Below are 55,977 nucleotides of genomic sequence, written 5' to 3' on the forward strand. Positions count from 1 at the left end.
GACCGTGGAGCGCGGGTAGGACCGGGACCCGTCCCGGCACCGCGCGGTGAAACGGTAACCCACCAGAACGCCGCGCGTGTCACGCGCGGCGTGGCTGGAATCGCCGCCGTTTAGGGCGGCGAGGATGTCAAGGACCCTCGTCGACGCGTACGGCCTCGACGAACGCCAGCGCCGTGACCTCGTCCCGCTGCTGGTCCGCCGGGCCCGGTCGATGCACGACTTCCTCGCCGAGCAGTCGGCCGCCGGCGTGCTGCCGTGGACCCGACTGTGGGACGACGGCCACGGCGAGACCTGGCGCCGCGACGCCGAGCACATCGGCGACCGGGCAGCGGACTGGACGGCCGCGCTGCTGGACTGACCGGCGCCCCGGGCGGGAGCCGGCGGAAACCCACCCGTTCATTGAGGCGCTTCGTGGTTCCGTAGTGCGCCGTCGGACCCGGCCTTCTTACCTTGGAGATGCCCGGGAGCCGGGAAACGGCCCGCCCCGGAAGCAGCCATCGACCGAGGACAGAAAGGAAGAAGGTCATGCCGGTTATCGCCGACAAAGCTGTGGTCTGCCTCGTCTGCGACAGCCCGCTCACCATCGACGGCGACGCCGAGAAGGGCGAAATCATCGAGTGCTCGGCCTGCGGCCAGGAGCACGAACTGACCGCGGCGGCAGACGGCGTGTACGAGGTCTGCATCGCACCGGAGGTGGAGGAGGACTGGGGCGAATGAGCGGCGCGCCTACCGACGTTCTGCTGTCGGTGACGGTGCTGCGCCCGGAGGAACGGCGGCTCCTGGACACCCTGCGCGCGCAGGGCCTGACCGCCCGCCCGGCACTGCCACCCGACATCGGCGAGGTGCTCTCCGGCTGCGAGGAGCCGCCCCGGGTCGCGCTGATCAGGAACCTGTCGCATCGCGAGGCGCTGAGCATCGCCCGGCGACTGGATCGGGCCGGGATCACCACCGTCAACAGCGCGTCGGCGATCGAGGTCTGCGGCGACAAGGGCCTGCAGGCGCTGCTGTTCGAGCGGTACGGCATCGCGCATCCGACGACCCGGCACGCGTTCACCCACGACCAGGTGCGCCAGGCCGTGGCGGAACTCGGCTGGCCGGTGGTGGTGAAACCACCGTCCGGCTCCTGGGGCCGGGGCGTCGTGCGGCTGAGCGACCAGGGCGAACTGGAGGCGTGGACCGGTGGCCGGGAATCCGCCGACGCGGCCGGCAAGCTGTTCCCCGTGCTGGTCCAACGGTACGTCGACAAGCCCGGCCACGACCTGCGCGTCATCGTCGTGGGCGAGCGTCCGGTCGTCGCGTTCCGGCGGCGCAGCGAACACTGGCGTACCAACACCCACCTGGGCGCCCAGGTGGAACGCGTGGAGATCTGCGCGGAGATCGGCCGGCTCTGTGCCGACGTCGTCGCCGCGCTGGGCCCCGGCTTCTACGGCGTGGACCTGATCGAGGACCGCGTCACCGGCGCGATGGTGGTGCTGGAGGTCAACGCGAACCCCGAGTTCGCCCGCTCCTCCGACACCCACGGCGTGGACGTGGCCGGCCACTGCGCGGCGTACGCGACCGAGGTGGCGCGCTCCGGACTCACCCTCGCCGCCTGATCTCAACCTCGTTACTGCGGCGGCCGCCCGCGCCGGGACGGCGCGGGCGGCCGCAGAAAGGAAGACCCGATGGAACGGTTCGACACCGCGCTCGTCCTCACCCGGGTGCTGACCTCCGGCGTGGTGATGAGCATCGAAAAGAACGACAAGGAACTACCGGCACTGGAACGGCTGTTGACCAGGCACAGCGGCCGGTCCCGGGCGGTCCTGGTCAACAGCCGCACCGCCGCGATCCACGCGGCGCTGTGCGGGCAGGGCATCGGGCACGGCGACGCGGCCGTACTGCCCGGACTCGACCCGGCCGCCGCCTCGTTCGTCGACTGGCTCGGGGTACGGGCCACCGACGGCCCGACCCCGGCGTTCGACCTGATCAGCCTGACCCCCGACAACGTCGACGAGTTCGCCGTGGCCGCGCGCGGGCGCACCGCGCCGGCGCTGGCCGTGGACCTGACCGGCCTCGGCTTCGGCCCGGCGGCGGCGATGCTCACCGACGACGAACGGATCTGGGCCCGCGCCGAGCGTCTGAAGATCTTCGGAGCCTTCGACCTGCGCACCATGTGGACGCAGCAGGAGGCCGACCCCGGCCTGGCGCCGGGTGTCCAGTTCAACTACCGGCTGAGCCCGCTGGTCGCCGCCTGCGTCCGGATGGCGCTGATGCAGGCCGGTACCCGTACGCCCGCAGTGACCGGAGGTACCCAGCGATGATCACTGACTTCCCGTCGGCCCCGCTGCCGCTGCCCGACCAGCGGGACGTCGACGCCGAACTCGCCCAGTTCGGCGGCCCGGCGATGATCGCGTCCGGGCAACGCCGCACCGTCTTCCCGGTGATCACCAAGGAGGACGTGTTCACCATGCTGCTGGCACAGCGCAACGACCCGGACAAGGTCGTCGCGGACTTCGCCGGCGACTACCGCGACTACGTCGGTGCCCGGCACGCGCTGCCGACCGCGAGTGGCACCTCCAGCCTGCATCTGGCGCTGATCGGCGCCGGGGTGCAGCCCGGCGACGAGGTCATCGTGCCTGCGTTCACGTTCATCGCCACCGCGCAGGCCGTCGTCGCCGCGAAGGCCGTACCCGTGTTCGTCGACATCGACCCGCGCACGTACTGCATGTCACCGCAGGCCGCCGAGGCGGCGGTCACCGGACGGACCCGGGCGATCATGCCCGTGCACGTGCACGGCCTGCCCGCCGACGTGGCGGCGCTGCGCCAGGTGTGCCAGCGGCACGGCCTGGCCCTGGTCGAGGACGCGTCGCACGCGCACTCGGCGCGGATCGGCGAACGAATGTGCGGTTCGCTCGGTGACGCCGCCGGACAGAGCCTGATGGCGGACAAGAACTTCCCGCTGGGCGGCGAGGGCGGCATCGCGTTCTTCGGCTCCGACGCCGCCTACGCCCGGGCGACGGAGTTCCTGGAGCGCACCGGCATCGACTACCGGATGTCCTGGGTGGCGGCGGCGTTCGGGGCCAGCCAGCTCAACCGGCTGCCGTACTACGACGCGGTCCGGGCCCGCAACGCCGCGCTGCTGGCCGGCGCGCTCGGCGAGACCGGCCTGTTCACCGCCCCCTACGTGCCCGACGGGCACACCCACGCCTACAACATGTACCGCGTCGGGCTCGCCCCGGCCGCGGTCGGCCTCGACGACCTGCCCGTGTGGGCGGTCAAGGAGGCGGTGCACGAGCTGCTCACCGCCGAGGGCGTACCGGCCCGCGAGTGGCAGAACACGCCGATCCCGTGCCACCTGCCGTTCCGGCACCGTGACGGGTTCGGCAACGGGTACCCGTTCACGCTGAACCCGGGCGCGGTCCGCGACCACGAACCGACCGACTTCCCGAACGTCGTGTCGATGCTGGAGAGCACCGTCGTGCTCTGCCGGGAGCTGCGCTCGCCGGTCGAGTACGAGCGGGTGATCCGGTACGCCGACGCGTTCCGCAAGGTCGCGGCCCGCCCCGACGCCATCCGCAAACTCGTCGCCGAGCGTGAGTACCGGCGGCCCTACGAGAAGGCGGCCCGCCTTGGCTGAGCGCAGCGCGGTGCGGGTCGCGGTCCTGGGCGCCAGCGGTTACACCGGCGCCGAACTGGTCCGGCTGCTGCTGGACCACCCGCACGTGGAACTGACCTACCTGTCCAGCGAACGGTACACCGGCCGGCCGATCACGTCGGTGCTCGCCGGGGTACGTAACCATCCCCGCGCGGCCGGGCTGCGGTTCCAGCCCGTCGACGCGGTCGACGAGGTTGACGTGGCGTTCGGCTGCCTGCCGGGCGGCGCCCTGCCCGCCCAGATGCCCAAGCTGGCCGAACGGGCCCAGCGGGTGATCAACCTGGCCGGGGACTTCCGCCTCGCCGATCCCGCCCAATCCGCCGCGCACTACCCCGAGTCGCAGGCGTGGACCGAACCGTTCCGGTACGTCGTCCCGGAGTTCGACGAACCGTCGGTCGATGACCGGTTCATCAACCTGCCCGGCTGCATGGCCGTCACCACCTTGTACGCCCTGCGGCCGCTGGTCGCCGCCGGGCTGACCGTCGGCGACGTCGTCGTGGACGCCAAGACCGGCGCCAGTGGCAGCGGCAGCCGGTCCAGCGAACACCCCGCCGACCGGATCGGCAACTTCCGGGTCCACAAGCCGTACGGCCATCGGCACGCGCCGGAGATCGCCCAGGCGCTCGGCGCGGTCGCCGACGAGCCACCGCGGCTGCAGTTCTCCACCTACAGCCTCGACGTGGCCCGCGGCATCGTGGTCACCGCATACGGGCGGCTGCGTCCCGGCGTGTCCGCGCTGCAGGTCAAACGGGCCTACGGCACGGCGTACGCCCGGACCCCGTTCGTGCGGGCACGCACCGCGCCGAAGAGCCCGGGGGACTTCCCGATGCTCAAGAGCGTGGTGGGCAGCAACGTCGCGGAGGTCGCGGTGAGCGTCCGCGACGACGAGTACGTCGCGGTCGCCGCGCTGGACAACCTGCTCAAGGGTGCGTCCGGCCAGGCCGTGCAGACGCTGAACCTGCTCTACGGCTTCGAGCAGTCCCTGGCCCTGCCGTTCACGGCGGTGACGCCATGAGCCGCCGGTCGCTGTACGTCATCAAGATCGGCAGCAGCACCCTGCTGCACCCCGGCGTCTTCGCCGAGATCGCGGCGATCCGGGCGCGCGGTGCCCGGATACTCATGGTGGCCGGCGGGGCCGAGGGCATCGAGCGGTACTACCGCTCGACCGGCCGGGACATGCCGCAGCTCACCCTCGGCAACGGCGACACCGTCCGGTACTGCCCGCCGACGGAGATGCCGCACATCGTCGCCGCCTACCGGCAGATCACCCTGCCGGCGGTGGAGGCGGGCCTGGCGGCGCACGGCCTCGCGGTGCACGCCTGCGTCGCCGCCGACGCGGCGCTGGTCACCGGCACCGTCAACCGGCCGCTGCGGGTGGTCCACGACGGCCGACCCAAGATCGTCCACGACCACCGGGCGGGCACCGTGTCCGGAGTCGACGCGGTGCGGCTCACCGCGCTGCTCGACGCGTACGACGTGGTGTGTCTGAGCCCTCCGGTCCGTGACGCCGCCGGTGGCGCCGAACTCAACGTCGACGCCGACGTGCTGGCCGCGACCCTCGCCAACGCGCTCGACGCCGACCACCTGCGGCTGGTCACCGGCACCCCGGGGCTGTTGAGCGACCCGGCCGATCCGACCTCGACCGTCCGCGACGCGGTCGCCGGCGACTGCGGCCGGTACGCCTCCGGGCGGATGCGGCAGAAGGTCCGCGCCGCGGAACTGGCGCTGCGCGGCACCGCACACGTGGCCATCACCGGACCACACACGATGGCCGACGACCGCGGCTGGACCCGTTTCTGGGCCACCGAAGAACCCGCCGCAGACCTGCGCCTGCTCAGCCACGCCGCGCAGATCCCGTCGGTCTCCCACGACGAGCACGAACTGGCCACCTACCTGGCCGGCTGGTGCCGCGACCGGGGCCTGACCGCCCGGGTCGACGAGGTGGGCAACCTGGTCGCCGAGCGCGGCGACGGACCCCGGACGCTGCTGCTGCTCGGCCATCTCGACACCGTGCCGTTCACCTGGCCGGTGCGCTGGACCGGCGAGGACCCGGCGGTCCTGCACGGACGCGGCACGGTGGACGCGAAGGCCTCGCTGACCGCGTTCCTGGACGTCCTGGCGGGCACCGACGTCCCCGACGGCTGGCGCCTACGCGTCGTCGGCGCCGTCGAGGAGGAGGTGTCCTCGTCGCGGGGCGCGTTCCACGTCCGCGACCACTACCCGGCGGACGCGGTCGTGGTCGGCGAGCCGAGCGGCTCCGGCGCCCTGACACTGGGCTACTTCGGCCTGTTCAAACTGCGGGTGACCGCCGCCGTGCCCAGTGGCCACTCGGCGGGATTCCAGGCGGTGTCCGCCCCCGACCGGCTCGCCGGGGCGCTGGAACGGATCCGTACCGCGGTGGTCAAGGAGGCCGACGAGGCGCTCAGCGCGGTCATCGATCTCCGCTGCGACGCCGACGCCGCCAGCCAGTACGCGACGGCGATCCTCAACTTCCGGGTGCCGCCGGGCGCCGACCTGGACGCCCTGCGCGCCGCCGCCGGCGAGGCCGCCGGCGACGGGGTCCGGATCGAGTTCCTGCGGGCCACCCCCGGGTACGCCGGTTCCCGCACCAGCACCCTGGCCAAGGTGTTCGGCCGCGCCATCGCCCGGGGCGGCAACCGGCCCAGGTTCTTGCTCAAGAAGGGAACCTCCGATATGAACACACTTGCCACCACGTGGCGGGACGTCCCGATGGTGGCCTACGGTCCGGGTGACTCCACCCTCGACCACACCTGCGACGAACACATCGACGCCGCCGAGTACCGACGGGCCCGAGCCGTGCTGGACGAGGCGGTGACCGCGTTCTTCGCCCTCAGCACGGCCGAGGGCGAACAGCGACCCGGAGGTGCCCGGTGACCGTGACGCTCTGCCCGGCCGCGCCGGTCCGGCCCGGCGCCGACGACCTGGCGCAGCGGTCCCGCGCCGCCCGCCGGATGGTGATCGACATGGCGGCGTCCCCGACCGGCTGCCACCTCGGCGGCAGCCTGTCCGTGCTGGACATCCTCATCGCCGCCCTCGACCGGAAGATCAGCGCCGACGACGGCACCGAGGTGGTGCTCAGCAAAGGCCACGCCGCCGCCGGCCTGTACGCGGCGTTGCACGTCAGCGGCCTGCTCCCGGACGACCCGGTGCCGCACTACGGCGCCGCCGACGCCCACTTCACCGGCCACCCCGGGCACGCCGTGCCGGGGGTACGGTTCCCCACCGGCAGCCTCGGCCACGGCGTGCCGTATGCGTTGGGCTGGGCGCTCAGCCGTCGGCTCGACCGGGCCGACGGGCTCGCCATCGCCGTCGCCGGTGACGGCGAACTGCAGGAGGGCCTGATCTGGGAGTCCTGCCAGGTGGCGGCCGCCCAACAGGTCGGCAACCTGATCGTGGTGGTCGACCGCAACGGCGGCCAGAACGACGGGCTGGTGGCGGCGATCTCACCGCTGCCCCGGCTGGCCGACCGGTTCGCCGCGTTCGGATTCGACACCTGCGAGGTGGACGGGCACGACCTCGACGCGCTGCGGCAGGTGTTCACCCCGCAGCGCCCGAGCACCGGGCGTCCGCTGGCCGTCGTCGCCCACACGGTCAAGGGCAAAGGGCTCAAGCCGATCGAGGGCAAGGCCGCCGCCCACTACGTGACGATCGACGCGGCCCGGGCCGCCACCTGGAAGGAGCTGGTGCGATGACACTGCCCGGCCGCGCCGCGTACCGCGACGAACTGACCCGCCTCGCCGCCGAGAACGAACGTATCGTGTGCCTGGAGGCCGACCTCGGCGGTCGTGGCCACCCGTTCGCGCAGGCCTTCCCGGACCGGTTCTTCAACGTCGGTATCGCCGAAGGCGCCATGATCGACATGGCGGCGGGACTGGCCGCCGCCGGCTACCAGCCGTTCGTGTCCACGTTCGCGCCGTTCGCCGCGCTGCGGGCCGCCGAGAGCATCAAGCTCGCGATGGGCTACTACGGTGCCGGCATCACCGTGGTCGCCCCGTACGCGGGTGTCTCCGGCGCCTGGTTCGGCACCACCCACCACTGCCTCGAGGACATCGCGGTGCTCTGCGCCATGCCGGGGATCACCGTGGCGGCCCCGTACGGCGAACGTGAGATGCGGGCCGTCGTCCGGCGCGCGACGCGCACCGGCACCCCGCACTACATCCGGACCGGCCGCAACGCCGCCCCGGAGAGTCTGCCCTTCACCGGCGACGAGCCGCCGGTCGTGCTGTGGGACGACACGGGAGCCGCGGCGCAGCGCACCTGCCTGGTCTCCGTCGGCGAGGTCGGCACCGAGCTGTGCCTGGCCGTACGCCGGGCCCGCCCCGACCTGCCGCACGCCCACCTGTGCCTGCTCGACCGGACCCACCTCACCCGGGCGGCGCGGGAACTGGCCCGGCGCTACGACAGCTTCGTCGTCGTGGAGGAACACCGGGCGTCCGGCGGCACCGCCTCGGCGCTCGCCCTGCTGCTGCCCGGGCGGGTGGTGCGCTCGGTCGACGCCGGCGTGCGGTGGCCCAGCCACGGCGGCAGCCACCAGCAGGTCCTGGACGAACTGGGCCTCAACGAGACAGCGGTGTGGGACGCGCTCGCGGCGTGCGAAGAGCGCCAGCCCCTCGCCACGAGCGTAAGGAGTCGATGATGAGCACGCATCGCATCGGTCTGGCGCAGGGGACCGCCATCTACGTCGGAGCCATCCTGGGGGCCGGCATCCTGGCGCTGCCCGCCCTGGCGGCGAGCGCGGCGGGACCTGCCTCGCTGCTCGCCTGGCTGATCCTGCTGCTGTTCTGCATGCCCGTGGCGATGAGTTTCGCCGCGCTCGGCGTGCGCTACCCGGACAGCGGCGGCGTGGCGACGTTCGTGGCCCGCGCGTTCGGGCCGCGGGCGTCCGCCGCGGTCGGGTACTGGTTCTACTTCGCGCTGCCCGCCGGCGCCCCGGCCACCGCGTTCGTCGGCGGTCAGTACGTCGCCTACGCGCTCGGCGGTGGCCAGGGTCTGGCCCTGGCCGTCGCCGCAGGGCTGCTGCTGGCGGCGTTCGGCAGCAACGCGGCCGGGCTCAAGGTTTCCGGCGGGGTGCAACTCGTCCTGGTCGGGCTGCTCGCGGTCCTGCTGACGGTCGCGGTGGTGACCGCGCTGCCGTCCGCCCGTACCGCCAACCTCGAACCCTTCGCGCCGCACGGCTGGCTGGCCGTCGGCCAGGCGGCGAGTCTGTTGTTCTTCAGCTTCGCCGGCTGGGAGGCGGTCACCCATCTCTCCGGCGAGTTCCGCGACCCCCGTCGGGACCTGCCCCGGGTGACCGCGACGACGCTGGTGGTGGTCGGGGTCCTCTACCTCGGCCTGGCGTTGACCTGTGTGCTGGTGCTCGGCCCGCGCCTGGCCGGCTCCGAGGCCCCGCTGACGCAGTTGCTGCACCACGGGCTCGGCTCGACCGCCTCGATGATCACCGCGGTGATGGCGATGCTGCTGACGTTCGGCACGATGAACGCCTACCTGGCCGGCGCCTCCCGGTTGGGTGCCGCCCTGGCCCGCGACGGCGCGCTGCCGTCCGCTCTGGCCCGCGGGCACCAGCCCGGCGAGGTACCGCGCCGCAGCCTGGCCCTGCTGTTCGCGCTCAGCGCGCTGGTGTGCGTGGTCGCGCTGGCCACCGGAGCCACGCTGGCCACGGTGATGCTCGCCGCGTCGGCCTGTTTCATCGCGGTGACGGTCGCGGGCCTGGTGGCCGGCGTCCGGCTCCTGCCGCGCGGCACCGCGGTCTGGTGGGGCGCGGTCCTGGCCGCCGCCGTGATGAGCGTGGTGCTGCTGTTCAGCGGCGTCGCGCTGCTGGTGCCGTTCCTGCTGGGCGTCGCCGCCGTCGTCGGCGCCCGCCGGCTCGGCGGACCGCGGTCCGCCGCGTCCGGCACCGCACCCGCTCCGGCCGGTTCGGATCCGGCCGGTGCCGAGATGGCCGGTCAGAGCACCTGACCATGCAGATGAGACCGGCGCAGCCGGAAGGAGAACCGAGTGGATCTGGGACTGAACGGCCGTACCGCCATGGTCGCCGCCGCGACGAGCGGGATCGGGCTGGCGGTGGCCCGCCGGCTCGCCGCCGAAGGCGCGACCGTGTCGATCTGCGGACGTGACCCGGACCGGCTGGACGAGGCCGTGCGCCTGCTGACGCAGCAGGCGCACGGCGCCGTGCACGGTATGGCCCTGGACGTCACCGACCACGCCGCCGTCCGCTCCTGGGTCGCCGAGGTCGCCGCCACATACGGCGGACCGCACGTGGTGGTCGCCAACGCCGGCAGCCCACCCGAGGGCGGCGCCGAGCGGTTCGACGTCGCCGACTACCGGGCAGCGCTGGAGCTGAACCTGCTCTCCGCCGTCACGTTGACCCGTACGGCGCTGCCGCACATGCGCGCCGCGGGCTACGGTCGGATTCTGTTCATCACCTCACTCGCCGCCCGTCAGCCCATCGCCGGGCTCGCCCTGTCCAACACGGTGCGCCCAGCCGTCCTCGGCTACGCCAAGTCGCTGGTGCAGGAGCTCGCCGAGGCCGGCGAGGGGTCGGTCACCGTGAACGTCATCGCGCCGGGCATGACCCGGACACCGACGTTGCAGGCCTGGGCCGAGCAGCTCGACGGCGGTCTCGCCGCCCTGAGCGCGGACATCCCCCTCGGCCGGCTCGCCGAGCCGGACGAGATCGGCGCGGCGGCGGCGTACCTGGCGTCGACCCTGGCCGGCAGCACCACCGGCGTGGTGCTGCCGGTCGACGGCGGCGCGGGACGGTCGCTGCTGTGACGTCCCGGCCCGTCACCCCGCCGCCGCGCTGGCGCGGGGTGACGGGCCGGGCTCGCCGTGCAGCGCGACCGCCAACTGCGCGCGCCGGCTGATGGACAGCTTGCGGTAGATGCGGGTGATGTGCTGTTCCACCGCCCGCTGCGACACGCCCAGCCGGTCGGCCATCTGCCGGTTGGTGAGCCCGTCGAGCATCATCCGGGCGACCCGCAGTTCGTGCGGGGTCAGCCGACCGGCGTCACCCGGGCGGGCCCTCTCGACGTGCACCGGATGCGGGCGGCGGTGGTGCGGGGTCCGGGCCGGCAGCAGATCGCCCAGCCGGCGCGTCCGGGTCCCGGCCACCACACCGCCACGCACGTACGGGTCCCCGGCCAACACGGTACGCAGGGCCTCGGCGTCCGGCACGTCGAGCAGCAGCGTGTCACCCTGGGCGTCCGTCCAGCTTCCCGCGTACAGCAGGACGCCCTCGTCCGACATGCGACGCCAGTAGGATCGATGCCCCCGCTCCACGCCGGATGGTACGGTCCCGCCGCGAAACTCCCTCTCCAGCACGAATCTCATCATCGCTCCTGAACTCCTCGATAGCGCCTCCAGTCTCGCGTCGCCCGCTACCCCCGCCGTCCCGCCCGGTTACCGTACAATTTGGACTCGGGGATCATGACCCGAACCGGCAGCCCGGCGACGCTTGACACGTATTTGTCATGATCTTTCCGGCACATGTTCGCCGTGGCGCTGCAGACGGGAGTGGCACGGTGACGGATACAGCTGAGGGTCCGGTCCGGTTCAACATCCTCGGCCCGCTCGAATGCCGCACACAGCGGGGACGTCCGTTGGCCCTCGGTGGACTGGTACCGGAGCGGGTCCTCGTCTGCCTGCTGCTCGCCCCGGGCCAGCTGGTGCCGGTGACCAACCTCGTCGAGGCGGTGTGGGGCGAGGACTGCCCCACCACGGCGGCGCACCAGATCCGTAAGGCGGTCGCGGGGCTGCGCCGTCGGCTCCCGGACGGCCCGCAGCTGATCGCCACGTCCGGGCCCGGATACCGAATCGTTCCCGGACAGCACCAACTCGACGCGACCGAGTTCGCCGACCTGATCCGGCAGTCGCAGCAGGAGGAAGCCGCCGGCAACGCCGGTCAGGCCGTCGACGCGCTGCGGGTGGCGCTCACGCTGTGGCGCGGACCGGTCCTGGCCGGCGCCGGTGGTGCGGTGATCGCCGCGGCCTCCGCGGCGCTGGAGGAACGCCGGCTCGCCGCCGTCGAACGCTACTTCGAGCTACGCCTGAGGATGGGAGAGAGCACCGAACTGGTCGGCGACCTGCGCGACCTGGTCAACGCGTACCCCCTGCAGGAAGCGCTTCGCGCCCAGCTGATGCTGGCGCTGTACCGCAGCGGCCGACCGGCCGAGTCGCTGCTGGAGTACGACCGGGCCCGCAGGCTGCTCGCCGACGAGCTGGGCATCGACCCGGGCGAACGGCTGGCCACCCTGCACACGGCGGTGCTGCGCAGCAGCCCCGACCTGGCCTTGGCACCTACGGCACCACACAGCGCCCAGGGCACCGCAACGCCCACGGCGCCCGCACCGCACCGCTGCACGCTGCCGTACGACCTGCCGGACTTCACCGGCCGCAAGGCGGAACTCGACCAACTGGCCGGCCACCGGAGCCAACCCGATACGGGGCACCGCGACGGTCCCCCGCGCGGACCCGGCTGGAGTCCTCGCATCGTCGCCGTCGACGGCATGGGCGGCAGTGGCAAGACGTCCCTCGCGGTACGGGTGGCACACCAGCTCGCCGACAACTTCCCGGACGCCCACCTGTACGTGGACCTGCGTGGACACACCCCCGGCGAACAGCCGCTGCAGCCCGGAACGGTCGCCGGGATGCTACTGCGGATGCTCGAGGTCCCCGGCACACAGATTCCCGACGACATGCCCGGCCGGCTCGTGATGTGGCGCAGCACGGTCGTGCGCCACCGCCTTCTGCTGCTGCTCGACAACGCCGCCGGCAGCGGGCAGGTCCTGCCGCTGCTGCCGGGCTCCGCCGACACGCTGGTCATCGTCACCAGCCGCACCCGGCTCGTGGAACTCGACGGCGCCGAGTGGATCTCGCTGGCTGTCATGCCCCCCGCCGACAGCACCGCCATGCTCACCACGATGCTGGGTGCCGAGCGCGCCGGACAGGAGCCGGGCGCCGTCGCCGAACTCGCTGAACTCTGCGGTCATCTGCCACTGGCGCTGCGGATCGCCGGTGCCCGGCTGCGCAACCGCCCCCGCTGGACGGTGCGGTACCTGGTCGACCTCCTGCGCGACGAGACCCGGCGGCTGGAGGAACTCCGGGCCGGCGAGCGGAGCGTCACGGCCACGCTCACCCTGTCCTACGACGCGCTCGACGAAGCGAACCGGGCCGCGTTCCTCCTGCTGGGCCAGCACCCGGGCACCGAGATGGACAGGTACTCGGCCGCCGCGCTGCTCGGCACCGATCCGGCACCGGCCGAAGACATCCTCGAGCACCTGCTGGACACCCACCTTCTCCAGCAGCACGAGACCAGCCGGTACGCGTTCCACGACCTGGTGCGCAGCTTCGCACTCTGGCTGCGTTCCCGCAACGACCCGCCGGGCGCCAAGGACGACGACGCGCTGACCCGCCTGGCCGACTACTACCACGCGGCGTCCGACATGGCCTGCGACCTGGCCTTCCCCGGACGCCGACCCGCGCAGCAGCCCGGCCCCGCATCACCGCTGTCCCTGCCCGTGCTGACCAGCGGCCACACCGCTCGGGCGTGGCTCAGCCGCGAGTCGGACAACCTGGCCCAGGTGGCCGAGCACGCCCGCGACGCCCGCCAGTACCGGCAGGCAGCGGACCTGGCCCACAACGCCGTCCTCGCACTCGACGCCCGCGGCCGGTTCGAGGAGTTCCACCGCATCGCGACCCTGGGCGTCGAGTGTGCCCGCGCCCTGCACGACCAGTCACTGCTGGCGCGCGGTCTGTCCGACATGGCGGCCGCGGCCTGGCGGCTGGGCCGACTCCGGGACGGCCTCACGGCGACCGAGGAGAGCCTGGACCTCGCCGTGGCCCTCGACGACAGAACAGGGGAAGCGGAAAGCACCGGAATGCTCGGACTGCTGCTCGCCACGCTGGGCCGCTACGACGAGGCGCGGGCACACCTGCGGCGTTCCATCGAACTCAAGCACGAACTCGGCGCGCACCGTGCGGAGGCCCAATCACTGACCGACCTCAGCAGCCTGCATGAACACTGCGGTCGCTACCGGGAGGCGGCCGAGGCGGCCCGCCGCGCCGTCGAGCTGAACCACCGGATCGGCGCCTGGGACATGGAAGCCCTCGCCCTGACCGACCTGGCCGTCGCCCACCTCAGGCTGGACCAGGACGAGCAGGCCGGCAACTGCCTGGACCGGGTGCTCGAACTCAACGCGGAGTCCGGCCCGGCCGCGGAGATGTCGCGCGTGCACGCACTGTGTGCCCAGGTCCGGCATCAACTGGGCGAGAACGCCGCGGCCACGCGGCACGTACAACGGGCCCTGGAACTCGACGGCGGCAGCCGCGCCCCCCTGCGGCAGGCCACGGTGCGCAACATCCTCGGCGGGGTGTACCTCGGCCAGGGAAGGTACACCGCGGCAGCTGATCTGCACACCGAGGCCCACGAGATAGCCACCGGGGTCGGCTACCGGATCGAGACGGCACGGGCCCTCGCCGGCCTGTCGGCGGCGCTGCGGGCATGCGGAGACATCGAGGCCGCCGACGCCTACCGGGGCCGGGCCGCCGCAGAGTTCGACCAACTGGGCATCTCGTCGGGGAACCGCACCTGACCTGCTGCCGACCCGCGCTGGTACCCGGGTTCGCAGTCGCGGATCACCACAGTCACCGCCTCCGGTGGGCAGCCGGTGATCCGGGCGACCACAGCGGTCAGCTCGGCCCGAAGGGTCGCCCGGATCCGGCGGTCGTTGCCCTGCCGGCAGTCGAGGGTGAGCACAGGCATGGAAGACCTCCTTTGACCTGTTCGGGAGCAGTCATCGTCCAGGACCGCCTTCCCGAACCGGTTCCGCTGCGTTCCCGCACCGACGACGGTCACCGCGTTCCCACACCGACGACGCGGACATCCAGGCCCGCGAACGTCGATGGACCAGGTCCTACCCGGCCGAGGCCCCGACCCGGCGCTCCAACTGCTCCAGTCGTCGGGTGACCGGCGCCAGCTCACGGCGGACCAGGGCCGCGACCGCGGCGAGCGGATCCGTCCCGGCCGGCGCGGTCACGCCGCCGTCGGACGCGGTCGCCGCCTGGGCACGCAGATGCGCGTACCCGGCGAGGGCCGCCACCACCGCGCGCCGGGTCGCCCGCAGCTCGACACCGGATTCACGCAGCACCCGCCCCGCGGTGCCGTCCGGCTCGGCGACCAGCCCGAGCAGCAGATGCTCACAGCCGACGTAGTTGTGCCCGAGCGCGGTGGCCTCGGTGACGGCCAACTCGAGCGCGCCCGCTCCGGTGCCGGTGAACCGCAGGGTCGACACCGGGGCACTCGTCGGGGCCGACCCGCTCGTCGCGACCACGGCGGCCAACCGGGCCGTGACCTGCGCCGGCGGCACCTCGATCGTCTGCAGCACCCGGACACCGAGGTTGTCACCCTCGTCGAGCAGCGCGGCCAGCAGGTGCCGGGTGCCGACCTCGGCGGCGTGCGCGGAGCGCGCCTGCGTCCGGGCCCGAAGCAGTACGTCACGGGTACGGGCGGTCAGGTGGGGCAGCTGCGCCGCCAACTGGTCGGCGTCCAGGTCGGCCAGGTTCGTCGCCCGGATCGCGGTGACCCGTCGGACGGCCTGTTCCAGTGCCCGCTGACACACCGCCGACACCGCGATACCGGTGTCGCGGACCGCGTCCGCGAGGTCGTCCGGCAGATAAACGTTGATCTTCGGCACGGCTTTCGCCTCCTCGGTGCAGGGTCGGACCCAACGAGCGTACCTCACCTAACCCCTGTGGGGGTACATGGGGTTATCTTGAGGTCGGTCTGGCTGGCGAGATGCGGAATGCCCACTCCCGGGCGTACCAACGTCACCGCCGGTACGCCCGCACCAGCACCCGACGCGAGTACGCCACGAACACCCCCTCGGCGCGGATCCTGCGGTGCAGCGCCGCCAACCGGTCCCGGTAGCGGTCCACCGTGAAACCCGGCACCGTCCACACCACCTTCCGCAGGAACACGACCACCGCGGCGATGTCGAAGAACTCCACCCGCAGCGACTCCACCCGCAGGTCCACCACGTCCAGACCGGCCGCCGTCGCCGCCTCCCGCACCCGGTCCGGACGCTGATCGGCACGCGGCGGCACCGACACCCCCAACGCCGCCCGCAGCTCACCGACCGAGTCCGGGCCGATCTGCTGGGACAGGTACGAACCGCCCGACGCCAGCACCCGCGCCACCTCGGACCAGCCCACCACCGTCGGATGCCGGCTCACCACCAGGTCGAAACAGGCGGACCGCAACGGCAGCCCGCCGTCCTGCGCGGCGCGCACGACATGCACACCCAGCGGCGCCAGCCGCCGCCGCGCCACGGCCACGTTCGGCGGCCAGCCCTCCGTCGCCACCAGCAGCGGCGGCACCGACGTGACGCCGGCCAGCACCTCGCCGCCACCGGTCTGCAGATCCACCGCCCGCCGGGCACCGGCCATCTGACGACCCAGCAGCCGCGCGTACCCCCAGGACGGCCGCTGCTCCGTGGCCCGGCCGGCGAACCAGGAGAAGTCCCAGCCCGCCACCGGCACCGCCGAAGCCTCGGCGATCAGCTCGTCGAACGTCGACACCGGACGAGTCTGACCCGCACCGGGCGACCCGGCCACCGAGAATCAGTCCGGCCCGCCCGAAGCCGACCCGGCTGACGCCGCCACCCGGACACGCAGATAGGCGTCCAGTTCGGCGGCACCGGCGAGCATCGCCCGGCCCCGCGCGGACAGCCGGTCCCGCCAGACACGCAGCGTCGACTCCAGCGGGGCGACGCCGCCGACCGCACGGACCTGGGTGATCAACGGCGCGATCTGCGCCAGCAGATGGCCACCCCGGCGCAGCTGGTGGACCAGCATCACGTCCCGCACGTCGTCGGCGTCGTAGACCCGGTAGCCGGTCCGCCGGTCCCGGCCCGGCCGGACCAGACCGGCGGCCTCCCACGCACGCAGGGTGGCCGGGCGCAGACCGAGCCGGGCCGCCAACGGGCCGATGAACGTCCCGCCGCGCTCGGGCGCGACCGGCACCAGATCACGCAGCGCGACCTCGACCGCCTGCACGGTACGCCGGTCCTCGACCAACTGGCAGTGGCTGTCGTCGACACGTCGCAGCGCCTCGTCGACGGCGCCCCGGTTCACCGCCCGCATGATCGCCGTCGCCGTGGCGTGACCGTGCCCGGCGACCAACGCGACGAACGCCCGCAGCGCCTGCGCGTGCACCGGCGTGTAGACCCGGTAGCCCGCGGCGGTCCGCGCAGCCGCCGGCAGGACACCGGCCTGCTCGTAGTTGCGCACCGCCTGAGGGGACAGACCATGCTCCCGCGCCAGGTCCACCGGCCGCACAGCTACCCCACGGTTTGAAGGTTGGCGAAGCATCCACAGTGCCGACCGCACACAAACCTTACACCGTTGTTTCAACGATACCGTTGAAGGAATGGATATCACGGACACCGCCCGCCCCGTCGACGGCGCGGGCATCTCGGCGTTGCTGCGGTCGCTGCCCGCCCGCCCCCTGCTGCTCGGCCTCGGTGAGGCCCGGCACTTCGTGGAGGAACTCGGCCAGCTGCGCAACGACATCTTCCGGCACCTCGTCACCCACGAGGGCTACCGGTCGATCGCCGTCGAAAGCGACTGCCTGATGGGCCTCGTCGTCGACGAGTACGTCACGGCCGGCACCGGCACCCTCGACGACGTCATGCGTCACGGCTTCAGCCACCAGTTCGGCACCTCACCGGCCAACCGCGACCTGGTCAGCTGGATGCGGGCCTACAACACCGACCACGACGACAAACTACGGTTCCACGGCTTCGACGGTCCCCTGGAGTACTGGGCGGCCAGCCCACGCCAGGCACTCACCGGCCTGCACGACCTGCTCGACGACCCGCCGCCCGGCACCCGGGACACCCTCGACTCGCTGCTCGGCCCGGACGACCGCTGGTCCGACCCGGCCACCGTCACCGACCCGTCCCGGTCGATCGGCCGGTCCGCCGACGCCCAGCAGCTCCGGCTGATCACCGACGACCTGCTGGCGCTGCTCGACACCCAGGCGCCGCAGCTGGACCCCGCCGACCGCGAACGGGCCGAACTGTACGGGCGTACCGCCGTCGGCCTGCTCCGCTACCACCACGCGATGGCCGACCCGTCCCCGACCAGGATCGCCCGGCTGTCGGCGCTGCGGGACGCCATGATGGCCGCCAACCTGCGGGCCGTCGCCGACCACGGCCCCGCCCTGGTGTTCGCCCACAACCTGCACCTGCAGCGCACCCGAAGCGTCATGTCGTTCGGCGACCAGCAGCTACGGATGTGGAGCGCCGGCGCGATCACCGCGGCCCGCCTCGGTGACCGGTACGCCCACCTGGCCTGCGCCCTCGGCACCCTCGGCGACGCCACCCCACCACCGGACACCGTCGAAGGTGCCCTCGCCACCCTGCCGTGGGACACCTGCCTCGTCGACACCCGCCGACTGGCCCGGACCCTCACCGCAGCCGTACCCCGGGTCAGCCCCGACTTCGCCTACTTCCCGCTGGACCCGGCGCGGCTCGACACGATCGACGGCGTCGTGTTCGTCAACCACGTCCCCCGACCGGGCACACCGGCGTGACCACCGGCGCGCCCACCCGCTAACTCCTGCCGGCTCGTCGTCGGTGGTGTGCGCCGGCGTGTCGGTGTGCCGCGCGCAGCAGATCACGCACCACCGCGTCGGTGCGCGGTCCGGGGTCGACCACCGCCAGCCAGCCGCCGGCCCCGTACACGGGATGGGCGAACACGGTGTCGGCAGCGGCGGGATCGACCCCAGCCGGGGCTGCCCCGCGAGGCTCATGCCCGGCGTGCCGCAGGAAATCGTCGCGTCCGACGGCGACGTTGAGCCGGAACACCTCCGGCCGGTCCAGGCGCGATGTCGCGTCGCCCGGGTAGTCCTTGGTCACGATCGTGGCGAACGGCTGCCGCCCGGTCGGGACCGTGCCGTCGGGCGAGACGTAGAAGAACGTGTCGCCCCAGCTGATCGGCGGCGTGCCGTCGCCGGACGCCGGTCTGAGGGTCAGTACGTCGCCGAGACCGGCGACGAACGCGATGATCTCATCCTGGGTCATACCTCAAGCGTTACATTGCAGTGCTTATGGAGACTTCACGGTCACGACATCAGGCAGACGAGGCGGAAGGTCTCCACTCGCTTCGAATGCGCACTGTCGACGTCGCCCGGCGGGCCGGGTACGGCGTTCAGCAGATCCGCAACCTGGAACGCGACGGCGTCCTGCCGCCCGCGGACCGTACCGCCACCGGCCACCGGGTGTTCGCGGAACTGCACCTGCGGTCGGCGCTGGCCTACCGGGCTTTGGCCACGGCGGTGGGACCGGCCCAGGCGCGCAGGATCGTCCGGGCCGCCCACCGCCGCCCAGCCGACGGGATGCTCGCCCTGCTCGACGCGGCCCACGCCCGGCTGCACACCGACCGGGCCGACCTGCGACAGGCCCAGCTGGCGGCCCGGGCCATCACCGCCGAACCCCTCGACGACGTACGCGACTGCGACGCGATGAGCATCTCCGAGCTGGCCGCCGCTCTCGGCGTACGCCCGTCGACCCTGCGGCACTGGCACGCCGAAGGCCTCGTCGTGCCCGGCCGCGACCGACCGGGCGGACCGCGCCGCTACACCCCGGCCCAGGTCCGCGACGCCCGCGTCGTGCACCAGCTGCGTCAGGCCGGCTACCGGGTCGCACCGCTGCGGGCGCTGATGCCGCGACTGCGCTCCGCAGGGCGGTCGGCCGACATCACCGCCGCGCTGGCGGTCCACGACGCCGATCTCACCACCCGGTCCCGGGCCCTGCTCGACGCCGCCGCCGCACTGGCCACCGTGCTTACGCTCACCGCCGCCCCGGGCAACACCCCGGCAGCCGACGGGTCGGATCCGGTCGACCGACTACGATCGGTGTCGCCATGACGTGGACACTCCGGGAGCAGCCGATGACCGTCGACGCCACGCTCGCCCGCATCAACGACGGGGTGCAACTGCACCACCAGCGTGGTCAACGGGAGGCCGCCCGTGACCTGTTCACCCGGATCTGGGACGAGATCGGCGGGCACAAGCCTACGGATCGACACATCAGATGTCGGCACCCCTGCGGCTCCACGGACAAGGTCGTCGCCAGCGCCAAGCTAAGCGTGACGTCTGGTGGCGGCTGGCGGACTGGCTCGGCCGCGTCAAGCCGTCCTGCTGTCGCTGTCGCCTGCCAACAAAGCTGGCAGGAGGTTTAGGTTGTTCGGGTGGCTTGCTTCAGGTCGAACGTTCGGCGATGAACACGAACTCTCGACCTGGGCGATCGGGTGCCTCCCGCACGTCGAGGACTCGGTAGCCGTTGGCGGCCAGGCTCGATTCGACCTCGTCGCGGCTGCGGAACCGGAGGGTCGAGTCAGATCGGCGACCCGTCACCTCACCGACGACGGACTCTCAGCCTGGCGGGAAGCCGTGACCCGACACCTTGGCCCCCAGGCAGGCATGCGAATACTCGACCTCGGCTCGGGCACCGGAATGTGGGCGCGAGCCTTCACCGCCTGGTACGACCGTATCGAGGTCACGGCGGTCGAGCCCTCCGAGGCGATGCGCGCCCGCTCGATGTACCAGCCTGTCGTGCATGGCGACGCCGAGCGCATCCCGCTCGACGACGGCAGCGTCGACGCCGCCTGGATCTCCACGGTCATCCACCACGTGCCAGACCTGCACCGTGCAGCCCGAGAACTACGCCGCGTCGTCCGCCCCGGCGGCCCGGTGCTGATCCGCTCCGCGTTCGCCGGCCGACACCAAGCGATCACCCTGTTCCGTTACTTCCCCGAAGCCATCCGTGTGCTCGACACCTACCCCAGCGTGGCCGACGTCGAAGCAGCCTTCACCGCCGCCGGGTTCGTCACCGTCGGCCGCGAACAGGTCCCGCAGGTAACCGCGGCCTCACTACGCGAGGCCGCGACGGCACTGCGCCGCGAGGCACACACCCCTCTGCAACTGATAGGCGACGACGAGTACGCGGCAGGCCTGGCCCGACTGCGCAAGGCAGCGCAACGTGAGACCAGACCCGTGGTTGACGTCCTGGACCTGCTCGTCCTCACCTGAGTGGCACCCGTGCGCGTTTCGTTGGCGGCTGATCCAAACGCCTTCGATCCGTTCACCCCGGCGACACCGCGACCTGGTGGCCCGCGCTCCTGCCCTCGCTACGGGCGGACACGCTCAGCTTCGACGCAACACGCAGACCACCTTGCCGAGGAGCACCGCGCGGTCACCAGGGCTGACGGGGCAGCGCAGGTTGCGGGGTAGCAGATCCACGGCACCGTCCCGGATGCGCAAGACCTTTACGGTGGTCTCGCCGTCAATCATGTCGGCGATGGTGTCAGCACTGGCTACCGCTTGCTGCGACGTACTCATCAAAGGTCGGCACCGGCTGATGCTTCCGTATGCGTTTCCAGGTAGGCCCGCACCTTGTCCAGCAGGGCGGGGTTCTCCTCGACCGCCCTTGTCACCAGATTGCAGCGGTGGCAGAGCAACTGCCGGACGACTCCGCTGCGGTGGTCGTGGTCGACCGCCAGGCGCCGTGGCGCACCGCCCCGGCCACGCGCTGTCTCGTACTGACCGCAGATCGCGCACCGCCCTGCCTGGTCGGCCAGCATCTGCTCGTACTGCGCCGCGGTGAGGTTGTACTTCTCACGCAGGACCTGCGCGTGCGAGACGCGGTCGCCGTCCTTGGTCGCGTAGCGGGCACGTTTGTCCGCCAGAATGCAGGCCTTGCATGGTCTGCGGGGCAGAGCCGAGTGCAGCTGGTCGTAGAAGGCGGTGCGTGGCTTCGTCTGGCCACATTTCCGGCAGAACACCATGTCATCACCCACCACTGCACCATACAGGTAGTGTGTTGTTGCCGCATAACTGTCATTATGGTGTATCGGTTCTCCGCACCCGCAGCTCGACTCCAATTATCGGATTGAAGATAACAGTAATTCGATAATTGGGTGGCAGGGTGCCGGAGGGGCCGGTGGGCCTGGACCGCCATACTGGTCCGCCATGGACCTGGACGACTATCAGCGCGGCGCCGGGCGCACCGCCGCGCCGCGCGACAAGAAGAACGAACTGCTCCACCTGGTACTCGGACTCGTCGGTGAGTCCGGTGAAGTCGCCGAGAAGTTCAAGAAATGGGTCAGAGACTGCGACAGCGACGAGTCCAGGATCGACCGGGCCGACATCACCAAGGAACTCGGCGACGTCCTGTGGTACGTGGCGGCCCTCGCCGCCTACCTCGACCTCTCACTGAACGACATCGCGACCGACAACCTGGCCAAGCTGGCCAGCCGCCAAAACCGCGGCGTACTCGGCGGCAGCGGCGACAACCGCTGACCCGGCCCGTCCACCGTACGGCCCGGGCGCGAGCCGTACGATCAGCGTATGGTCACCCGGCTGGCATGGGTCTCCGCGCACGAGGCACGCGGACACGACGAGGACGAACCGCTGGCCCTGCCGGCGCTGCGGCAGGCCGGCATCGCCGTCGACGAGGTGGTGTGGACCGACCCTGCGGTGCGGTGGGCCGACTACGACCGGGCCGTCCTGCGCTCGACCTGGGACTACCCGCAACGGCTCGGACAGTTCCTCACCTGGCTGGAAACCGTCGACCAGGTGACGGATCTGCGTAATCCGCTACCGATGCTGCGGTGGAACCTGGACAAGCACTACCTCGCCGACCTCGACCGGGCCGGCGTACCCGTCACACCGACCACGTTCGTGGAGCCGGGACACCGTCCACACTTCCCCGCTGGCGACTTCGTGGTGAAACCGGCCGTCGGCGCGGGAAGCCGGCACGTCGCCTCGTACCGGCCGGCGCAGCACGACGAAGCGTACGCCCACGTGCGCCGACTACACGCCACCGGCACCAGCGTGCTGGTCCAGCCACGACTCACCTCGGTGGCCGACGACGGAGAATGGCCCCTCGTCTTCTTCACCGGCAGGTACAGCCACGCCGCGAACAAACGGGTCGTGCTGCCCCACACCGACCCGGTCGACGACCTGTTCGCACCGGAAACCAGCACGCCACATGTCGCCGACCCGGAACTGATCGCCGTAGCTTGCAAGGCCGTCGACACCGTCACCGGCTCGTTCGGCGTCCCGCTCTACGCCCGGGTCGACCTCGTCCGCGACGACCACGGCCGGCCATGCGTGCTGGAACTGGAACTGGTGGAGCCCTCCCTGTTCCTGCCCCAGACCACACCGGCCGCGCTTGAGCGTTTCGTCGACGCCCTGCAGGCCGACTGACGCCCGCGTCACCCTCCGCCGCTGCCCAGCCACACGTTGTCGCCGATCCGGACCGGCTCCGCGGACTCCCACTTGTCCCGGCGTGCACCGGCCGCGAACGGATGCGTCGGCGTCAACAACTGCACGTTGCAGCCAATCTACACATCGTCACCGACGGTGATAGCCGCCGCGTCCAACCCCACCAGACCGAAGTTGACGAAGATACCCGCCCCGACGCCGATGTGAACGCCGTAGTCGACCCGCAGCGACATCTCGACCAGCTCCGGATCGTCGGCACGGTACCGGCACCAGCGACCATCCGTCCCGCATCAATCGCCCGTCACCGCCAGAGCCCACCAGCCGACCGTACGCCACACAGCCGGAACACAGACGGCGAAGCAGCCGAAGGCACACCTGCAGCCACCACCACGGCGGTACCCGCCAGGCCGGCAACTACACTTCGGCGGCGATGGACACCCCGCCGCCGGACACCGAAACCACGACCCGGCCCTGCGCACACTGCGGCGCACCCGTACCGCAACGGGCAGCCGCCGGCCGCCCCTTCCGGTACTGCCGCGACAACGACGGAGCCTGCCAACGCGCCTCCCGCGCCAACCGGATGCGCCGCCGCGATGCCCCCGGCCTCGCCGGCCAGATCGCCCGCAGCTGGGAACTCGTCGACCGCCTCGACCAGATGGTCGGCACCCTCACCGAGACACTGCACGCCGAACTCTCCCCGGCCGGCGTCGACCGACGCGTCGCCGAAGTCCGGGCCGAAGCCGCCGCCACCCTCGCCGCCGCCCAGGCCGAACGCGACGACGCGCGGCAGACAGCCGAAGCCGCCACGACAGCCGCAACCCAGGCACAACAGACTGCCGTGCAGGCCACCGCCCGAGCGGAAACCGCCGAGACGCGCGCCGAAACGGCGACCGCCGAAGTCGCGGCGGCCCGCCAGCAGGCCGCGCAGGCACGGACGGAACAGGCCGCCGCGCAACAACGGGCCGCCGCCGCCGACGCACTGCTGCGGCAGGCCGAACACGACCGCGACACCATCCGCGAACAACTGGAACAACTGACCCGGCAACGCGACGACGACCGACGCGTCATCGACGAACTCACCCGGGAGGCAGCAGCGGCCACCGCAGCAGCAGCCGACGCCAGCGACGCCGCGCGCACCGCCGACGACCACCGCCAGCAGGCCGACATCCGCGCCGACCGGGCCGACGCGCAAGCCGAGGCCGCCCGGGCAGACGCCGCCCAGGCGCACGCAGAAACTGCCGCCGCGCGCGAGGCGCTACACCAGGCGCGCGCCGACATCGACCAGTGGCAGCGGCGGGCCGATGCGGCGCAGCACGATATCCAGACCGCCCGCGCTGACGCCGACACCGCCCGCGCGGAGACCGCCGCCGCCGTCGCCCGCGCCGACCAAGCCCGACACACTGCGACAGAACTCGCCGCCGCGCTCGACACCGCCCGGGCCGAACGTGACAACGCCCAGGCCCGGGTCACGGAACTGTCCCGCCAAGTCAGCGACCTCGCCACGGCGCTGGCAGCGCTCAGCACCGCCCGCCGGCCGGTCGACAACCACCCGGCGGCGCCCGCACAGTGACCTACATCGCATCCACATCGTCACCGATGTGCCAGACTTCGTTAACGCCATGTTTCACCCCGGCGGCGACGGCGTCCGCGCACCGGTGACACGGCAGCAGCGAGCATCGGCCGGATACGCTCACACACGTCCGGACGCGGGGCCTGCCGCTACCAGGCAGCGCCCGTCGACAGCGGGAATCGCCCGCCCCGTACACATCGTTACACCTGAAGACCAGCACCACGACCGAGGGGATAGCCGATCATGGGCGAGCGCATGCTGCGCGGAAGCCGTCTGGGAGCAGTCAGCTACGAGTCCGACCGCAACACGGAACTCGCGCCGCGCCAGACCCGCGAGTACCTCTGCGCCAAAGGCCACCAGTTCGAGGTCCCATTCGCCGTTGACGCGGAGGTGCCGGTGACCTGGGAATGCAAGTTCGACGGCAGCGTCGCCCGGCTGGTCGACGGCAGCGAACCGGAGCAGAAGAAGGCCAAGCCGCCACGCACCCACTGGGACATGCTCCTGGAACGGCGGTCGATCGCCGAACTGGAGGACATCTTGGCCGAACGTCTGCAGGAGGTCCGTAACCGGCGCGGCGGCGTCTGACCACCCCGGCCCCGCCCGACCGGTCGGCTGACCAGACACCAACGCCCCTGACGCCGGATACGGCGTCAGGGGCGTTGTCGCGCTCCCGCACCCGGCGTGCCCACTCACCGCGGCGGATCGACAATCTCCCCTTCGATCGTCGGACCGGCCGCGGCACCCTGCTGCGCGGAACCGTCCGCAGACCCCGTCGGTGGCCGGTCCGACGCCGGCGGCGGATACACCCGCACCCGGCGCGGCCCGAACATCTCCCCGGCCGCCGCCGACGACATCCGCCGCTCCGCAGCGACCTGAACCCGCCGCCGCACCACCCGCCGCACCTGCGGCACCGCCAACACACCACCGAACACGCCACTGACCAGCCCCGGCGTCGCCAACAACACACCGGCGACCAACCCGAGCAGACCGTCACTGACCTGCTCGCCGGGCGGGCGACCGGACTGCGCCGCCGCCCGGAAACTCCGCCAGGCACGCATCCCTTCCCGACGCAGCAGCGCCATACCCGCCAGGGAAGCGGCCAGCGCCAAGAGCAACGTCCACCCGTAGCCGATCTGATGGGCGATCAGCAGGAAAACGGCGACCTCCAGAACCAGACCAGCCGCCAAGGCCAACGGGATCAACCGCACTCCCCGGCGCATGTCACCTCCTGCGAACGTGGCGTCACGTCACCTGTCCAGGATGACACGCGCCGTCGTCACGGCCAGCGCGCCGAAGCCGTGTCGCGAGGCCGGCCGGTCAACCCGTCCCGGCGGGCCCGAACCCCCCAGACGGTCACCCGCCACAACGCCTCCCGCACGATCGACGCGCTCATCTTGCTCGCGCCCTGCTCGCGCTCCGTGAACGTGATCGGCACCTCGACGATGCGGAACCCCTCGCGGTGTGCCCGCCAGGTCAGCTCCACCTGGAACGAATAACCCTGCGACGACACACTCGCGTAGTCGACCTTGTCGAGCACCGCGATCCGGTACACCCGGTAACCACCGGTCGCGTCCCGCACCGGCATACCCAGCGCCAACCGCGTGTACAGGTTCGCCCCCTGCGACAGCACCCACCGGTGCCGGGGCCAGTTCACCACCTCACCGCCCGGCACCCACCGGGAACCGATCACCACGTCGGCGTCCCGTGCCGCGTCCAGCAGCTGCGGCAACTGCTCCGGAGCATGCGACCCGTCAGCGTCCATCTCGACCACCGCGTCGTAACCACGCTCCCGCGCCCAGCCGAACCCGGCGACGTAGGCCGCGCCGAGACCCTGCTTGCCCGGCCGGTGCAGCACATGCACCCGGCCGTCGGCCGCAGCCAGCTCATCGGCGACCGCCCCGGTACCGTCCGGCGAGTTGTCGTCGGCGATCAGCAAATCGACCTGGGGCACGGCGTCGCGGATCCGGGCGGTGATCAGACGTACGTTCTCCGCCTCGTTGTAGGTGGGAACGACCACCAGCACCCGACCGACACCCGGGTAGCCCTCCGGGCCACCGCCCGCCGACACCGCCTCGCTCACCGTACCTCCGTATCCGAACTGACCACCCGCCGCCGCAGCCACACCGCGGCGACGAGCACCACGCCGGCGAACACCACCAGCACCGCTTCGGGCCAGAACCCCATCCGAGTCGCAAGAGTACGCGTCGCCCCGAGCTCGAGCTCACTCACCACGGCGGCCGCCGTGTTGAACCGGGTCGGCTGCGACACCCGCCCATTCTGATCGACGAACGCTGATATGCCAACGGTCGACGCCATCAATCCGGCCCGACCATGCTCCACCGCCCGCAACCGCACCATCGCCAACTGCTGCGCCGCCTCGGCCTCATTGAACGTCGCGTTGTTCGTCTGCACCGCCAACAGCTGCGCACCACCGGTCACCGTGTCGCGAACCAACCCGTCGTAGGCCACCTCGAAACAGATGACGCCGCTGACCGCCACCGGACCGACCCGCAGCACACCCGGCTGCGAACCGGCCACGAAATCGGCCCGGACCAGATCCACCTGATCGGTGACCATCCGCGCCAACCGCCGAAACGGAACATACTCCGCGAACGGCACCGGATGCCGCTTCACGTACACCTGCTCGACGGCGCCACCGGAACCCGGCTCCCACACCAGACTCACGTTGCGCACCTCCCCGGCACCAGGCCCGTACGCCAACGCCCCCACCAGGATCGGCACCCCGACAGCCGCCGCAGCCTCATCGATACTCGCCGCCGCCCGCGCGTCACGCATCGGATCCACGTCGCTGGCGTTCTCCGGCCACACCACCAGATCCGGCGCCGGCACCTCACCAGCCGCCACCCGCCGCGCCAACCCGACCGTGCCCTGCACATGGTTGTCCAACACGGCCCGTCGCTGAGCGTTGAAATCCAACCCCATCCGCGGCACGTTGCCCTGCACGACCGCCACCACCACCGAACCCGACGACCCGCCCCCCACCGGCACCAACCCACCCACCAGCAGCACCAGCACCGCCACCCCGGAACCCCCGGCCACCAGCGCCAAACCCCGCCACGAACGCCACGAACGCCACACCCCCGCCGCTACCGCCCCACCGGCCACCGCCACCACGAACGTCACCAACGGCCCCCCACCCACCGCCGCCCACGACAACACCGGCGAATCACCCTGGCTGAACGCCAACCGCCCCCACGGGAACCCACCGAACGGCGTCCGACCCCGCAACGCCTCCTGCCCCACCCACAACAACCCGGTCACCACCGGCCACAGCACGCCCCGGCGACGATCCACCACCGGAGACACGAACGCCGCCGACGCACCCAGCAACGCCAGGTAACCGGCCTGCAAGCCCGACAACAACACCCACGGCGAACTGCCCGTGTGCAGATTCGTCCAACTCAGCAACGGGGCGAAGAACACCAGCCCGGCCACGAACCCCAGACCCGCACCCGCCCGCAACCGACGCCGATGCACCGCCACCGACAACGCCGCCACCCCCACCGGGGCCGCCAACCACCAGCCGTACGGCGGAAAAGCCACCAACAGCGCCACACCCGACAGCACCGCCAGACCGATCGCCCACGGCAACCCCAACGGGCCGTCCACCGCCGCGAGCGCCACCGGCCGCGACCGCTCCGGCACCACCGCCGCATCCACCATCGCCACGTCGAGCCCCACCCGCCAGGCCACCACCCGCGGCAGCCACCGAACCGTCCGACGAAGGCTACCGGCAATCCCGCCCATCCGACGACGACAGCGACGGTCGGCGACGCACCGGCCGACAAACGAGAAATCGGGGCGCGGCCGATCGGCCGCGCCCCGCGCTCCCAGGCCCCTCCCCCGCCGATGCGGCAGGACGACCGTACGGTGACCTTCGGACCGGCCAACCGGGAACTGGCTGCCCCCGACGGACCGTTGTCTACTGGCCCCGCACGACCACCTGCCCGTACACCGGAAAGTCGCGGCCGGTTCGCGCCGCCTCGCCGACCCTCGCCCACTGGACCTGGCCGATGCGGACACCACCCGTGGCAATCCACGAGCGGCACAACCACACTGCGACAACAGTCGCTCGGCCAGCGGACGAAGAAACGAAGCGAACAACAGCCGCTTCCCGTGGTAGGACTCAAAGACGGTACGCGGGCCACCCCCGGTGCTGTCAACCCGGCCCAGGGACATCGACCACCGCCACCGGCGTGTCACCGGCCGCCCCGCTCACCCCACACCGGCCGCCCGATCCGCCGCCACGAAGATCTCCCGACCCCGCAGCACCGTCCGCAGACACCGCGGCAGCGGCGTCGGATCCGCCGGCCCGCGCAGCGCCGGATCCTCCGCCACCAGGACCGGCAGGCCGTCCGCCGACACACCCGCCGGCGTCTGCCACACCGCGAACGTCGCCGCCGCGCCCAGCGCCAACGCCCCCTCCTGCGCGGTCTGCACCACTCCCGGTGGCAACGCCCGCCAACCGCCCCTGGTGTGCGCGGCGAACGCCGACCGAACCGCCAACCGCGACGCCGGATTGAAATGCGAAACCGCGGCCCGCACAGCACCCCACGGATCCAGCGGCGTCACCGGCGAGTCCGAACCGAACGCCAACGTGACGCCCACCCCGTGCAACGCACCGAACGGATTCGACGCCAACGCCCGGTCCACGCCCAGCCGGGCCGCGTACATCTGACCCTCGCCACCCCACAACCGGTCGAACGCCGGCTGCACACTGGCCACCACCCCGAACTCGACGAACGCCCCGATCACCCGTTTGTCGACCAACTCGACGTGCTCCACCCGGTGCCGGCCGGCCCGCAGCCGGTCCACCCCGACCTCGCCGGCCGCCACCGCGAAGCCGTCCACGACCGCCGCCACCGCCGCGTCACCGATCGCATGGAACCCGCCCTGCACCCCCGACCGGACACAGTCCACCAGATGCGCCGCGACCTGACCGGCGTCCAGGAAACAACTGCCACAGCCGCCGCCGTCGACGTACGGCTGCGACAGGTACGCCGTCCGCGACCCCAACGCGCCGTCCGCGTACAGGTCACCACCGGCGGCCACCGCACCCAGCTCCCGTGCCCGGGCCGCGCCCAGAAACTCCCCCCAGTACCCGTACACCTCCGGCAGGCCGTCGCCCGACATCGCCAACACACCGACGAAGTCGGACTCCGACGACGTCTGCGGACCGCCGCACTCGTGCACCGCCGCGATACCCGCGCCGGCCGCCGCAGCCAACGCGGCCCGCTGCGCCGCCGCACGCTGCGCCGGCGTCAACGACCCGAACGCCAGCGCCCGCACCGCGTGATGGTCGTCCTCACGCACCCAACCCGGCGGATCGGAGCGCTCCGCCAGACCCGGCACCGCCGCCAGCATCTCCGACGACACCAGCGCCGAATGGATCGACGCCTGAGACAGGTACACCCGCCGTCGGCCCGACGCCGCCGACAACTGCCGCGCGTCCGGCGGCACCGGCCGCTGCCACGTCGACTCGTCCCACCCGTGCCCCAGCACCACCGCGTCCGGCGGCAGCCCCGCCGCGAAGCCGGCCACCCGGTCGACCAGCTCGGCCGGCGAACGCACCGACGACAGATCCAGGCCGGACAGCACCAGACCGGTGTCGGTCGCGTGCACGTGCGCGTCGACGAAGGCCGGGGTCACCAGCGCGCCGGCCAGGTCGACCACGACATCCGCCCGTGGCGCGTCCGCGTCCGTACCCAACCAGCCGATCCGGCCGCCACGCACCAGCAACGCCGTCGCTCCCGGCACCGCCGGGCAGTACAACCTGCCGTTCCGGTACAGCACCACGGGCAGCCCGGCCTCCGAACCCACCGTACGAGTCGTCATCAGCTCAGTCTGCTCCCCACCTGCGCAGGAGACGGCACCTGGCCACCAGAGCCACCGATTGACAACCGAATCACCACCTGGCACCTAGCAAGACCGGAAGACTTACGGCAGACTAGTCAACACACAGGAAATTATCCAGGAGTGCGGTACGCCCCACCGGACGCACCGAGCCAGGAGGACCGATGCCGCAACCCATCTCGGCAGACAGCCCCGGAACCACCCCGACGCTGCCCCAGCCGTACGATTACCAGCGCCGCGAACTCGTCGAACCCGACTGGACCCGACTACCCGGCTGGCGCGACGTCACCCCCGACCAGTGGCAGTCCGCCCAGTGGCAACGGGCCCACTGCGTCAAGACCGTCGCCCAACTGCACGCCGTCCTCGGCGACCTCGTCGACGACGGCTTCTACGCCGAACTCGGCGCCGATCAGAGCCGACACGCCACCATGTCCATGCTGGTCACCCCGCAAATGATCAACACGATGGTGCCGGGCGGCGCACCCGACGGCGACTCCCTGCGGGCCGACCCCATCCGGCGCTACATGCTCCCGCTGGCCAGCGACCGCCGGACCGACTGGCCGTCCCACCCGTACGCCAGCCGCGACTCCCTGCACGAACACGACATGTGGGTGGCGGAAGGACTGACCCACCGCTACCCGACCAAGGTCCTCGCCGAACTTCTCGCCACCTGCCCGCAGTACTGCGGGCACTGCACCCGGATGGACCTGGTCGGCAACTCCACCCCGACCATCGACAAACTCCGCCTGACCCTCAAGCCCACCAACCGCTACCAGACACACCTCGACTACCTGCGTGGACACCCCGGAGTTCGCGACGTCGTCGTCTCCGGCGGCGACGTGGCGAACCTCCCCTGGCGGCATCTCGAAAGCTACCTGCAGAGCCTGCTGGAGATAGCCAGCATCCGGGACATCCGGCTCGCCACCAAAGCGCTCATGGGCCTACCCCAGCACTGGCTGCAGCCCGATGTCGTGGCCGGCCTGGAGCGCGTCGCCCGCACTGCCGCCAGCCGCGGCGTCAACCTCGCCATCCACACCCACGTCAACCACGTGCAGTCACTCACCCCGCTGGTCGCCCGGGCCGCCCAGACCGCGCTCGACGTTGGCATCCGCGACGTCCGCAACCAGGGGGTGCTGATGCGCGGGGTCAACGCCGACCTGCACAGCCTGCTCGACCTGTGCTTCGCGCTCCAGGGCGAAGCCGGGATCCTCCCGTACTACTTCTATCTCTGCGACATGATCCCCAACGCCGAGCACTGGCGGGTCCCGGTCTGGACCGCGCAGCAGCTGCAGCACGACCTGATGGGTTATCTACCGGGCTACGCCACCCCACGGATCGTGTGCGATGTGCCGCTGGTCGGCAAACGTTGGGTGCACATGCTCACCGAGTACGACCGCGAGCACGGCATCTCCTACTGGACCAAGAACTACCGCACCTCACTCGACGGCACCGACGACGACCTGGGACGGCGGTACCCGTACTACGACCCGATCGACACGCTGCCGGAATCCGGACAGCGGTGGTGGTCCCGGCAACGGACGACCACCACCGGCTGATCCGGCCCGCTGGTCGTCAGCCGCTGAACGCGTCCCGTACGTTGCGGCCGGCGTCCTTCGCGTGCTCCCCCGCGTCCTTGGTCCGGGCCTTGCTCGCCTCGGCGGCGCCCTCGGCCCGCATCTGCTCGTTGTCGGTCGCCGCGCCGTAGCGCTCCTTCGCCTGGCCCTTGAGCTCCTCGGCCTTGCTGCGTGCCTTGTCGGTCATGCCCATGGTCGATCACTCCTATCGCGGTACTGACCGGACGGTTTCCGTCCGTGCTTCCTGCATGCCCGGCGTCGTGGGCTTCAAACGGTACGGCGGTCAGTGTGATTGCTGGGTCGTTGAGGTACGGGATGGCGTCAGACTCAACGCCTAACGCGTCCTAGGACAATAGGAAGAGACTTCCCGGCAGCCGAGCCGAGAGGACGCCAGGCGGCAGACTCAGACGAGTTTCGGCGGACGCGACTCGTACGGGGTGGACAGCACCACCGTCGTCCGGGTGGTGACGTTCGCCGCCGTCCGGATTTCCTGCAACAGCCGTTCCAGATCCGCCGGGCTCGCCACCCGGACCAGCAACAGGTAGAAGTCCTCCCCCGCCACCGAATAGCAGGAGTCGATCTCCGGCAGATGCGACAGCCGTTCCGGGGCGTCGTCCGGCTGGGACGGGTCAAACGGCCGGATCGCGACGAACGCGCTCAACGGCAGCCCCACCGCCTCGTACGACACCCGGGCGGTGTAGCCGTTGACCACCCCACGCTGCTCCAGCCGGCGCACCCGCTGATGAACCGCCGACACCGACAGGCCCACCCGCTCGGCCAGCTCGGTGTACGACACCCGGCCGTCGGTGGTCAGCGCGGCGACGATAGCGCGATCGGTCTCTTCCACGGCGAGAAACCTACCGTCACCGGGCCAGTGCTCGGGAGATCACCACCCGCTGGATCTGGTTCGTCCCCTCCACGATCTGCAGCACCTTCGCCTCCCGCAGGTACCGCTCCACCGGATGGTCGGCCACGTAGCCGTACCCACCGAGCACCTGAACCGCGTCGACGGTGACCTTCATCGCGACGTCGGTGGCGAACAGTTTCGCCTTGGCCGCCTCGACGGCGTACGCCCGACCGGCGTCGCGCAACCTGGCCGCGGCCAGGGTCACCGCCCGAGCGGCCGACACCTGGGTGGCCATGTCCGCCAACAGGAACCCCAGCCCCTGCAGGTCGATGATCGGCCGGCCGAACTGCTCCCGCTGCCGGGCGTGACCGACCGCGTGGTCGAGCGCGGCCTGGGCCAGCCCGACCGCACAGGCGGCGATCCCCAGCCGGCCGGCGGCCAGCGCGGACATCGCCACACCGAAGCCGGAGCCCGCGGCACCGACCAGGTGGTCCGCCGGCACCCGGGCCTGGTCGAACACCAGCTGGGCGACCGGGGAGGAGCGCAGGCCCATGGTGCGCTCCGCCGGCTGCGGCAGCACGCCGGCGGTGCCGGCCGGGACGAACAGACACGAGACGCCCCGCGTTCCCGGTCCGCCGGTGCGGCAGAAGACGTTGTAGAAGTCGGCCACCGCCGCATGGGTGATCCACGCCTTCGTCCCGGTCACCACGTAGTCGTCGCCGTCACGAACCGCCCGGGTGGTCAGCGCCGCCGCGTCCGACCCGCCCTGCGGCTCGCTGAGGCAGTACGCACCCAGCAGCTCACCGCCGAGCATCTCCGGCAGCAGCTTCCGTTGCCGGTCGGTGCCGTACTCGGCCACCGGATAACACGACAACGTATGCACGCTGACCGCCTCGGCGACCGCCAACCAACGGCTGGCCAGCACCTCCAGCACCTGCAGATACACCTCGTAGGGCTGGCCCGCGCCGCCGTCGGACTCGGCGAACGGCAGGCCGAGCAGACCCGCCCGGCCGAGGGTGCGGACCACCTCCCGGGGGAACTCGGCCCGTACCTCGAATTCGGCGGCCCGGCCGGCCAGCTCCCGGTCGGCGAGCTCGGTGGCCAACTCGATCAGGTCGTATGCCTCGGGCGTGGGCAGGACTCGTTCGACGGTCATGGTGAGTGCGCTCCAGAGTGGTGAGCGGGCCGGCGCCGGCCCGCGGTGGCAGGCTGACGGTGCCGATCGACACCCAGCAAGCTTAACGTTCGTTTGGCTGCGTCCTGTTGTGGACCAGCCCCAGGACACAACCCACCACCGAGCGGGTCCGCGCGACATCGGTGAGCAGCGCGGTGTGGTCAATGACCTGATCCACCGCCCCCAGCACCGACAACGCCCGCAGCTCGCGGTCACCGATCGCCGACCACAGGGCCCGGGCGAACCTGGCCGCGTCGAGCACCAGGAACGGCCGGTCCCGGAACGGCCGTACCGTCGGCTCCACCGGCGCGGCCAGCGCGAGCTGGTTGGTCCGCACCGCCAGCAGCTCGTACGCCTGGCACAACCGTCGCTGCCGCACACTCCACCCGGTCGCCGACAACGCCGCGGCCAACGTCGCACACAGCCCGTCGTCGTCCGGCAGCCGGGCGAACGCGCTGCCCAGCCACTTGTGGTACGGCGGGTAGCAGCGGCCGACCAGCAACGCCAGCCGCATCAGGTCCCGCACGATCCGGGCGGTCATCACCGCGCCGCCGATCTCGTCGCCGACTTCCCCGCACCGGCCGACGAACGGCTCCTCGCTGGCCACCCGGGCCCAGGCGGCGGCCAGCACGTACCGCCAGATGTCCGGTGGGTACCAGGCGAGAACCGCACGGCGACCGGTAAGCCCACCGACCGGCCCGGCCGACCGGGTCACCACGTCCGGCAGGGCGTCGTGGAACACGTCCCCGGCGGTGAACTCGGCGAGCCGTTGGGTCGGGGTGGCGAGCCAGTCCAGCCGGCCCGGCCCGTCGGCCGGATCGAAGCCCAGCACCCGCTGGCACCAGGCAGACACGTCCGTCACCGTCACCCCGTGCCGGGCACCGTCGAGCGCCGGCACCCCCAAGGTGCGGTCGGCGTCCGGCGCGAACCTGGTCGGGAAGCCCAGAAAGGTCGCCGGCAGGTCCTCGGTGACGGCGGCGCACACCTGGTCGGCCAGGCCGGCGTCGGCGCAGTCGAGGAACACCTGCACCCGCGGGCCCCAGTCATGGTCGCGGGAGCGTTCCGTGTCGAACCCGAACAGCTCCGAACCGGTGTCCATCCGGGCCGCGGCGTAGCGCAGCCGGGGGAACCGAGCGGCGATCGCCGGCGCCACCACCGCGTGGTGAAACCGGCGGCTCAGCTCCAGGCCGGGCAGGAAGCTCATGTCGGCAGCCTGCCGCACCGGCCCGACGGCCGTGCCGGACAACCAGCGGTGTCACCGGGCTGTGCGAGGCTGTAGCGCGTGAACCGATCCGACTCTCTGCTGGCCGTCGACGCTCCGAGCCTGTACTTCCGGGCGTACTTCGGGGTGCCCGAGTCCGCCGCCCGCACCGCCGACGGCGAACCGGTCAACGCCGTACGCGGCTTCCTCGACATGCTGGCCGCGCTGATCACCCGGCGGCGGCCGGCGCGGCTGATCTGCGCCCTCGACCACGACTGGCGGCCCGCGTGGCGGGTGCGGTTGCTGCCGTCGTACAAGGCACACCGGGTCGCGCCCACCGGCGGGGAGATCGTCCCGGACACCCTGGTGCCGCAGCTGCCGGTACTGCGGGACGTGCTGTCCGCACTGGGGGTGCCGGCGGTCGGCGTGGCCGGCTATGAGGCCGACGACGTGCTCGGTACGCTCGCCACCCGCCAGGCCGGCCCGGTCGAGGTGGTCTCCGGCGACCGGGACCTGTTTCAGCTGGTCGACGACGACCACCCGGTCCGGCTGCTCTACGTCGGTCGGGGGGTGGCCAAGCTGGAGGACTGCGACGGCGCGGCCGTCGAGCAGCGCTTCGGCGTACCGCCCGCCGGGTACGCCGACTTCGCCGCACTGCGTGGCGACCCGAGCGACGGCCTGCCGGGAGTGCCGGGCGTCGGCGCCAAGACCGCCGCGCGGCTGCTGCAGCGGTACGGCGATCTTGCCGGGCTGGTCGCGGCACTGGACGACCAACGGTCCGGGTTCGCTCCCGGTCTGCGGGCCCGACTGGCGGCCGCCCGCGACTACCTGGCGGTCGCGCCGACCGTGGTACGGGTGGCCAGGGATCTCGATCTGGCGGTCGAACCGGTGCGGCTGCCCGCCGCACCGGCCGACCCCGACCGGTTGATGGAGCTGGCGGACCGGTGGAACCTCGCGGGTTCCTGCCGGCGGCTGGTCGACGCGATGGCACAGGGCGCCGGCGGGTCCGGCGGTGCGGACGCTAGCGGTCAGGCGTTGAACCCGTTGTAACCGCCTGACCGGCTCGACGCGTTCTGCTCACCGCTGGTGTTCGAGCCGCTGCGTAACGGGGTGAACCCATTCGGCCGGGCCGGGGTCGGTGGCTGTGGGGTACTACGCCGCTCGGCAATCCGCGCGTCGAGGTACGCCGCCGCCGCCCGGTCCTCCTCGGTCGGGGCGGACAGGACCGCGTACACCAGGCCGATCACCACGAGCAGCACCGCCACGCCGATCGGTACCAGCAGGGTTGCCGCAGTCGCCCCGTTGAGCACGCCGGTCGGCTCGTGCAGGTGCACCGACATCGCCGTCATGCCGGTGAAATGCATGCCGTTGACCGCGACACCCATCAGCAGCGCGGACCCGGTCATCGCCAGCGGCCGGCGGACCGTGACCGCCAGCCACAGCGCCACCGTTGCCGCGATCACCGCGATCACCACGGAGAGCGTCACTCGGCCCCGCGCGTAGTCGATGTCGCCGTTGAGCCGCATCGCGGCCATTCCGGTGTAGTGCATCGCGGCCACGCCCAGGCCGGTGATGACCCCGCCGAGCAGGATCTTCACCAGCGACGGCCGGCCGAAGCCGACCAGGAACAGCCCGAACGCGACTGCGGCGATCGCGATCACCGCGCTGGCGATGGTGATCGCGATGTCGTAGCGGATCTGGGTGCCGGCCACGCTGAAGCCGAGCATCGCCATGAAGTGCATGGTCCAGATGGCGGTGCCACCGATCGCGAACGCCGACAGCGAGAGCCACCAGGCCCGCCGGCCCGGGGTGTCCGACTCCCGGACCCGCACGGCGCAGATCAGTCCGAGAAACGAACCGAGCACCGACAACGCGTAACTCAGCGTTGGCGTAATGAAGCCATATTCAAAATGGTTGATATCTGCCATGTCCACCCCTTCGGCCCGAACCACAGGCTGGTACTCCCCGAACCGATGGTGAGCAGCGAAAAGGGTCTTCGCAAGCGATCGTTTGGTTGTTTCGTCGGGCCGTGTCGACATTGTGATGCACCACCGGTACCGGTGATCACGGCACGCTATTCGACCGTCAACCGACAGTCACCCCGCCGTCTGGTACGCCAGCACGCCGCGCTGCAGCGCGGACACCGCCTGCGCGGCCGTCCGCGCCAGCTGCGGCGACGCACCCCGGGCCTGGGCCAGCTGCCCGAGCATGTCGGCGACCTGCCGGGCCCACCGGACGAAGTCCCCGGCCGGCATCTCCCCGTCCAGGCTGTCCCCACTGGCCAGCACCTTGGCCAGCGGCTCGCCCCGGGCCCACCGGTAGATCGGCCAGACAAAGCCGAGATCCGGCTCCCGGGTCGACTCCAGGCCGGCGGCCGCCTCGTCGGCCTCCAGGCTGGCCCAGATCGCAGTGGTGGCGTCCACCGCCACAGCGACCGCCCCCCGCGGCAGCGCCGCCCGCTCGTCGACGTCACGGCGGGCCTCGTACACCACCACCGACACCGCGGCGGCCAGCTCCGCCGGCGCCAGACCGTCCCAGACACCTCGGCGCAGGCACTCGGCGACCAGCAGGTCGGTCTCCGTCCAGATCCGGGCCAGCATCCGCCCTGCGTCGGTCACCGTACCGTCGGATGTCAGGTAGCCGCGGTCGGTCAGCAGACCGCAGACCCGGTCGAAGGTCCGGGTCAACGATCCGGTCCGGCCCGCCACCCGGGCCCGCAGCTCGTCGGTGTCGCGGGCCAGCCGGTGCCGTCGTTCTGCCCAGCGGGCATGCTCCTCCCGGTCCGGACAGCTGTGGCAGGGGTGCCGACGCAGCTCGGCCCGCAACTGGGTGATCCGGTCGTCGTCCCGGTCACCGCGCGCACGCCCCCGGCGGCGTCCGCCGTGGCGACCCAGGCCCGTCCCGGCGACCGCCGCCGCCAGATCCCGCCGGGCCGCCGGTGACCGGTGGTTGAAATGCTTTGGCACCCGGATCCGGGTCAGCACTTCCGCGGGGACGGTGAAGTCGCCGACCGACACCCGGCCCGCCCACCGGTCCTGGGTCAGCACCAGCGGGCGGGGTTCGCCGAACCCGCCCGCCCCAGGGTCCAGCACCACAGCCAACCCGGCCCGCCGGCCCGACGGCACCCGGATGACGTCACCGACCCGCAGCCGCTCCAGCGAGTCGACCGCCGCGGTGCGCCGCTGCTGCTGACCCTGCCGGGCCAGCTCCCGCTCCCGGTCGGCGATCGCCACCCGCAGATCGAAGTACGCGTCGAAATCGCCGAGGTCGCAGCGCGTCTCGACGCCGTACGCCTCGATGGTTTCGGTGTTGCGCTGCGCCTGCCTGGCCAGGCCGACCACCGACCGGTCCGCCTGGAACTGGGCGAAGGACGACTCGAGCAGTTCCCGGGCGGCGTTGAAGCCGACGGTGCCGACCAGGTTGACCGCCATGTTGTAGGACGGTCGGAAACTCGACCGCAGCGGGTAGGTCCGGGTCGAGGCGAGCCCGGCGACGTGCCGTGGATCGACCTCCGGCGACCAGACCACCACCGCGTGGCCCTCCACGTCGATGCCGCGCCGGCCGGCCCGCCCGGTCAGCTGGGTGTACTCGCCCGGGGTCAGGTCGACGTGCGCCTCCCCGTTGAACTTGACCAGCCGCTCCAGCACCACGCAGCGGGCCGGCATGTTGATCCCCAACGCCAGCGTCTCGGTGGCGAACACGGCCTTGATCAGGCCTCGGACGAACAGGTCCTCGACGACCTCCTTGAAGGCCGGCAGCATGCCGGCGTGGTGCGCGGCGAGACCGCGTTCCAGCCCGTCCAGCCAGCCCCAGTAGCCGAGCACCGACAGGTCCTCGGCCGGCAGGCTGGACAGCCGCGCCTCCACCAGCCGACGGATCTCGGCGCGCTCGTCCGGGGTGGTCAGCCGCAGACCGGCGGCCAGGCACTGGGCGACGGCGGCGTCGCACCCGGCCCGGCTGAACACGAACAGGATCGCCGGCAGCAGACCTTCCCGCTCGAGGCGTTCGATCACGTCCGCCCGCAGCGGGGGACGCCAGCGCGGGCCGCGACCACCGGACCGGCCCCAGCCTGGCCCGTGGGTACGGCCGTCACCGAGTTCCAGCCGGCGCAGCATCTCCCGGCTGTAGCGCAGCAACTCCGGATGCACGTCATGCTTACGGGCCGCGTCAGCGTCGTGGAACAGGTCGAACATCCGCCGCCCCACCAGCATGTGCTGCCACAGCGGGACAGGGCGGTGCTCGCTGACCACCACCTCGGTCTCGCCACGGACGGTGACCAGCCAGTCGGCGAACTCCTCGGCGTTGGACACCGTCGCGGACAGCGACACCAGGGTGACCGACGACGGCAGGTGGATGATCACCTCCTCCCAGACCGCTCCCCGGAACCGGTCGGCGAGGTAGTGCACCTCGTCCATCACCACGTACGCCAGGCCGTCCAGAGTGGCCGAGCCGGCGTACAGCATGTTGCGCAGCACCTCGGTGGTCATCACCACCACGGGCGCGTCGCCGTTGATCGCGTTGTCCCCGGTCAGCAGCCCCACCTGGGCGGCGCCGTACCGACCGACCAAGTCGTGGTACTTCTGGTTGGACAGTGCCTTGATCGGGGTGGTGTAGAAGCACTTACGCGGCGGGCCGCCGGCCGACGCGGCACCGGCGCGCAGCGCCAGGTGGACCGCGAACTCGCCGACCACCGTCTTACCCGCCCCGGTCGGCGCGCAGACCAGCACCCCGCTACCCCGTTCCAGGGCCTGGCAGGCGGCCCGCTGGAAGTCGTCCAGGTCGAAACCGAGATCGAGGGCGAACTCCCCGAGCGCGGGAAAGGCGGCGGCCTGCGCGGCCCGGCGGCGCGCTGCGGCGTACCGCTCGGCGGGGCTCGACATACCGCAAGATTAATCGCAGCCGGCCGGCAGTGTCCCGGTCAGGGCCCTCGTCACTCGCGGGCGCCGCCGGTCGGGCGGCGGCGCCACTCGGGTTAGGGCAACCTACCGGGCCGCCGAGCCGGCTCGATAAGGTGCAGGCGTGCCGGATCATCCCGAACGCCCCCGCCCCGACGTATCCGCCGGTCCCGGGCACGAACCGGCCGACCGGCCACGACGCCGCCCAATCGAGGCGGTCCTGTTCGACTTCCACGGCACCCTCGCCCAGGTCGAGGACCCGGTCCGCTGGGTCACCCAGGGTGCCGAGGCGTGCGGGGTGGCCCTGGACCGGGGGCGGGCTACCGTCCTCGCCGACCGGCTGCTGACCGCCGGCCGGGCAGGCGGGCCACTGCCCACCCGGGTCCCCCCGCAACTGGCCGAGGTGTGGGCCGACCGCGACCTGTATCCGCAGGCGCACCGGGCCGCGTACACCGGGCTGGCCGCGACGGTCGACAGCGGGGTGGACGGCCTGGCCGAGGCCCTCTATCAGCGGCTGCTCGGCCCGGACGGGTGGCTGCCGTACGCGGACACCGCCGCGACGTTGCGGGCCCTGCACGCCGCCGGGGTGCCGGTCGCCGTGGTCAGCAACATCGGCTTCGACATCCGTCCGCACTTCACCGCCTGGGGCCTGGCCGACCTGATCGGCGCCTGGGCGTTGTCCTACGAGGTGGGCCGCTGCAAACCCGACCCGGCGATCTTCCTGCGGGCCTGCGGGATGCTGCGGGTCGATCCGGAGCGGACCCTGATGGTGGGCGACACGCCGGCCGACGCGGGCGCCGTACGGGCCGGCTGCGCGGCGCTGGTGCTGCCGGCGGCCGACCCGGGCCGGGCCAACGGACTCGCGGCCGTGCTCGACCTGGCCACCGGCGAGCCGGACCGGTGATCACCGCAGCAGCCGCAGTGCTCCCGGCACGGCGGTGACGGTCACCGGTAGCGGCCCGAGCCGTTCGCCGTCGGCGTAGCAGACCAGGTCCGGCGCCTCGATCGTCACCTGGCGGGCCCGGAGACTGCGCACCATCGGGTGGTCGACGTGACTGCCCCTTCGGACCTGCGGTTTGATCCGGATCAGCGTACGGCGGGAGACCGGCCCGGCCACCACCACGTCGAGCAGACCGTCGGTCGGGTCGGCCGCTGGGCAGATCCGCATCCCGCCGCCGTAGCTGGCGCAGTTGCCGACCGCGACCAGGACCGCGTCGAGCTCGTCCGGCTCGCCGTCGCACATCATGCGGTAACGGCTCGGCCGCAGCCGTGCCAGCTCGACCAGGATCGCCAGATCGTAGCGGCGCGGCCCAGCCGGCCAGGGCATTCGATTGGCCCGCTCGTTGACGACCGCGTCGAACCCGGCGGCCAGCACCGCGCCGAACCACCGGTCCGGCCGGCCCGGTGCGGACACCCGGGCCAGGTCGACGGGCCGGCTCCGACCGGCGGCCAAGGCGGCGGCGATCACCGCCGCCGCACGGGCCGGATCGGCCGGGAAACCGGTGCCGGCGGCGAAGTCGTTGCCGGTGCCGGTCGGCACCGGACCCAGCGGGATGTCGGTGCCGGCGAGCGCCTGCAGGGCAAGGTGCACGGTGCCGTCGCCGCCGAGGGTCACCAGTGCGGCCGCGCCGCCGGCCACCGCGGCCCGGCAGGCGCTCGCTGCCTGGTCGGCGGCGACGGCGGTGAGCAGCCGCACCGGCCGACCGGTCGCCGCCAGCAGGTCACGGACCAGCGGCAGGACGGCCGAGTGCCGGCCACGGCCGGCACTCGGGTTCGTCAGCACCGCGACCGCGCCGGGCACGACGGCGGACGGACCGCCGGCCGGACCGGTCACGTCATGTCGTCGTAGCGACGCTCGATCGGCAACGGTTTCGGCACCGGCTGGGTCGGCACGACCGGGGTGACCGTCTCGGTGCGGTCGGCGACCGACACCGGCTGCGGGTCGTCGTCCAGCGGTGACGCCTCGTCGTCGTCCAACCCGGCGTAGACCTCCTTGCCGCGGCCACGACGCTTGTCGTTGAGGAAAGCCACCCCGACCGCGACGAAGTACAACAGCGCCAGACACAACGCCAGCAGGGTCATCCCGAACGGACCCGGGTCCGGACTGGCGATCGCAGCGAACGCGAAGCAGACGAAGACCACCGCACGCCACCAGCTGAGCAGACGTCGCCCGCTGACCACGCCGGTGAAATTGAGCATCAGCAGCACCAGCGGGAACTCGAACGCGACCCCGAACAGCAGGATCATCGTGGTCACGAACGAGATGTACCGGGTCACCTCGAGCTGGGTGGACACCCCGGTGACACCGGCCTCGAGCAGGAACGCCAGCCCCTTGTCGACGACGAAGTAGGCCAGCGCCGCGCCGGCGACGAACAACGGCGCGGCGATCGAGACGAAGACGTACGCCCACTTGCGCTCGTGCCGGTGCAGGCCGGGCGCGATGAACGCCCAGAGCTGGTAGAGCCAGACGGGTCCGGCGACGATCAGGCCGAGCCAGAGCGCCAGCTTCAGCTTCAGGACGAGGCCGGCAGCCGGGGACAGCTGCAGGAATTCCCGGCAGGTGCCGTCTGCGGTTGTCTCGCCTGTGCCGGGCAACTCGCAGTACGGCTGCTTGAGCAGCTGGTACACCGGATCGGCGAGGAAGTAACCGACGATCAGCCCGACGACGATGGCCAGCGAGGCCCAGAACAGTCGGGTACGCAGCTCACGGAAGTGCTCGATCAGGGTCATCGAGCCGTCGGAGGCACGGTCGAACTTGCTCGGACCGCGCCGACGCAGGGCGAAGCCCACGGCAGGAGACCTTTCCGGTCAGTTGGCGTCGCGGACGCGCTGCGGCTGATCGGCCGTCGGGGCCGGCGGTGGCTGGTAGCCCGGCTGGTGCACGCTGGTCGGCTCGATCACCGGCTCGGCCTGGTACGGCGCACGGCCGTGCTGAGCGTCGGCCTTCTCGGCGAGGTCCTTGTCGTCGTCGGCGAGGCTCTTCGTCTCGGCCTTGATGATCCGCAGGGATCGGCCGAGCGACCGCGCCGCGTCCGGCAGCCGCTTGGCGCCAAAGAGCAGGATCAGCACGACCACAAGTACGGCGATGTGCCACGGCTTCAGGGCATGCATGGCATAGCTCCAGTCGGTGCGTCGGTGGTGACGAGCCCATCGTACGTGCGTTCGCCGGGTCCGCCACCTGCCAGACCGGGTCAATCTGGCGGGGTTCGGTGGAGTCTCAACCACGATCAACTGACTCGTCAACCACGGACGGCGCAACGCTGACCGGCGCTTCGCAGGCACTGGACGAACAGGCCAGGCCGGCGTGACCGGCTGGTCAGCCGCAGCCGTCCGGCCGGTCCCCGGGCCGTCCGGGCCGTGGACCCGTGGCCGCCAGGCTTTGCTCCAGCTTCGCCAGCCGCAGCTGCAACTGCTCGGCCTGCGCAGCCAACGCCTCCGCTTCGTCCTGGCGGCGCTGCAGGGCGAGCGCGGCACGGCGCAGCGCCGGCAACCGGGTCAGCACCGGACGGACCGCCGCGACGAGCACCAACAGCGCGCATCCCAGCACGGCGAGAACGATCCAGGTCAGCACCTGAGCAGACTAGCCGCTAGCGGACAGGTCCGCAGCCGGTGCACCACCGGGAACGGCGTACGCGGCAAGCGCGGCGGACGCGGCCGCGTGCACCTGCGCGACCAACTGCGCCGGAGCGACCACCGTGACGTCGGGGCCCAGCCCGAGGACGAACCGGCGGGCCCAGGCCAGGTCGGTGACCCGCATGGTGACCAGCCACTCGCCGTTCGGTTCGACCCGGACGTCCTCGCACGGGTAGTACTCGGTGATCCACCGGCCGCACCGGCCGACCCGCAGAACCACCAACGGTAGGCCCGGCGTCGGTTGGAACGCGGCCTCCCGGGGCTCGTGCCGACCGGCCTGCGGCGGTACGGCGGCCGGCTGGTCCAGCTCGACCAGGGCGTCGACCCGGTCGGCCCGGAACAGCCGGACCGCCTCGGCCCGCCGGCACCAGGCCTCCAGGTAGCCCCGACCGCCGATCATGAGCACCCGGATCGGGTCGACGACCCGATCCGTGGTTTCGTCGCGGGCCGCCGTGTAGTAGGTGATCCGCACCGCCCGGCCGCTCTGTGCCGCCGACCGCAGCCGGTCCAACCGGGCCGTGTCAGCGGGCAGGCGTACCGCCACCGGGGCACCGGCCGACTCGCCCGCCGCGTCCTCAATTTTGGCCAGCGCACGCTCCACAGCGTCCCGGTTGGCCAGCCCCGGCGTCTCGGCCAGCATCCGCAGCGCCACCACCAGGGCGAGGGCCTCGTCCGGCGTCAGCCGCAACGGTCGGTCGATGCCGGCGTCGTAGGTGATCGTCACCCGGTCGCCATCGAACGCCATGTCGATCAGGTCGCCCGGACCGTAGCCGGGCAGCCCGCACACCCACAGCAGCTCTAGGTCCTCCCGCAGTTGACGCGCGCTGGTGCCCAGGTCGGCGGCGGCTTGGGCGATCTCCACGCCCGGCCGGGCCAGCAGGTAGGGCACCAGGTTGAGCAACCGGGCGAGCCGGTCGGCGGAGGCCCGCGAGCCGGTCGGTCGGGACGTGGTCACCCTCGCACCTCCGCACCGGCCGGCTGGTGCGCCACCACGATCTCCTTCAGCCGCTGGATCACCAGCTCGCGCAGCTCCGGCGGATCGAGCACCCGCACGTCGGCGCCGTACCTGGCCAGCTGGCCGGCGAGCGCCTCCGGCTCGGCGTAGCGCAGGGTCAGCTGGTCTCCATCGGGGCCCGGGACGCAGGACTCCGCACCGCGCCGCAGGCCGGCAGCCCGGCCCGGCCCGGCCAGCACGGTAGCCACGCCGGTACGTTCGACCGGGTCCGACCAGCGGGCGACGTGACTGATCAGGTCGACGCCGGTCGGCGGGGAAAAACTGGCGGCCCGACCGGTGAGCCGCACCGCGCCCACCACCCGGGACAGGCGGAAGCAGCGGGTAGCCTCGCGGTCCTGGTCGTGGCCGACCACGTACCAGCGGCCCCGCCAGCAGACTACCCCCCAGGGCTGCAGCCGCCGCCGGGTGGGGGTGTCGCCGCTCGGCACCCGGTAGTCGAAGGTCACCGGACGCCGGTCACGGGCCGCGGCGGTCAACGCGGCGAACGCCGGGTCGACCGTGACCACCGGTTCCACCCCGAGGGTGGCCTGCGGATCCACGTCGATGCCGGCGGCCCGCAACTTGGCCAGTCCGGACGAGGCGGCGGCGGCCAGCCCGGCATGCTGCCACAGCCGGGCGGCGATGCCGACCGCGGCGGCCTCCTCCGGCTCCAGCGGAATCTCCGGCAGCGCGTACTCGCGGTGGGCGATCCGGTAGCCCGGTTCGCTGTCGAAGGCGCTGGCCGCGCCGGTCTCCAGCGGCACGCCGAGGTCGCGCAGCTCCGCCTTGTCCCGCTCGAACTTGCGCTGGAACGCCTCGTGGTCACGGACGTCGGACGGATCGTGTTCGTAGCCGGGTACGGTCGCGGCGATCTGCGCGGCGGTCAGGAAGCGCCGCGTCGACAACAGGCAGATCACGAGATTGACCAGGCGTTCGGTCCGGTTGCGGGACACGGCACGACGCTAGCAGTGTCGGCGGTGCAGCGACCGCCCCGCCCGGCCGCTGCACGGGGGCGCAGGTTAGCGTGCCCGGCATGGTGCGATGGCGTGACGGCATGGTCACCGCGGTCCGGCGGCGGTGGCGTGGGGCGGTCGAACTGGACGTCGCCGTCGACGGGGAGCCGGTGCGCGCGGTGGCCTATCCGGCGCTGGTCGGCGAACCCGAACCCGGCGACCGGGTGCTGCTGAACGTCTCGGCACTGCTGATGGGGCTCGGCACCGGCGGGTACGCCCTGGTGGTGGCGGTGCCGGACCGGCTGCCGCCGGACCCGCCGGGCGGGCGGGACCGCTCCGACGGGCATCTGGTGAAGGCCCGGTACACCCCGCTGCAGGCGATCGTGTGCGGGGTCGACGAGGAGGCGTCACCGCACCGGCAGGTGCTGGTTGACGCCGAGGACCTGGCCGGGATGCCGGTGGTCACCGCCGACCTGCACTCGGCGCTGCCGGCGATCGTCGCCGGCGTCCTCGCCGACCGGCCTCGGCTGCGGGTCGGGTACGTGATGACCGACGGCGGGGCGCTGCCCGCTGGCTTCTCCCGGACCCTCGACGGGCTGTCCGCAACGCTGGCCGGCACGGTCACCGTGGGCCAGTGCTTCGGCGGCGATCTGGAGGCCGCCACCGTGCACAGCGGGCTGCTGGCGGCCCGGCACGTGCTGGCCGCCGACGTGGCGGTGGTCTGCCAGGGTCCGGGTAACCTCGGCACCGGCACCAGATGGGGTTTCTCCGGCGTCGGGGTGGGCGAGGCGGTCAACGCCGCCGCCGTACTCGGCGGGCAGCCGGTCGGCGCGCTGCGCATCTCCGCCGACGACCCTCGGCCGCGCCACCGCGGCCTGTCGCACCACAGCAGCACCGCGTACGGGCGGGTGGCGCTCGCTCCGGCGGACCTGGTGGTCCCGGCGGACCTGCCGGCGGAGATCGCCGACGACGTGGCGACCGCGTTGGGTCAACTGGTGGCGCCGACCGGCCGGCACCGTGCGGTACGGGTCGCCACCGACGGTCTCGACGCGGCGTTGCGGGCCAGCCCGGTGCCGCTGCGGACCATGGGCCGGGACCTGGCCGGCGACCACGCCTACTTCCTGGCCGGCGCGGCCGCCGGCCGGCACGCGGCGGCGCTCGCCAGCGGTGACGGCTGACCCGGCGGCACCGGCTCAGCTGACGATGATCAGGACCACCCAGGCAGCCAGGATGAGCGCCAACCCCGTGGCGAGCACCCAGGTGGGCACGGTGTACTCGCCGCGCCGGTTGCGGGCGATCTCTGCGGCGATCTTGTTGCGCCGCCGCTCGAGCCAGGTCTCGGTCCGGGGAAACGGACTCGGCCGGCCGGTGGCGGACGGCGGCGGCGGCGCGGGATCGTCGCGGGTGGGGTCAACCATCGTCCGTGAGCCTACCGTCACATGCTCGCAATCAGCCGCTCCACCCGCTCGTCGTAGGCCCGGAACGGGTCCTTGCACAGCACGGTGCGCTGCGCCTGGTCGTTCAGCTTGAGGTGGACCCAGTCGACGGTGAAGTCCCGCCGCTTCTCCTGGGCGTGCCGGATGAACTCCCCACGCAGCCGGGCCCGGGTGGTCTGCGGCGGGGTCTCCTTGGCCTCGAAGATTTCCGGGTCGGTGGCCACCCGGTCGACCTGGCCGCGCCGCTCCAGCAGCGCGTACAGCCCGCGGCCGCGGCGCAGGTCGTGGTACGCCAGATCCATCTGGGCGACCCGCGGATGGGACAGCGGCAGATCGTGCTTGCGCTGATAGCGCTCGATCAGCTTCAACTTGGTCACCCAGTCAATCTCCCGGGCGACCGGGTCCAGGTCGCCGGTCTCGACCGCCCGCAGTGCCCTGCCCCACAGCTCGACGACCCGTTTGGCGGTCTGGTCGCCGCCCCGGCGTTCGACGAACTCCGTCGCCCGGGCCAGGTACTCCTGCTGAATCTCCAGCGCGCTGACCTCCTTGTTGGAGGCTAGGCGGATCTTGCGCCGGCCGGTGATGTCGTGGGAGACCTCGCGGATCGCCCGGATCGGGTTCTCCAACGACAGGTCCCGCATGACGACGCCGGCTTCGATCATCCGCAGCACGATGTCCGCGCTGCCGACCTTGAGCAGCGTGGTCACCTCGTTCATGTTGGAGTCGCCGACGATGACGTGCAGCCGGCGGTACCGCTCGGCGTCGGCGTGCGGTTCGTCGCGGGTGTTGATGATCGGCCGGGACCGGGTAGTCGCCGAGGAGACGCCCTCCCAGATGTGCTCGGCCCGCTGGGACAGACAGTAGACCGCCCCGCGCGGTGTCTGCAGCACCTTGCCTGCACCGCAGATGAGCTGCCGGGTGACCAGGAACGGGATGAGCACGTCCGCCAGCCGACCGAACTCGCCGTGCCGGGAGACGAGATAGTTCTCGTGGCAGCCGTACGAGTTGCCGGCCGAGTCGGTGTTGTTCTTGAACAGGTAGATCTCGCCGGCGATGCCCTCGTCGTGCAGCCGCTTTTCGGCATCCACCAGCAGCCCTTCGAGGATCCGCTCGCCTGCCCGGTCGTGCGCCACCAGGTCGGTGACCGAGTCACACTCCGGCGTGGCGTACTCCGGGTGGGATCCGACGTCGAGGTAGAGCCGGGCCCCGTTGCGGAGGAAGACGTTGCTGGACCGCCCCCAGGAGACCACCCGGCGGAACAGGTAGCGCGCCACCTCGTCCGGCGACAGCCGCCGCTGGCCGCGGTAGGTGCAGGTGACACCGTACTCGGTTTCGAGCCCGAAGATTCGCCGTTCCATGACCAGACATTAGCCGCCCCGAGGGCTCCGTGGTCAGTCTCGGGCGACCTGTCAGACGAACTACGCCCGACAGGTCGCTTTCGCGCAGAGTTATTGGCCAGATGCGTACGGCGACTCGCCGGCGGTGAGCCGGGCGACGAACTCCCGACAACGGCCGTAATCGGGCAACAGGCCGTCGGCGCGGGCCTGGGCCAGTGTCGGGGCCGCGTCGTCGCGGGCGGACAGCTGTGGCGCGGCGACCGGCCAGTCGATGGCCAGGTCGGCGTCAAGAGGATGCACGCCGTGCTCGGCGCGCGGGTTGTAGGTGGTCGAGCAGAGATAGTTCAGGGTGGCGTCGTCGGACATCGCGCAGAACCCGTGACCGAGTCCTTCGCTGAGGTAGACCGCGCGGCGGTCCACGTCGTCTAGCCGCACCGCCGTCCATCGGCCGAACGTCGGTGAACCGACCCGCAGGTCGACGACCACGTCGACCACCGCGCCCCGTACGCAGCTGATGTACTTGGCCTGGCCAGGCGGCACATCGGCGAAGTGGATGCCCCGAACGACGCCGCGCGCCGAGACCGACAAATTGCCCTGGGCCAGCCGCAGCGGGTGCCCGACCGCCCCGGCCAGGTGGTCGAAGCGGTACCATTCCAGGAACAGCCCACGTGGGTCACCGTGCTGCTGCGGGGTGACCTCCCAGGCGCCCTCGACCTCGAGTTCCCGAATCTTCATCACGCCTCCTCAGCCGGTACGGCGTCGGACAACCGGTGGTCGTGGCGCTCCTCGAGCAGGCTTAACAGGTAGTCGCCGTAACCGCTCTTGGTCAGCGGCTCGGCGAGGGCACGCAGCTGACCGTCGTCGATCAGTCCGGCGCGCCAGGCGGACTCCTCGATGCAGCCGATCTTCATGCCTTGGCGTTCCTCGATCACCCGGACGAACTCAGCGGCCTGCATCATCGAATTGAACGTGCCGGTGTCCAGCCAGGCCGTCCCTCGGTCCAGCACGGTCACCGACAGCTGACCGGCCCGGCGGTACGCCTCGTTGACCGCAGTGATCTCCAGTTCGCCGCGGTCACTCGGTTTCAGCCCTGCGGCGATCTCCACCACCTGGTTGTCGTAGAAGTACAGTCCGGGCACCGCGTAGCGCGACCGAGGCTGCTTCGGCTTCTCCTCGATCGACAGGACCCGGCCGGCGGCGTCGAAGTCGACCACGCCGTACGCCTCGGGGTTGGCCACCGGATAGGCGAAGATCAGGCCGCCGGTCAGGTCGGCGTGGTCGGACAACTTCCGGCCCAGACCGATGCCGTGGAAGATGTTGTCGCCCAGGATCAGCGCGACGGACTCATCGCCGATGAAGTCCGCGCCGAGCACGAACGCCTGGGCGATGCCCTCCGGCCGGGGCTGCGCCCGGTAGCTCAGCCGCAGACCGAACTGCGCGCCGTCACCGAGCAGTCGCCGGAACTGCGGTTGATCCTCCGGTGTGGTCACAACCAGGATCTCCTGGATGCCGGACATGATCAGGGTGGCGAGCGGGTAGTAGATCATCGGCTTGTCGAAGATCGGCATGAGCTGTTTCGACACAGCGCGAGTGATCGGCCAGAGCCGAGATCCGGTACCGCCGGCGAGTAGGATTCCACGCACGGCGGGAGCCTACCGGCCTGAACACCCACAGCAACCGTCAACGGGCTGCCTGTACGGGCCGGTCGCGGATGTCGGACCCTTCGTCCGACACCTGCTGGGCCGGTCGTGCACCAGTCCATTACCGGTCCCGGCGGGCACATCGTCGGATAGCCGTCACCGGCGATGCCCGGTCGACGGTGCCGGTGTCCCGTAGACTCCCGAACCTGTGAGAGTCCTCGTCACCGGCGGTGCCGGCTTCATCGGTTCCGAATTCGTCCGGATGCTGCTCACCGATCCGAACGCCCCGGTCAGTCCGGCTACGGTAACCGTGCTGGACAAGTTGACCTATTCCGGCAATCTCGCCAATCTGGCCCCGGTCCGCGACGACCCACGGCTGACCTTCGTCCAGGCGGACATCTGCGACGCCGACGCCGTCGACCGGGCACTCGCCGGACACGACATGGTGGTGCACTTCGCCGCCGAGTCGCACGTCGACCGGTCGATCACCGGTGCTGCGGAGTTCGTGACCACCAACGTGGTGGGCACCCAGACCCTGCTCGACGCGGCGCTGCGCCACGGGGCGGACCGGTTCGTGCACGTCTCGACCGACGAGGTGTACGGGTCGATCGACGAAGGGTCATGGACCGAGGACTGGCCGTTGTCGCCGAACTCGCCGTACTCCGCGTCCAAGGCCGGCTCCGACCTGCTGGCCCTGGCCTACCACCGGACACACGGCATGGACGTCGTGGTGACTCGCTGCTCCAACAACTACGGGCCGTACCAGTTCCCGGAGAAGGTCATCCCGCTGTTCGTCACCAACCTGCTGGACGGCGGTACGGTGCCGCTGTACGGCGACGGCGGCAACATCCGGGACTGGCTGCACGTGCGGGACCACTGCGTGGGCATCGCGCTGGTCGCCGCCGGCGGGCGCGCCGGCGAGGTGTACCACATCGGCGGCGGGACCGAACTGACCAACAAGGAGCTCACCGCCCGGCTGCTGGACGCATGTGGGGTGGGATGGGAACGGGTCGTCCCGGTCACCGACCGCAAGGGGCACGACCGGCGCTACTCGCTGGACATCGGCAAGATCTCCCGTGAACTGGGCTACACCCCGAGTGTCACGCTGGACGAAGGACTGGCCGGCACGGTCCGCTGGTACCGGGAGAACCGGTCCTGGTGGGAGCCGCTGAAGAAGCCCGTGGCGTCGTGACCGCCGCCGACCGGTGGCTGGTCACCGGTGCCGGTGGGATGCTGGGGCGGGATCTGCTGGCCGCGTTGGCCGACCACCGGGACACCCGGTCGGTGACCGCGCTGACCCGTACCGATCTGGACATCACCGACCCGGTGGCGGTCGCTGCCGCAGTCGACGGGCACCAGCTGGTGATCAACGCCGCAGCGTGGACCGACGTAGACGGCGCGGAGGAGGCAGAGGACGCCGCCACCGCCGTCAACGGCACCGCCGTGGCGCATCTGGCCCAGGCGTGCGCCGACCGTGGGGCGCACCTGGTGCACGTCTCCACCGACTACGTGTTTGCCGGTGACGGCACCTCCCCGTACCCGGAGGATGCCCCGACCTCGCCGGTCAACGGCTACGGCCGCAGCAAGCTCGTCGGCGAGCAGGCCGTCGCCCGACTACTGCCGCAGCGCGGCTACGTGGTGCGGACCGCGTGGCTCTACGGAGCGCACGGACCGAACTTCGTCACGACCATGCTGCGGCTGGCCGGTGAGCGCGAACACCTCGACGTCGTCGACGACCAGCATGGTCAGCCGACCTGGTCGTACGCCCTCGCCGGACAGCTCGTCGCGCTGGCCGGGGCGGCGGTCGCCGGCACGGCCCCCGCCGGGATCTACCACGGTACGGCGAGCGGGCAGACGAGCTGGTGTGGGCTGGCCCGGGAGGCGTTCGCACTGCGCGGCCTCGACCCGACGCGGATCCGCCCCACCACCAGTGCCAACTTCCGCCGGCCCGCCGCCCGGCCGGCGTACTCGGTGCTCGGACATCGGCGTTGGGCGCTCGCCGGGCTACCGGTCATGGCAGACTGGCGGAGCATGCTCTCCACCGCGTTGCGCGACCCGGCGTTCGGCGGCTGACCTCCACGGGCCACCGGACCAGCCGGCAGGACAGGCACGCCGCGCCAGAGGCGGCCCGGATTCCCCAGGCCCAGGAGAGAAACCGACATGTCGGAAATAAACCCTGAATCCAGTACGCCGTCCGACCTGCCCCGGGTCAGTGCCGTCGTGCTGGCCTGGGGCGCGGAACCGCTGCTGCGCCGATCGGTGGAAGCCCTGCTCGCCTCGGTGAAGATCGACGTCGACGTGGTGTTGGTCGACAACGGATGCACCACCGACGATGTCACCGTGCTGCGGGAGGTACCCGGCGTCACGGTGGTCGGCGACGGCAGCAACGTCGGCTTCTCCGCCGGCTGCAACATCGGCGTGGCCGCTGCCGACGGCGAGTACGTGGCGCTGGTCAACGGCGACGCGGTGGTCGAGCCGACCACCCTCGCCCGGCTGGTGGAGGAGCTCACCGACCCAAGCATCGGCATCGCCGCCGGCGCGGTGCGCCTGGCCGACGAGCCGGACCTGCTCAATTCTCGCGGCAACGAGGTGCACGTGCTCGGGTTGAGTTGGATCGGCGGATTCCGCGAGCGGGAGACCCGCACCGAGCCGACCGAGACCGCCGGCGCGATGGGCGCCTGCCTGGTGACCCGGCGGGCGCACTGGGACCGGCTGAAGGGGTTCGACCCGCACTACTTCGCCTACCACGAGGACGCGGACCTGTCGATCAGAACCTGGCGGGTCGGTCTGCGAGTGGTCAACGTACCGGACGCGGTAGCGCTGCACCGCTACGAGTTCAGCCGCAACAGCTTAAAGTTCTACCTTGTCGAACGCAATCGGGTGATGTTCGTGGCCACGACATGGGGCGCCCGGTCGCTGGTGCTGCTCGGCCCGCCGTTGCTGGCCCTGGAGTTGGCGATGCTGGCGCTGGCTGCCCGGCAGGGTTGGCTGGCCGACAAGCTTCGCGGCTATCGGTGGCTGTGGCAGCATCGGGACCATCTGCGGCGACGTCGGGCGCGGCTGCAGGCCGAGCGAACCGTCCCGGACCGGGTGTGGATGCGGGTCCTCACCGATCGGCTGGACACCCCGCTGATCAACCCGCCGGGCAGGACGGTGTTCAACGCCGTGCTGTCCGCGTACTGGCGGACGGTGCGGCGCTGGGTGTGACGCACCGGGCCGAGACGCGGCCCTGGCGCGGCACACCTCGCGCCCGGTCAGTCCTGTTCGGTGGTGCCGGAGTCGCCGGCAGGGTCCTCCAGGTCGGCGGAGGCAGCCGAGGAGGTCGGCTTCTCCGGCGTCGACTCGGGCACCCGGGGACCCCCGGACCCGCCCGCTTCTGCTGACGAGGGCTCGTCCGCCGAGGCGGCGGCACCGCCGTCGAGCAGTGCGGTCAACGCGGCACCGGTGATCCGACGGAAGGTCCGGCCACGGCGGCGGCGGTCGAGCACCGCCACCTCCAGCTGGTCGGCGGCGATGCTGCGGGTCGCGCCGTTCTCGCCGCCCACTTCGGCCAGGGCCCGCACCGCGAGCCCGACGGCGTCGGACAGCGACATGTCGGGACGATGGTCGGTCCGCAGCACACCGGCGATCGTCTCGGCATGGCCGCCCATCGCCATCCACCCCGGCTCGTCGGTGACTGAGCCGTCGTAGGTCAGCCGGTAGATCTCGTCAGCGGCCGGCTCCAGCCCGACCTCGGCGACGCAGATCTCCACCTCGAACGGCTTCGACTGCTCGGTGAAGATCGACCCAAGGGTCTGCGCGAACGCGTTGGCCAGCGCCCGCCCGGTCACGTCGCGACGGTCGTAGCTGAGGCCGTTCAGGTCGGCCATCCGCACCCCCGCCCGGCGCAGATTCTCGAACTCGTTGTACCGGCCGACGGCGGCGAACCCGATCCGGTCGTAGATCTCGCTCACCTTGTGCAGGGCGCTGGACAGGTTCTCGGCGACGAACAGCACACCGCCCTCGAAGCTCAGCACCAGCGCGCTACGGCCCCGGGCGATGCCCTTGCGGGCAAGCTCGGAACGGTCCCGCATGATCTGCTCGGGCGAGGCGTAGAACTGCATTGCCACGGCGGCGGCTCTCCTTCGACCAGGTGGTAACGACTACAGCGGACGAGACAAGTCGGCGTTCGCGGGTTCAGCCGCCCGGATTCTCGGTACGCGCGGCGACGACCGCCTCGGCGATCTGGGCCAACTCGGCGTCGGTGAGCCGGTGGGTGCCGACCGCCGTCGCGGTCATCACCACCGGGAAGATCCGGCGGGTGAGGTCCGGGCCGCCGGTGGCGGTGTCGTCGTCGGCGGCGTCGTACAGCGCCTCCACTGCGAGGCGGACCGCGTCGGCGCTGCTCAACCCGGAACGGTACCGCTTCTTCAAGGCCGCTTTCGCGAACAGCGATCCGGAGCCGATCGCGTCGAAACCGGTGGTCTCGTACGGACCGCCGGTGACGTCGAAGCTGAAGATTCGGCCGGCCCCGGCCGGATCGGTGGCGGTCAGGTCGAACCCGGCGAACAGCGGCACCACGGCCAGCCCTTGCAGCGCGGCACCGAGGTTGTTGCGGATCATCGACGCGAGGCGGTTCGCCTTACCGTCCAGGGAAAGGACGGCGCCCTCCATCTTCTCGTAATGTTCCAGCTCGACCTGGAACAGCCGCATCAGCTCGATGCCGATGCCGGCGGTGCCGGCGATGCCGATCAACGAGTAGGCGTCAGCGGGATGCACCTTCTCGATGTCCCGGTTGGCGATCAGGTTGCCCATCGTCGCCCGGCGGTCACCAGCCATCACCACGCCTTCGGCGGTGACGAGCGTGACGATCGTCGTGGCGTGCGGACCGACGTCCGCGGACAGCCCGGGCGGCAGTGGGCGGCGCCCCGGCAGCAGATCCGGTGCGGCCGACGCCAGGAACTGGGTGAAGGAAAACGTTCCCGCGTTGATGAACACGTCCGGAGAGCGTCCGGCTGGATCGAATCCCGCTGCCACGTGGTCCCTCTCTGCAGAACGTGATCGCCTGACCGGGCCGCCGTGCCGGCACGGTGCCGGTCGAGGCCACCGGTGTGTTGGAGCAGACTAGCGTGCGCACCCGCTGGGTGCGATCTTCACCGCCGGCGAGCTACTCGCCGCCCTTCTGAACGTAGCCGCGGACGAACTCCTCGGCGTTCTCTTCGAGCACCGAGTCGATCTCGTCGAGCAGGTCATCGACGTCCTCGGTGATCTCGGCGTGCCGCTGCGCGGCCTCCGGATCCGTCTCGGTGACCGTCTCGTCGACTTCCTCGGCCCGGCGGGACTTGCCGGACTGGGACTGACCGCCGCTGTCACGGGTAGCCATCAGGTGCCTCCTCCACACGATCGCCTAGGTGAAACTTACCTCGCGGTGGCGACGGAACCGGCCCGCGTCGGCCACGTTCGCGCCGAGCGAACCTGGCCGGCTCAATCGCCGGTGAGCACCTCCAGCAGGTCCTTGGCGCTGGCGCACCGGTCGAACAGGTCGCCCACGTGGGCCTGGGTCCCCCGCTCCGGCTCCATCATCGGCACCCGGACCAGCGACTCCCGGCCCACGTCGAAGATGACCGAGTCCCAGCTGGCGGCGACCACCTCGGAGGCGTACTGCGCCAGGCACCGGCCGCGGAAGTAGGCCCGGGTGTCCGGTGGCGGCTCGACCATCGCGGCGCGGGTGGCGCTGTCGTCGAGCAGGGTACGCATCGCTCCCCGACCCACCAGGCGGTGGTAGAGGCCCTTCTCCGGCCTGACGTCGGCGTACTGCAGGTCGACCAGCTGCAGTTTCGGCGAGGCCCAGGAGAGCCCTTCCCGCTCCCGGTAGCCGTCGAGCAGCCGCAGTTTCGCGACCCAGTCCAGCTCCTGCGCGCAGGACATCA

At 71.7% G+C, this 55,977-nt stretch carries 59 protein-coding genes (1 of these 59 only partly in view); 27 read left to right on the forward strand and 32 right to left on the reverse strand.

From position 1 onward, the window contains the following. Positions 1-124 precede the first annotated feature (124 nt). The 11 genes from ACFHW1_RS22175 (at position 125) to ACFHW1_RS22225 (ending at position 10,426) form a co-directional block, all read left to right on the forward strand. Positions 125-358, forward strand: coding sequence for a hypothetical protein (locus ACFHW1_RS22175; RefSeq protein WP_416557652.1), 234 nt, complete (start codon positions 125-127; stop codon positions 356-358). Between the two features lie 167 nt (positions 359-525). Beyond that, entirely contained in the window at positions 526-717 is a 192-nt protein-coding gene (locus ACFHW1_RS22180; protein WP_123601560.1) for a lysine biosynthesis protein LysW, read from the forward strand. Further along, entirely contained in the window at positions 714-1,595 is an 882-nt protein-coding gene (locus ACFHW1_RS22185; protein WP_416557651.1) for a RimK family alpha-L-glutamate ligase, read from the forward strand. Before ACFHW1_RS22180 ends, ACFHW1_RS22185 begins: the two co-directional genes overlap by 4 nt. Positions 1,596-1,664: 69 nt before the next feature. Next, positions 1,665-2,300 carry a DegT/DnrJ/EryC1/StrS family aminotransferase gene (locus ACFHW1_RS22190; protein WP_416569419.1) on the forward strand — a complete coding sequence of 212 codons (636 nt, stop codon included), beginning with the start codon at positions 1,665-1,667 and terminating at the stop codon, positions 2,298-2,300. Continuing rightward, entirely contained in the window at positions 2,297-3,616 is a 1,320-nt protein-coding gene (locus ACFHW1_RS22195) for a DegT/DnrJ/EryC1/StrS family aminotransferase (protein WP_416555863.1), read from the forward strand. The genes ACFHW1_RS22190 and ACFHW1_RS22195 overlap by 4 nt, the downstream gene beginning before the upstream one ends. Further along, on the forward strand, positions 3,609-4,649 hold the full coding sequence (gene argC / locus ACFHW1_RS22200; protein WP_416616027.1) for an N-acetyl-gamma-glutamyl-phosphate reductase: 1,041 nt from the start codon (positions 3,609-3,611) through the stop codon (positions 4,647-4,649). Before ACFHW1_RS22195 ends, argC begins: the two co-directional genes overlap by 8 nt. After that, complete coding sequence (locus ACFHW1_RS22205) at positions 4,646-6,529, forward strand: M20/M25/M40 family metallo-hydrolase (protein ID WP_416555861.1); 1,884 nt, start codon at positions 4,646-4,648, stop codon at positions 6,527-6,529. Before argC ends, ACFHW1_RS22205 begins: the two co-directional genes overlap by 4 nt. Next, a complete protein-coding gene (locus ACFHW1_RS22210; protein WP_416555860.1) occupies positions 6,526-7,347 on the forward strand; it encodes a 1-deoxy-D-xylulose-5-phosphate synthase N-terminal domain-containing protein in 822 nt (273 codons plus the stop codon). The genes ACFHW1_RS22205 and ACFHW1_RS22210 overlap by 4 nt, the downstream gene beginning before the upstream one ends. Further along, positions 7,344-8,291 carry a transketolase family protein gene (locus ACFHW1_RS22215; RefSeq protein ID WP_416555859.1) on the forward strand — a complete coding sequence of 316 codons (948 nt, stop codon included), beginning with the start codon at positions 7,344-7,346 and terminating at the stop codon, positions 8,289-8,291. The genes ACFHW1_RS22210 and ACFHW1_RS22215 overlap by 4 nt, the downstream gene beginning before the upstream one ends. Then, positions 8,291-9,610 (forward strand): APC family permease, encoded by a 1,320-nt coding sequence (locus ACFHW1_RS22220; RefSeq protein ID WP_416555858.1) that lies wholly within the window; start codon positions 8,291-8,293, stop codon positions 9,608-9,610. Before ACFHW1_RS22215 ends, ACFHW1_RS22220 begins: the two co-directional genes overlap by 1 nt. 39 nt (positions 9,611-9,649) lie before the next feature. Further along, positions 9,650-10,426, forward strand: coding sequence for an SDR family NAD(P)-dependent oxidoreductase (locus tag ACFHW1_RS22225; protein WP_416555857.1), 777 nt, complete (start codon positions 9,650-9,652; stop codon positions 10,424-10,426). A 12-nt stretch (positions 10,427-10,438) separates the two neighbouring features. Here the strand turns inward: ACFHW1_RS22225 and ACFHW1_RS22230 are convergent, their stop codons facing one another. Continuing rightward, positions 10,439-10,987, reverse strand: coding sequence for a helix-turn-helix transcriptional regulator (locus ACFHW1_RS22230; RefSeq protein WP_416616028.1), 549 nt, complete (start codon positions 10,985-10,987; stop codon positions 10,439-10,441). Between the two features lie 188 nt (positions 10,988-11,175). Between ACFHW1_RS22230 and ACFHW1_RS22235 the strand changes: the two genes are divergently transcribed. Continuing rightward, positions 11,176-14,244: an AfsR/SARP family transcriptional regulator gene (locus ACFHW1_RS22235; protein WP_416616029.1), complete on the forward strand. Its 3,069-nt coding sequence runs from the start codon at positions 11,176-11,178 to the stop codon at positions 14,242-14,244. Here ACFHW1_RS22235 and ACFHW1_RS22240 read toward each other — a convergent pair. From ACFHW1_RS22240 to ACFHW1_RS22255, 4 genes are all read right to left on the reverse strand, one after another. Continuing rightward, positions 14,181-14,414 carry a tautomerase family protein gene (locus tag ACFHW1_RS22240; protein WP_416555853.1) on the reverse strand — a complete coding sequence of 78 codons (234 nt, stop codon included), beginning with the start codon at positions 14,412-14,414 and terminating at the stop codon, positions 14,181-14,183. The genes ACFHW1_RS22235 and ACFHW1_RS22240 overlap by 64 nt on opposite strands. Positions 14,415-14,565: 151 nt before the next feature. Further along, positions 14,566-15,345, reverse strand: coding sequence for a Clp protease N-terminal domain-containing protein (locus ACFHW1_RS22245; protein WP_416569424.1), 780 nt, complete (start codon positions 15,343-15,345; stop codon positions 14,566-14,568). Between the two features lie 133 nt (positions 15,346-15,478). Beyond that, complete coding sequence (locus ACFHW1_RS22250) at positions 15,479-16,228, reverse strand: methyltransferase domain-containing protein (protein ID WP_416555851.1); 750 nt, start codon at positions 16,226-16,228, stop codon at positions 15,479-15,481. A 42-nt stretch (positions 16,229-16,270) separates the two neighbouring features. After that, positions 16,271-17,020, reverse strand: a complete 750-nt coding sequence (locus tag ACFHW1_RS22255) for a MerR family transcriptional regulator (protein ID WP_416569429.1) — start codon at positions 17,018-17,020, stop codon at positions 16,271-16,273. Between the two features lie 58 nt (positions 17,021-17,078). On the opposite strand from ACFHW1_RS22255, the gene ACFHW1_RS22260 reads away from it, so the two are divergent. Next, a complete protein-coding gene (locus ACFHW1_RS22260) occupies positions 17,079-18,245 on the forward strand; it encodes an erythromycin esterase family protein (protein ID WP_416569425.1) in 1,167 nt (388 codons plus the stop codon). 19 nt (positions 18,246-18,264) lie between these two features. Here ACFHW1_RS22260 and ACFHW1_RS22265 read toward each other — a convergent pair whose 3' ends face one another. After that, positions 18,265-18,735, reverse strand: a complete 471-nt coding sequence (locus ACFHW1_RS22265; protein WP_416569426.1) for a DUF6194 family protein — start codon at positions 18,733-18,735, stop codon at positions 18,265-18,267. Positions 18,736-18,821: 86 nt separating this feature from the next. On the opposite strand from ACFHW1_RS22265, the gene ACFHW1_RS22270 reads away from it, so the two are divergent. From ACFHW1_RS22270 to ACFHW1_RS22280, 3 genes are all read left to right on the forward strand, one after another. Then, a complete protein-coding gene (locus tag ACFHW1_RS22270) occupies positions 18,822-19,580 on the forward strand; it encodes a MerR family transcriptional regulator (RefSeq protein WP_416555847.1) in 759 nt (252 codons plus the stop codon). 23 nt (positions 19,581-19,603) lie between these two features. Beyond that, the gene (locus ACFHW1_RS22275) at positions 19,604-19,894 is read left to right on the forward strand and encodes a hypothetical protein (protein ID WP_416555877.1); all 291 of its coding nucleotides are present in this window, start codon (positions 19,604-19,606) and stop codon (positions 19,892-19,894) included. Positions 19,895-19,958: 64 nt separating this feature from the next. Next, positions 19,959-20,744: a class I SAM-dependent methyltransferase gene (locus ACFHW1_RS22280; RefSeq protein ID WP_416555876.1), complete on the forward strand. Its 786-nt coding sequence runs from the start codon at positions 19,959-19,961 to the stop codon at positions 20,742-20,744. Positions 20,745-20,858: 114 nt separating this feature from the next. On the opposite strand, the gene ACFHW1_RS22285 is transcribed toward ACFHW1_RS22280, so the two are convergent. Beyond that, positions 20,859-21,005, reverse strand: coding sequence for a hypothetical protein (locus ACFHW1_RS22285; protein ID WP_416555846.1), 147 nt, complete (start codon positions 21,003-21,005; stop codon positions 20,859-20,861). 47 nt (positions 21,006-21,052) lie between these two features. Then, the gene (locus tag ACFHW1_RS22290; protein WP_416555845.1) at positions 21,053-21,511 is read right to left on the reverse strand and encodes an endonuclease domain-containing protein; all 459 of its coding nucleotides are present in this window, start codon (positions 21,509-21,511) and stop codon (positions 21,053-21,055) included. A 172-nt stretch (positions 21,512-21,683) separates the two neighbouring features. Here ACFHW1_RS22290 and ACFHW1_RS22295 point away from each other — a divergent pair, with 172 nt between their 5' ends. The 4 genes from ACFHW1_RS22295 (at position 21,684) to ACFHW1_RS22310 (ending at position 25,095) form a co-directional block, all read left to right on the forward strand. Next, positions 21,684-22,013, forward strand: coding sequence for a nucleoside triphosphate pyrophosphohydrolase family protein (locus ACFHW1_RS22295; protein ID WP_416555844.1), 330 nt, complete (start codon positions 21,684-21,686; stop codon positions 22,011-22,013). A 48-nt stretch (positions 22,014-22,061) separates the two neighbouring features. Continuing rightward, positions 22,062-22,922 (forward strand): ATP-grasp domain-containing protein, encoded by an 861-nt coding sequence (locus ACFHW1_RS22300; RefSeq protein ID WP_416555843.1) that lies wholly within the window; start codon positions 22,062-22,064, stop codon positions 22,920-22,922. 448 nt (positions 22,923-23,370) lie between these two features. After that, positions 23,371-24,510, forward strand: coding sequence for a serine/threonine protein kinase (locus tag ACFHW1_RS22305; protein ID WP_416555842.1), 1,140 nt, complete (start codon positions 23,371-23,373; stop codon positions 24,508-24,510). A gap of 243 nt (positions 24,511-24,753) precedes the next feature. Further along, positions 24,754-25,095 (forward strand): RNA polymerase-binding protein RbpA, encoded by a 342-nt coding sequence (locus ACFHW1_RS22310; RefSeq protein WP_123601539.1) that lies wholly within the window; start codon positions 24,754-24,756, stop codon positions 25,093-25,095. Positions 25,096-25,199: 104 nt separating this feature from the next. Here the strand turns inward: ACFHW1_RS22310 and ACFHW1_RS22315 are convergent, their stop codons facing one another. The 4 genes from ACFHW1_RS22315 to ACFHW1_RS22330 form a co-directional block, all read right to left on the reverse strand. Next, entirely contained in the window at positions 25,200-25,730 is a 531-nt protein-coding gene (locus ACFHW1_RS22315) for an FxsA family protein (RefSeq protein WP_416555841.1), read from the reverse strand. Positions 25,731-25,786: 56 nt separating this feature from the next. Next, positions 25,787-26,590 carry a polyprenol monophosphomannose synthase gene (locus ACFHW1_RS22320; protein WP_416616030.1) on the reverse strand — a complete coding sequence of 268 codons (804 nt, stop codon included), beginning with the start codon at positions 26,588-26,590 and terminating at the stop codon, positions 25,787-25,789. After that, positions 26,587-28,194, reverse strand: coding sequence for an apolipoprotein N-acyltransferase (gene lnt / locus ACFHW1_RS22325; RefSeq protein ID WP_416616034.1), 1,608 nt, complete (start codon positions 28,192-28,194; stop codon positions 26,587-26,589). Before lnt ends, ACFHW1_RS22320 begins: the two co-directional genes overlap by 4 nt. Positions 28,195-28,746: 552 nt before the next feature. Continuing rightward, the gene (locus ACFHW1_RS22330) at positions 28,747-30,366 is read right to left on the reverse strand and encodes an amidohydrolase (RefSeq protein WP_416555839.1); all 1,620 of its coding nucleotides are present in this window, start codon (positions 30,364-30,366) and stop codon (positions 28,747-28,749) included. A gap of 182 nt (positions 30,367-30,548) precedes the next feature. On the opposite strand from ACFHW1_RS22330, the gene ACFHW1_RS22335 reads away from it, so the two are divergent. Then, positions 30,549-31,940: a KamA family radical SAM protein gene (locus ACFHW1_RS22335; protein WP_416555838.1), complete on the forward strand. Its 1,392-nt coding sequence runs from the start codon at positions 30,549-30,551 to the stop codon at positions 31,938-31,940. A gap of 16 nt (positions 31,941-31,956) precedes the next feature. Here the strand turns inward: ACFHW1_RS22335 and ACFHW1_RS22340 are convergent, their stop codons facing one another. From ACFHW1_RS22340 to ACFHW1_RS22355, 4 genes are all read right to left on the reverse strand, one after another. Further along, the gene (locus ACFHW1_RS22340; RefSeq protein ID WP_416555837.1) at positions 31,957-32,145 is read right to left on the reverse strand and encodes a CsbD family protein; all 189 of its coding nucleotides are present in this window, start codon (positions 32,143-32,145) and stop codon (positions 31,957-31,959) included. Between the two features lie 216 nt (positions 32,146-32,361). Beyond that, entirely contained in the window at positions 32,362-32,805 is a 444-nt protein-coding gene (locus ACFHW1_RS22345; RefSeq protein ID WP_416555836.1) for an Lrp/AsnC family transcriptional regulator, read from the reverse strand. Positions 32,806-32,821: 16 nt separating this feature from the next. After that, positions 32,822-33,961, reverse strand: a complete 1,140-nt coding sequence (locus ACFHW1_RS22350) for an acyl-CoA dehydrogenase family protein (protein ID WP_416591111.1) — start codon at positions 33,959-33,961, stop codon at positions 32,822-32,824. 82 nt (positions 33,962-34,043) lie between these two features. After that, positions 34,044-35,183: a DUF4037 domain-containing protein gene (locus ACFHW1_RS22355; RefSeq protein WP_416555834.1), complete on the reverse strand. Its 1,140-nt coding sequence runs from the start codon at positions 35,181-35,183 to the stop codon at positions 34,044-34,046. Positions 35,184-35,261: 78 nt separating this feature from the next. On the opposite strand from ACFHW1_RS22355, the gene ACFHW1_RS22360 reads away from it, so the two are divergent. Continuing rightward, entirely contained in the window at positions 35,262-36,230 is a 969-nt protein-coding gene (locus ACFHW1_RS22360; RefSeq protein WP_416555833.1) for a 5'-3' exonuclease, read from the forward strand. Here ACFHW1_RS22360 and ACFHW1_RS22365 read toward each other — a convergent pair. Continuing rightward, entirely contained in the window at positions 36,209-37,108 is a 900-nt protein-coding gene (locus ACFHW1_RS22365; protein WP_416568622.1) for an MHYT domain-containing protein, read from the reverse strand. The genes ACFHW1_RS22360 and ACFHW1_RS22365 overlap by 22 nt on opposite strands. A 168-nt stretch (positions 37,109-37,276) precedes the next feature. Next, the gene (locus ACFHW1_RS22370; RefSeq protein ID WP_416555831.1) at positions 37,277-40,060 is read right to left on the reverse strand and encodes a DEAD/DEAH box helicase; all 2,784 of its coding nucleotides are present in this window, start codon (positions 40,058-40,060) and stop codon (positions 37,277-37,279) included. 223 nt (positions 40,061-40,283) lie between these two features. On the opposite strand from ACFHW1_RS22370, the gene ACFHW1_RS22375 reads away from it, so the two are divergent. Then, a complete protein-coding gene (locus tag ACFHW1_RS22375; RefSeq protein WP_416555874.1) occupies positions 40,284-40,979 on the forward strand; it encodes an HAD family hydrolase in 696 nt (231 codons plus the stop codon). Here the strand turns inward: ACFHW1_RS22375 and ACFHW1_RS22380 are convergent, their stop codons facing one another. From ACFHW1_RS22380 to ACFHW1_RS22405, 6 genes are all read right to left on the reverse strand, one after another. Next, positions 40,980-41,909, reverse strand: coding sequence for a diacylglycerol kinase family protein (locus ACFHW1_RS22380; protein WP_416555830.1), 930 nt, complete (start codon positions 41,907-41,909; stop codon positions 40,980-40,982). After that, complete coding sequence (gene tatC, locus ACFHW1_RS22385) at positions 41,906-42,865, reverse strand: twin-arginine translocase subunit TatC (protein WP_416555829.1); 960 nt, start codon at positions 42,863-42,865, stop codon at positions 41,906-41,908. Before tatC ends, ACFHW1_RS22380 begins: the two co-directional genes overlap by 4 nt. 18 nt (positions 42,866-42,883) lie before the next feature. Next, positions 42,884-43,186 (reverse strand): Sec-independent protein translocase subunit TatA, encoded by a 303-nt coding sequence (gene tatA, locus ACFHW1_RS22390; protein ID WP_416555828.1) that lies wholly within the window; start codon positions 43,184-43,186, stop codon positions 42,884-42,886. Positions 43,187-43,391: 205 nt separating this feature from the next. After that, positions 43,392-43,646 carry a hypothetical protein gene (locus tag ACFHW1_RS22395; RefSeq protein ID WP_416555827.1) on the reverse strand — a complete coding sequence of 85 codons (255 nt, stop codon included), beginning with the start codon at positions 43,644-43,646 and terminating at the stop codon, positions 43,392-43,394. A 9-nt stretch (positions 43,647-43,655) separates the two neighbouring features. Then, complete coding sequence (locus ACFHW1_RS22400; protein ID WP_416555826.1) at positions 43,656-44,663, reverse strand: helix-turn-helix transcriptional regulator; 1,008 nt, start codon at positions 44,661-44,663, stop codon at positions 43,656-43,658. Continuing rightward, positions 44,660-45,655 carry a helix-turn-helix transcriptional regulator gene (locus ACFHW1_RS22405; RefSeq protein ID WP_416555825.1) on the reverse strand — a complete coding sequence of 332 codons (996 nt, stop codon included), beginning with the start codon at positions 45,653-45,655 and terminating at the stop codon, positions 44,660-44,662. Before ACFHW1_RS22405 ends, ACFHW1_RS22400 begins: the two co-directional genes overlap by 4 nt. Positions 45,656-45,735: 80 nt before the next feature. Here ACFHW1_RS22405 and ACFHW1_RS22410 point away from each other — a divergent pair, with 80 nt between their 5' ends. Continuing rightward, the gene (locus tag ACFHW1_RS22410; protein ID WP_416555824.1) at positions 45,736-46,833 is read left to right on the forward strand and encodes a DUF3866 family protein; all 1,098 of its coding nucleotides are present in this window, start codon (positions 45,736-45,738) and stop codon (positions 46,831-46,833) included. 15 nt (positions 46,834-46,848) lie between these two features. Here ACFHW1_RS22410 and ACFHW1_RS22415 read toward each other — a convergent pair whose 3' ends face one another. From ACFHW1_RS22415 to rfbA, 4 genes are all read right to left on the reverse strand, one after another. Next, positions 46,849-47,073: a hypothetical protein gene (locus ACFHW1_RS22415; protein ID WP_416555823.1), complete on the reverse strand. Its 225-nt coding sequence runs from the start codon at positions 47,071-47,073 to the stop codon at positions 46,849-46,851. A 17-nt stretch (positions 47,074-47,090) separates the two neighbouring features. Continuing rightward, positions 47,091-48,449, reverse strand: coding sequence for a Pup--protein ligase (gene pafA, locus ACFHW1_RS22420; protein WP_123601522.1), 1,359 nt, complete (start codon positions 48,447-48,449; stop codon positions 47,091-47,093). Between the two features lie 90 nt (positions 48,450-48,539). Beyond that, complete coding sequence (locus ACFHW1_RS22425; protein WP_416555822.1) at positions 48,540-49,163, reverse strand: dTDP-4-dehydrorhamnose 3,5-epimerase family protein; 624 nt, start codon at positions 49,161-49,163, stop codon at positions 48,540-48,542. After that, on the reverse strand, positions 49,163-50,071 hold the full coding sequence (gene rfbA, locus ACFHW1_RS22430; protein ID WP_416555821.1) for a glucose-1-phosphate thymidylyltransferase RfbA: 909 nt from the start codon (positions 50,069-50,071) through the stop codon (positions 49,163-49,165). Before rfbA ends, ACFHW1_RS22425 begins: the two co-directional genes overlap by 1 nt. Before the next feature lie 205 nt (positions 50,072-50,276). Between rfbA and rfbB the strand changes: the two genes are divergently transcribed. The 3 genes from rfbB (at position 50,277) to ACFHW1_RS22445 (ending at position 53,275) form a co-directional block, all read left to right on the forward strand. Then, positions 50,277-51,260: a dTDP-glucose 4,6-dehydratase gene (rfbB, locus tag ACFHW1_RS22435; RefSeq protein WP_416555820.1), complete on the forward strand. Its 984-nt coding sequence runs from the start codon at positions 50,277-50,279 to the stop codon at positions 51,258-51,260. After that, the gene (rfbD, locus tag ACFHW1_RS22440) at positions 51,257-52,141 is read left to right on the forward strand and encodes a dTDP-4-dehydrorhamnose reductase (protein ID WP_416555819.1); all 885 of its coding nucleotides are present in this window, start codon (positions 51,257-51,259) and stop codon (positions 52,139-52,141) included. Before rfbB ends, rfbD begins: the two co-directional genes overlap by 4 nt. Positions 52,142-52,228: 87 nt before the next feature. Further along, positions 52,229-53,275 (forward strand): glycosyltransferase family 2 protein, encoded by a 1,047-nt coding sequence (locus ACFHW1_RS22445; RefSeq protein WP_416616031.1) that lies wholly within the window; start codon positions 52,229-52,231, stop codon positions 53,273-53,275. Between the two features lie 47 nt (positions 53,276-53,322). On the opposite strand, the gene prcA is transcribed toward ACFHW1_RS22445, so the two are convergent. From prcA to dop, 4 genes are all read right to left on the reverse strand, one after another. After that, on the reverse strand, positions 53,323-54,177 hold the full coding sequence (gene prcA / locus ACFHW1_RS22450) for a proteasome subunit alpha (protein WP_416555817.1): 855 nt from the start codon (positions 54,175-54,177) through the stop codon (positions 53,323-53,325). A gap of 67 nt (positions 54,178-54,244) precedes the next feature. Beyond that, positions 54,245-55,084 carry a proteasome subunit beta gene (gene prcB, locus ACFHW1_RS22455; protein WP_416555816.1) on the reverse strand — a complete coding sequence of 280 codons (840 nt, stop codon included), beginning with the start codon at positions 55,082-55,084 and terminating at the stop codon, positions 54,245-54,247. Positions 55,085-55,214: 130 nt separating this feature from the next. Next, the gene (locus ACFHW1_RS22460; RefSeq protein WP_123601515.1) at positions 55,215-55,430 is read right to left on the reverse strand and encodes a ubiquitin-like protein Pup; all 216 of its coding nucleotides are present in this window, start codon (positions 55,428-55,430) and stop codon (positions 55,215-55,217) included. A 101-nt stretch (positions 55,431-55,531) separates the two neighbouring features. Next, positions 55,532-55,977, reverse strand: the 3' end of a protein-coding gene (dop, locus tag ACFHW1_RS22465; protein ID WP_416555815.1) for a depupylase/deamidase Dop. The gene runs 1,072 nt beyond the window's last position; the window shows 446 of its 1,518 coding nt (coding positions 1,073-1,518); the start codon falls outside the window, past its right edge; it ends in the stop codon at positions 55,532-55,534.

Source organism: Micromonospora sp. LOL_014 (genome assembly GCF_048060245.1).
Taxonomy (GTDB): Bacteria; Actinomycetota; Actinomycetes; order Mycobacteriales; family Micromonosporaceae; genus Micromonospora_E.

Bases quoted from the DNA above. Each gene is read 5' to 3' on its own strand.
- ACFHW1_RS22175 (WP_416557652.1), top strand. From the start codon at position 125: ATGTCAAGGACCCTCGTCGACGCGTACGGCCTCGACGAACGCCAGCGC.
- ACFHW1_RS22180 (WP_123601560.1), top strand. From the start codon at position 526: ATGCCGGTTATCGCCGACAAAGCTGTGGTCTGCCTCGTCTGCGACAGC.
- ACFHW1_RS22185 (WP_416557651.1), top strand. From the start codon at position 714: ATGAGCGGCGCGCCTACCGACGTTCTGCTGTCGGTGACGGTGCTGCGC.
- ACFHW1_RS22190 (WP_416569419.1), top strand. From the start codon at position 1,665: ATGGAACGGTTCGACACCGCGCTCGTCCTCACCCGGGTGCTGACCTCC.
- ACFHW1_RS22195 (WP_416555863.1), top strand. From the start codon at position 2,297: ATGATCACTGACTTCCCGTCGGCCCCGCTGCCGCTGCCCGACCAGCGG.
- ACFHW1_RS22205 (WP_416555861.1), top strand. From the start codon at position 4,646: ATGAGCCGCCGGTCGCTGTACGTCATCAAGATCGGCAGCAGCACCCTG.
- ACFHW1_RS22215 (WP_416555859.1), top strand. From the start codon at position 7,344: ATGACACTGCCCGGCCGCGCCGCGTACCGCGACGAACTGACCCGCCTC.
- ACFHW1_RS22220 (WP_416555858.1), top strand. From the start codon at position 8,291: ATGAGCACGCATCGCATCGGTCTGGCGCAGGGGACCGCCATCTACGTC.
- ACFHW1_RS22230 (WP_416616028.1), bottom strand. From the start codon at position 10,987: ATGATGAGATTCGTGCTGGAGAGGGAGTTTCGCGGCGGGACCGTACCA.
- ACFHW1_RS22240 (WP_416555853.1), bottom strand. From the start codon at position 14,414: ATGCCTGTGCTCACCCTCGACTGCCGGCAGGGCAACGACCGCCGGATC.
- ACFHW1_RS22255 (WP_416569429.1), bottom strand. From the start codon at position 17,020: ATGCTTCGCCAACCTTCAAACCGTGGGGTAGCTGTGCGGCCGGTGGAC.
- ACFHW1_RS22260 (WP_416569425.1), top strand. From the start codon at position 17,079: ATGGATATCACGGACACCGCCCGCCCCGTCGACGGCGCGGGCATCTCG.
- ACFHW1_RS22265 (WP_416569426.1), bottom strand. From the start codon at position 18,735: ATGACCCAGGATGAGATCATCGCGTTCGTCGCCGGTCTCGGCGACGTA.
- ACFHW1_RS22270 (WP_416555847.1), top strand. From the start codon at position 18,822: ATGCGCACTGTCGACGTCGCCCGGCGGGCCGGGTACGGCGTTCAGCAG.
- ACFHW1_RS22275 (WP_416555877.1), top strand. From the start codon at position 19,604: ATGACCGTCGACGCCACGCTCGCCCGCATCAACGACGGGGTGCAACTG.
- ACFHW1_RS22285 (WP_416555846.1), bottom strand. From the start codon at position 21,005: ATGATTGACGGCGAGACCACCGTAAAGGTCTTGCGCATCCGGGACGGT.
- ACFHW1_RS22295 (WP_416555844.1), top strand. From the start codon at position 21,684: ATGGACCTGGACGACTATCAGCGCGGCGCCGGGCGCACCGCCGCGCCG.
- ACFHW1_RS22300 (WP_416555843.1), top strand. From the start codon at position 22,062: ATGGTCACCCGGCTGGCATGGGTCTCCGCGCACGAGGCACGCGGACAC.
- ACFHW1_RS22305 (WP_416555842.1), top strand. From the start codon at position 23,371: ATGGACACCCCGCCGCCGGACACCGAAACCACGACCCGGCCCTGCGCA.
- ACFHW1_RS22310 (WP_123601539.1), top strand. From the start codon at position 24,754: ATGGGCGAGCGCATGCTGCGCGGAAGCCGTCTGGGAGCAGTCAGCTAC.
- ACFHW1_RS22315 (WP_416555841.1), bottom strand. From the start codon at position 25,730: ATGCGCCGGGGAGTGCGGTTGATCCCGTTGGCCTTGGCGGCTGGTCTG.
- lnt (WP_416616034.1), bottom strand. From the start codon at position 28,194: ATGGTGGATGCGGCGGTGGTGCCGGAGCGGTCGCGGCCGGTGGCGCTC.
- ACFHW1_RS22330 (WP_416555839.1), bottom strand. From the start codon at position 30,366: ATGACGACTCGTACGGTGGGTTCGGAGGCCGGGCTGCCCGTGGTGCTG.
- ACFHW1_RS22335 (WP_416555838.1), top strand. From the start codon at position 30,549: ATGCCGCAACCCATCTCGGCAGACAGCCCCGGAACCACCCCGACGCTG.
- ACFHW1_RS22340 (WP_416555837.1), bottom strand. From the start codon at position 32,145: ATGACCGACAAGGCACGCAGCAAGGCCGAGGAGCTCAAGGGCCAGGCG.
- ACFHW1_RS22350 (WP_416591111.1), bottom strand. From the start codon at position 33,961: ATGACCGTCGAACGAGTCCTGCCCACGCCCGAGGCATACGACCTGATC.
- ACFHW1_RS22355 (WP_416555834.1), bottom strand. From the start codon at position 35,183: ATGAGCTTCCTGCCCGGCCTGGAGCTGAGCCGCCGGTTTCACCACGCG.
- ACFHW1_RS22365 (WP_416568622.1), bottom strand. From the start codon at position 37,108: ATGGCAGATATCAACCATTTTGAATATGGCTTCATTACGCCAACGCTG.
- ACFHW1_RS22370 (WP_416555831.1), bottom strand. From the start codon at position 40,060: ATGTCGAGCCCCGCCGAGCGGTACGCCGCAGCGCGCCGCCGGGCCGCG.
- tatA (WP_416555828.1), bottom strand. From the start codon at position 43,186: ATGCATGCCCTGAAGCCGTGGCACATCGCCGTACTTGTGGTCGTGCTG.
- ACFHW1_RS22410 (WP_416555824.1), top strand. From the start codon at position 45,736: ATGGTGCGATGGCGTGACGGCATGGTCACCGCGGTCCGGCGGCGGTGG.
- ACFHW1_RS22415 (WP_416555823.1), bottom strand. From the start codon at position 47,073: ATGGTTGACCCCACCCGCGACGATCCCGCGCCGCCGCCGCCGTCCGCC.
- pafA (WP_123601522.1), bottom strand. From the start codon at position 48,449: ATGGAACGGCGAATCTTCGGGCTCGAAACCGAGTACGGTGTCACCTGC.
- ACFHW1_RS22425 (WP_416555822.1), bottom strand. From the start codon at position 49,163: ATGAAGATTCGGGAACTCGAGGTCGAGGGCGCCTGGGAGGTCACCCCG.
- ACFHW1_RS22445 (WP_416616031.1), top strand. From the start codon at position 52,229: ATGTCGGAAATAAACCCTGAATCCAGTACGCCGTCCGACCTGCCCCGG.
- ACFHW1_RS22460 (WP_123601515.1), bottom strand. From the start codon at position 55,430: ATGGCTACCCGTGACAGCGGCGGTCAGTCCCAGTCCGGCAAGTCCCGC.